This window comes from Streptomyces sp. NPDC026417, assembly GCF_055567695.1.
In genome coordinates, this window is record NZ_JBVHPY010000002.1 from 176,691 (window position 1) to 231,277 (window position 54,587).

The window sequence follows — 54,587 nt, forward strand, 5'->3', positions numbered from 1 at the left end:
CGCGGTTTGCAGTGGACCTGGTGGGTGTGTGGGGGACAAGGGGGTTTGCAAAAACATGGCCCCCCCCGAAAGAAGGGGGGGTTCCCCCCCCCCCCCCCCCCCCCCCGTTCCGCCGCATCACCGTCTGCGGCTGGACCAGCCGCTGCCGATGCCGGCGACGTGGAGGGCGAGCAGCGCAAGCCCGATGAGCATGAAGTTGGTCGAGGTGAACACGTCGTTCGTCGATATGTCGGCCGCGTTGATCAGGAACGCGATGAAGAACAGGACCGCCGCCACGATGCCGAGCATGGAATCTCCTTTGTCGATGTGGTGAAGACCGGATGCCCCCAAGTCGACGCCCGACACGGGCTCGTGGGGCAGAGCTCGGGAACGGGCTTCCGGAATGCGCTCGTACGCGCCCGTGAGCGCGGTCCGCGCCGGGCGGCACGAGCCCGCGGGAGGGAGTGCGCGTGCGTGAGGGAGCGCGCCGTTCGGCCACGCCGGGCAGGGGCCACACCGTGAACAGGCGATCCGTGTGCGGGTGTACGGCACCGTGGCCGCCGCCCTCACGGCATCCGGCTGACCTCCACCGCGAACTGAGCCCCGGCCAGCAAGGCGAGGTGGGACACCCACAGCCAGATGAGGAAGACGACGACACCCGCCAGGGAGCCGTAGAGGCGCCCGTAGCCGCCGACGCCGGAGGCGTAGAACGAGAATCCGGCGGAGGCGATCAGCCACAGCACCGCCGCCACCACTCCCCCGGGCAGCGCGTGCCGCCGCTGCCGGGCCACCGGGGGCCCGCTGCGGAAGAGCACCACGACCAGCAGTGCCACCAGACACACCAGCGCGGGCCACCGCAGCAGGAACCAGGTGGCCTCGCCGGTCCGCCCCGCGCCGCTGCGCTCGGCGAGCCCCTCGGCGAGCGGCCCGGTGAGCACCAGGGCGAACGCGCTCGCCACCAGCAGGGTGAGCAGAGCCAGGGCGGTCAGCACGATCCGGTGGATCCTGCGCCAGAGGGGCCGCTGGTCCGGGATGCCGTGCATGGTGTGCAGCGCGCGCCGGAAGACGGCGAGGTAGCTGGAGGCGGACCACAGCGAGGCGATGCCGCCCGCCACCACCACCGTCAGGGCGGCGGAGCGTTCGTCCGCCATGTGCCGCAACGCGCCGTGCAGTTGGGCGCCGGACTCCGCGGGGGCCCACGCCGTGACGTGCTCGATGAGCCGGTCCGTCAGGTCCGGACCGACCAGGCCGATGAGCGAGACGGTCACCAGCAGCGCGGGCACCAGGGCGAGCACGGCGTAGTACGTCAGCGCCGCCGCCCAGTCCGAGACGTTGTCGTTCCACATGGCCGCGGGCACCTTGCGCAGGGCGGTCGGCCAGACCGCCCTCGCCCGCGTCCATGCCGGCATCTGTGTCGCGCTCGTGCGCAGAGTCACGCGTCCTCCTGTGGGTGCACCGCTGGGATGCTGGTACCCCCGATTACCGCCTGCGGGCGGTCGCGGCCCTCACGACTTCGGCCGGCCTCCCCCTCACGACCCGAGGAAGTCGCTCAGCCCCTCCAGGAGGCGGTCGACGTCTCCCGTGTCGCTGTACGGCGACAGGCCGATGCGCAGGCCGCCCGCCTCGCCCAGCCCCAGGTGGCGCGACGCCTCCAGCGCGTAGAAGGACCCGGCGGGCGCGTGGACGCCCACTCCCGCGAGGAAGCGGTACGCGTCCGCGGGGCGCCGGCCGTCGAAGGTGACGAGCAGGGTCGGCGTCCGGTCGGCGGCCCGGGAGTGGAGGGTGACGCCCTCCAGCCGCGCGAGCCCGTCCTCCGTCCGCCGCCGCAGCGCCGTCTCGTGCACCTCCACGGCGTCGAACGCGGCCCGCAGTCGCTCCCGTCGCGTGCCCGTGGTGGCGGGAGCGAGCCCCGCGAGGACGTCGACGGCGGCGCGCGTGCCGGCGAGGACCTCGTAGGGCAGGGTGCCCAGCTCGAAACGCTCGGGGACCACGTCCGTGGAGGGCAGGAGCTTGTCCGGGCGCAGGGTCTCCAGCAGGCCCGGACGGGCGGCGAGCACTCCGTGGTGCGGGCCGAAGAACTTGTAGGGCGAGCAGACGTAGAAGTCCGCGCCCAGTTCCGTGACGTCCACGAAGTCGTGGGCGGCGTGGTGGACGCCGTCGACGTACAGGAGCGCGCCGGCCGCGTGGGCCAGGCGGGAGATCTCCGCGACGGCCGGACGGGTGCCGATCAGGTTGGAGGCCGCCGTGACCGCCACGAGCCGGGTCCGCTCGGAGAGCAGGTCGCCGACGGCGGACGCGGGCAGTTCGCCGGTGGCGGGATCGAAGTCGGCCCACCGCACCACGGCACCGGCGCGCTCCGCGGCCTGGATCCACGGGCGGATGTTGGCGTCGTGGTCCAGGCGGCTGACCACGACCTCGTCGCCCGGTTCCCAGGTCGCGGCCAGCATGCGGGCGAAGTCGTACGTCAGGTGCGTGGCACTGCGCCCGTGAACGATCCCGGAGGACTCGGCACCCAGCAGGTCCGCCATGGACTGCCGGAACTCCCGCACGGCCGTCTCGGCGTTCACCTCACCGGGCACGGTGGTCCCGCGGATCGACAGGGGACGCGCGAGCGCGTCGGCGATGGCGGTGATCACCGCGGTGGGGGTCTGGGTGCCGCCGGGTCCGTCGAAGTGCGCGGTGCCGGCGCTCAGGGCGGGGAACTGCGCACGCAGTGCGTCGACGTCGTACGTCACCAGGGACTCCTCACGGGACGGGGCCGCGATGCCGCGACCGACCGCCGCCCGGCGGTGGGTGCGGCCCCGTCCGACGGTGGCGAACGGCTGCGGCCATGAGCTGCGTTCGATCATCGCAGGGCGCCGGGAGAGGTCCGTGACCGAGGTCCGTCGGCACGGCGGCGAAGCCGAGGCCCCTCGGGATTGCCGTACGTCGGGAAGGAACGGCGAAGGCCTCCCCGGGGGCGACGGGGCCCGTCCGCCGGGCCGTCCGTCTCCGGTCGGCGGGGCCGCCCGTCAGCCGTGTTCGCCCTCCGCGTCGATGTGCGGCAGCACCCGGTCCAGCCAGCGCGGCGTCCACCAGGCGCGGCTGCCCAGGAGTGTCATCACGGCCGGCACCAGCAGCAGCCTGACCACGGTCGCGTCGATCAGCACGCTCACGGCCAGCCCGAGACCGAGCATCTTGACCACGATGTTGTCGCTGACGATGAACGCGGCGAAGACACTCACCATGATCAGCGCAGCGCACGTGATGACGCGGGCGGTGATCTCCAGGGCGTGCGCCACGCTCGCCCCCGCGTCCCCGGTGCGCAGCCAGGCCTCGTGGACGCGCGAGAGCAGGAAGATCTCGTAGTCCATGCTCAGTCCGAAGATGATCGCGAACATCATCATGGGCACGTAGCTCTCGATGGGCACCGTGCCCGACACGCCCAGCGCGGGGCCGCCCCAGCCCCACTGGAAGACGGCGACGACGACGCCGTAGGAGGCGGCGATGGACAGCACGTTGAGGACGGCCGCCTTGACCGCGACCAGCAGGCCGCGGAAGACGACGAGGATGACGAGGAAGGCCAGCGCGACCACGACGGCGATGATCAGAGCGAGGCGGCTCGCGACGATGTCCCGGAAGTCGACCTGGGCGGCGGTGGTTCCGGTGACGTAGCCCTTGGCCTTGGTCCCGGACACGGCCTGCGGCAGGGTGTCGTCGACCAGCCGGTTCGTCAGGTCGGTGGTCACCGAACTCTGCGGCGCCTCCTTGGAGAACACGGTGCCGACCAGGACGTCGCCGTCCTTGGTGGCCGTCAGCTTCGTGGTCGTGGCCGCGCCCTGGACGTCGTCGAGCGACTTCTGCGCCTGCGACGCCAGTGCCGAGCGCTGGTCGCCGGGTACGTCCGTCTGGTCGATGACGATGGTGAGCGGCCCGTTGGAGCCGGGCCCGAAGGCCTGCGCCATGGTGTCGAAGGCGCGTCGGTCGGTGAAGGACTTCGGGTCCGCGCCGTCGCCGATGTGGCCGAGCTGGATGGACAGCAGGGGGATGGCCAGCACGAGCACCACGAGGGTGCCGCCGGCCAGGAACCACCAGGGGCGCCGGTGCACCCGCTCGGCGTAGCGGTGCCAGGTGCCCTGGGCCGGCTCCCCCTCGGCGGCCTCGGTCTCCGCGACGGGGTGGCGCACCCGGAAGCGGTCGATGTTGCGGCCGATGAGCCCGAGCAGGGCCGGGACGAGGGTCAGGGCGCCCAAGACCGCCGAGACGACGGTGACGGCCGCCGCGACCCCGAGTTTGGCGATGAAGCCGACGCCGGACACGGAGAGTCCGGCGAGGGCGATGATCACGGTGCAGCCGGAGACGAGGACGGCCCGGCCGCTCGTGGCGGTGGCCCGCCCCGCGGCGTGGACGGGGTCGGCGCCGTCCATGAGGATCTGCCGATGACGGGTGATCAGGAAGAGGGCGTAGTCGATGCCCACGCCCAGGCCGATCATGGTGGCCAGTGTCGGCGACACCGTGGCGAAGGTGAAGGCGGCGGCCAGCAGTCCGAGGCAGGCCAGGCCTCCGACCACGCTGATCAGGGCGGTCAGCAGGGGGATGCCGGCCGCCAGGACACTGCCGAAGCCCACCAGCAGGACGACGATCGCGACCGCGAACCCGATCAGTTCGCTGATCCGGTCGTCGGGTGCCGGTCTGGCCAGCTCACCGAGCGGTCCGCCGTAGTCGACGCCGACGCCCGCCGCCCGCAGGGGCTGGACGGCGCTGTCGACGCCATGCAGGTACGAGTCCCCGAGGGTCGACGGCTGGACGTCGAAACGGACGGTGATGTAGGCGGTCTTGCCGTCGCCGGACAGCGGGCCCACGTTCTGCTGGGACGTGGGGGGCGGGGTGGAGCCGGGGGGCGGGAGCGGGTTCTGCGCCGACAGCACGTGGGGCAGCTTCTCCAGGGCCGTGACGGTCTGGCCCATCGGTGAACTCAGCGACGTCAGCGGCGTCTTCGTGTCGCGCAGGACGATCTGGCTGCTGTAGCCGCCGGCCGCCGGGTCGTGTTCCTGGAGTACGTCCAGGCCTTCCTGCGACTGCACGCCGGACAGCGAGAAATTGTCCGAGTACTCTCCGCCGAACGAGCGATCGGCCACCTGCAGGGCGACGACGGCGACCAGCCAGGCCACGATGACGACGGCGAAGTGCCGGGCGCACCACGCTCCCAACCGATGCAGCCTCCCGGCCCGTGCCCCGGTGTCCTCTGCGGTGGAACGGGTGGCGGGCATGGGCTGCTCCCCTGAGAAGACGCCGTCGACTCATTCATTACACGTCGACCTGATCATGACGTCATCCGGAGTCCGGGCCGCCGCTTCCCGGCCTCCCGCCGTCCGGCGGAACCCCGCCGGACGGGCCGGGGGGCATGACCCGGACGGCGAAACCGGCCAGGTCCTGGACGACGCGCTCGGGCTGCTCCCAGTACAGGAGGTGGCCGGAGCCCTCGTGGACCACCAGCGTCGAACCGAGAATCGAGTCCAGGACCACTTGCTGGTCGGCACGGGGAAGGTAGGCGTCCTGGTCGCCCCAGAGCAGCAGGGTCGGTACGAGGATGCCCCGGAGGGTGGCCGCCAGGTCCGTCTCCAGCAGTCCGCGCAGGGTCTCGCGCCAGACCCGCGCGGGTGGCTTGAGGCACTCCTCGGTCATCGTCGCCATGAGTCCGCGTCCGACGGGACGGGCGACCATGCCGCCCAGCAGGTCCTCGACGAAGGAGCGCGGCACCGGGTCCCGCAGTTCCCGGACCGTCTCCCACAGCCGCGCGGCGCCCGGCTTGTCGTCGAGCGTGGCCGGCACGCCCATCAGCACCAGCCCCGCGACGCGGTCCGGGTGGCTGCCCGCGACCATCCGCGCGGGGACACCGCCGCTCGACGCGCCGACCAGGACCGCGCGGTCGATCCCGACGGCGTCGAGGAACAGGACGAGGTCGCGGGCAAAGTCCTCCGGGAGGTAGCCGTCCTCGGGCCGCTCGGCGTCTCCGTGTCCCCGTTGGGTGGGGGCGAAGGCGTGCAGGGCGGCGGGGAGCTGCCTGAGCAGGGGTTCGAACGTCCACCAGGAGTCCCCCACACCGTGCACCAGGACGACGGGGATTCCCTCGGGACGGCCTGCCTCGGCATAGGGCAGCAGGGGCCCTCCCGCCAGCTGCGCGGACTTCACCGCAAGGGTGTTCACGGCGGCCTCCTGACGTCCGGTGGGCCCCCTCGTCCGCGGGCCGGGCGGGCGCGCGAAGATCACGTCCATCGTAGCGACGGGTGGGGGGAGGCGCCCGCCGTGCTCTTCCCGGCGCCGGAAGCGGCCTCCGTCCGGAGAGCGGGCACTCCGACAAGTGCATGCAGGACACAGCTACCCTCTGCGGCGGGGATTCCACCCGCGGGGGCTGCCGCTCGCCGGCCGCCGTGGACGACCGCTGGAACATGACGGGGAGGCCGGACGGTGCGTGCGGAGAAGACGGACGGCGGGCGGATCGTCGCCGCCCTCGACGGGGTGAGCGTCCGCCGTCTCACCACGGACCAGGCCATCCTCGACGGCATCGACTGGCAGGTGCGCTCCGGGGAGCACTGGGCGCTGCTCGGAGCGAACGGTGCCGGCAAGACCACCCTGCTGCGGCTGATCGGCGCTGCGATGCATCCCACCGCCGGCACCGTCGAGGTGCTGGGGCACCGCCTCGGGCGGGTCGACGTGCGCGCACTGCGCGCCCGCATCGGCCTGGTGTCCATGGCGCAGCGCGTACCGCAGGACGCCACGGGGCTGACCGTGGTGCTCACCGGGCACAGCGGCACGGTGCAGCCGCTGTGGCGGACCTACGACGCCGGGGTCCGCGACCGGGCGCATGCGCTGCTGGCCGAGCTGGAGGTCAAGGAACTCGCCGAGCGCCCCTACGGGGTGTGCTCCGGAGGGCAGCGGGCGCGCCTCCTCATCGCCCGAGCGCTCATGGCCGACCCCGCGTTGCTGCTCCTCGACGAGCCGTTCAACGCGCTGGATCTGCCCTCCCGCGAGGACCTGATCGACTCGATGCACCGGCTCGCCGCCGGCCGCCCCGAGCTCGCCACGATCACCGTCACCCACCATCTGGAGGAGCTGTCCCCCGCGATCGGGCACGCCCTTCTGCTGCGCGAGGGGCGGCTCCAGGCGTCCGGCCCGGTCGCCGACGTACTGACCGGAGCCATGATGACGGCCTGTTTCGGCCGGCCGATCGAGGTGGGCCGCCACGGCGGACGCTGGACGGCGCGCTCGGGCCGGGCGGTCTGACGAACGGCGCCGGTCCGGACGCGGAGCGTCCTACGGACGACGCCGGTCCGGACCGGGGTGCCCGACGGACGACGGTCCGGACCGGGTCTCAGTCGTCGAGGCTGTCCTCGACCCTGCCGAGGTCGACGAACTTGAACCCGGTGGCCTCGCGTTCGCCGTCGGCCGGCGTCTCCTCACCGTCCTGGACGACCAGCAGGCCGTTCGGGTACTTCGAGCCGAGGGACGCGTTGAGCACGGCGGCGCCGTCGCACTGCTCGGAGCCGTCGAGCCGAGCCGAGGCCGCGGTGACCCGGAAGCCGCCCTCGTACTCGTTGTCGTCACTCACCTCGCGGTCGTAGGCGGCGAAGGTGTTGTCGCCCTGGCTCGACGCGAGGAGATGGCCGTCGCCGCCGGACTCGGTCAGCAGCGTCAGACCCTCGACGTCCGCGGCCAGGTGCTTGCCGCCGAAACCGGGGTCGGCGCCGGCCGCGCACTCCTCGGTCGCCTCGTCGTAGGTGCCGGGTACGCCGTACTCGCGGACCTTCTCGACGAGGACCGGGGTTCCGGTGAGGTCGGCGGGCACACGCCAGATGCCGACGTCCTCCTGACCCGCGTACAGCGTGCCGTCGGCGGGGTCCACGACCATGCCCTCGACCTGGGGCAGTTCCCCGGGCTCCGCGCAGGGCGACCAGGAGGTGCCGTCGGGCAGCCGGAAGGACGACGGCAGGTCCAGGGTGCGCACCGTGCGGTAGCCGACGGTGCCGCCCGCCTTCGGGGTGAGTTCCAGCAGGGCGACGGAGGTGCGCTCCCGGCGGCTGACGAGGGCGTAGGAGCGCCCGGTCCTGCGGTCGGTCCAGGTGGCCAGGCCGTACGCCGTCCGCTGGTCGTTGATCTCGGCCTGGTCGGCGGAGAACACGGGCGGGGCGTCCGGGTCGGTGACGTCGCGGAGGGGACCGCCGGGCGCGTCGCGGTCGATGCGGTAGAACCGGAGCCGGTCGTGTCCGCGGTCGCTGGTGACGGCGATGTCGGCGCGGCCGGAGGAGAGCTTCAGGCCGTGGACGAGGTCGACGTTGTTGAAGCGCCCCGGGGCGTCGTCGGGTGACTGCGCCGGGGGCGCGGCGATGGACTGCACGACGCGGGCATCGAGGTCGTAGACGCGCAGCCCGCCCTGTTTGGCGGTGGCGATGACCAGACTTCGGGCCGGCCGGGCGTCGTTGCGCCAGATGGCGGGGTCGTCGGCGTTGGCGTCGCCCCCGGCCTCGTCGTCGTAGAGCGCGGGTGTCTCCGCCGTCGGCTTGATCGCGGGCAGCGTGCCCCCGCCGGCGTCCGCCTGGGCGGGCAGGGTCGCGCCGAAGGCGACGAACACGGTGGACAGGGCGAGGAAGACCGGACGGATGGGCCGGGACCTGGTCACGCGACAACTCCCTATCGTCAAGAGCATGACAGCCGAGGAGACTCGACTTCGCGATCTTGGAAGCGGGCGGCTGCCCCCGGGCGTCACCCGGGGCAAAGTGGGCATGTACACAACGTGAAGGTACCGCCGCGGACCGTGGGGCGGGAGGGCGAAGCCCGCCGACCGGTCCGGCGCGCGGCCGACCCGGCACGCGGCCGGCGGCGGGCTCGCGAACGCCGGGCCGGGACGTCGACTCCCGCTCCGGTCACGTCAGTTGACCCCGCGTTCGCGCCCCTTCCAGTACGGCTCACGCAGCTTGTACTTCTGCAGCTTGCCGGTCGCCGTACGGGCGAGCTCACCGCGGAACTCCACGGAGGTGGGCGCCTTGTACCCGGCAAGGCGCTCCTTGCAGTGGGCGATCAGCTCCTCCTCCGTCGCCCGGGCGTCGGGGGCGAGAACCACCAGCGCCTTGATGGTCTCGCCCCACCTCTCGTGCGGCACACCGATGACCGCGACCTCGGCGACGGCGGGATGGCTGAAGAGGGCGTCCTCCACCTCGATCGAGGAGACGTTCTCCCCACCGGTGATGATCACGTCCTTCTTGCGGTCGCTGATCGCCAGATGGCCGTCCTCGCCGATCGACCCGCCGTCCCCGGTGTGGAACCAGCCGCCGGCCAGTGCCTGCGCGGTCTCCTCGGGCTGCTCCCAGTAGCCCTCCAGGACCACGTTCGAGCGGGCGAGGATCTCACCCTCGTCGTCCGTGCGGAGGGTGACGCCCAGCGCGGGAGCACCGGCCCGCACCAGCTTCTCGGCACGCTCCTGGGTGTCCAGGCCGTCCCACTCGGCGCGGGAGCGGTTGATCGTGAGCAGCGGTGAGGTCTCGGTGAGACCGTAGATCTGGATGAACTCCCAGCCCAGCTCGGCCTCCACGCGGGCGACCGTCTTCGTGGGCGGCGGCGCTCCGGCGACGATGATCCGCACCCGGTCCCGGCCGGGGATCTCGCCGTCCCAGGACCGGGCGGCGGCGAGCACCGCGTTGACGACCGCGGGGGCCGCGCACATCACCGTCACCCCGTGCTCGGCGACCCGGCGCAGGATCTCGGCCCCGTCCACCTTGCGCAGCACGATCTGCGGCACGCCCAGGGCCGCCATCGCGAACGGCATCCCCCAACCGTTGGCGTGGAACATCGGCAGCGTGTGCAGATAGACGTCCCGGTCCGTGACGCCGGCGTGCAGCGCGAAGGTGACCGCGTTGACCCAGATGTTGCGATGGGTGATCTGCACGCCCTTGGGCCGGGCCGTCGTACCGCTGGTGTAGTTGATGGTGGCGGTGGCGTTCTCGTCCGCCTGCCAGGGCTTGGGCTCGGTGCCGAACCGGTAGAGCTCCGCATCGGACTCGGCGCCGAGGACGAACCGGTGCTTGCAGTCCACCCCGGCGAGACGGTCGGTCAGTTCGGGGTCGACGAGGAGCACGCTCGCGCCGGAGTGGTCGACGATGTAGCCCACCTCCTCCGCCGTGAGCCGGAAGTTGACCGGGACCAGCACCCGGCCGTGTCCGCCGACACCGAAGAACGAGGTGAGCAGCCGCGCGCTGTTGGGCGAGACCACCGCCACCCGTGCCCCGTGCGGGACGCCCAGCGCGTCCAGCCCGGCGGCCTGGGCCCGCGCCAGCTCCCCGACGCGTCGGTACGTCAGTCCGTCCCACGGCTTCGCCGGCTGGTCCGGTTCGTCGACGATGCCGGTCCGGTCGGCGTACACGGTGGTGGCGCGGTCCAGAAAATCACGGGCCCCGAAGGGGACGATCATCATGGCCTCCCGTAGTGCGGACGGTGTACAGGTTCTATCCGGCCACGGCTCGTGCGTCCCGACAACCCCGCGCAGTCGTCCTTCGACTCCGCCCACAGTGCCGCGCGATCGGCCATGCCGACGCCGAGGGCCCCGGGCGACGCCCGCCATACTGGGGCCCGGCGGGGAGCGGAGAGGCGGATCGGTGAGGCAACAGCAGGCGGGATACGACGTGTTGGTGGTCGGCGGCAGCGGGGTGGACACCGTCGTCCGCGTCGACTCCCTGCCGGTGCCCCTGGCGGACTCGGTCCATGTCGGCCCGATCGCGGAATGGCCCGGCCACACGGGCAGCAACGTGGCACTGGGCACCCGGGCGCTCGGCCTGGAGGTGGGCTTCCTCGACTGCATCGGCGACGACCGGACCGGCGCACTGGTACGCGAGCGCCTCGCCGAGGGGGACGTCGACTTCTTCCCACTGATCTCGCCCGCCGGCACCCGCCGCGCGGTGAACCTGGTCGACGCCACCGGCCGGCGGATGTCCTTCTACGACTCCCGCGACCCGGAGGACCTGCGGATGCCGCGGGACTTCTACCTCCCCCGCCTGCGGCACACCCGCCACGTCCATCTGTCCATCATGAACTTCACCCGCTTCCTGTACGACGACATCGAGGACCTGGGCGTCCCCGTCTCCACCGACCTGCACGACTGGGACGGGCTGGCCGACCACCACCGGGATTTCGCGCTCCGCTCCGACCTCGTCTTCCTCAGTGCGGCGGGCGCCGGAGCGGGCACCCCGGCGCTCATGCGGGAGATCCTGCGTGCCGGTCGCGCCCACACCGTCGTCGCCACGGCCGGTGCAGAGGGCTCCTACGTCCTGACCCGGGACGGCGGTACCGGCCCGCACCATGTGCCGGCCGTCGCCCCGCCGACGCCGGTGGTGGACTCCAACGGCGCGGGAGACGCGTACGTCAGCGGCTTCCTCTACGGCTGGCTCGCCGGCCGGGACGTGCTGGGCTGCGCCCGGCTGGGTGCGGTGGCGGGCGCGTACGCCTGCACCGCTCCCGGGTCCACCGCCCTCATCGGCAGGGAGGCTCTCCTCGCGGCGGAAGGGACGGCGCACCGGGCGCACGGCGCCTGAGCCGACTCCCCGGGCGGCCGGGCGGCCGGGCCGGAGAACGGACCTCCAACGCTGCGAGGCGGACAACCTCCGCGTTCGACCGGCTGGCGGCCCGTCCCGTGTGCCCGGCCGTTTCCGGGGAGCAAACCCGCGAGGCGCGGCCACGGCGATCCCGGAGGGGCCGTCCGGCGCATGCAGGGGCACGGGCACCCTGATGACACCGCGCGAACGCACCACGTGTCGCGGCGGGCCTTTGCGATCGCGCGCCTAAGATCCGTCGCTGTGGCAGACACCTTCGACGAACTGGTCGAGAAGCAGCAGGTAGCCGACGAGGCGCACGCGAAGGTCCTGGAGCTGCGGGACAGCTTCGGGGCCCCCACGCAGCAGGGAGGCTGGACGGCTCGGCAGACGGAGACGTACGAGACCGCGTGGCGCGCCTGGCGCGACCTCACCCGGGACGTGCAGGCCGCGGCGGCCGAGTACGCCAAGGCCACGGGCCAGGAACGCACGGAGGTCGAGGCGGCCGTGCAGCGCCGCGCGGGCACGCCCGAAGCGCCTCGTTAGGGCCTGCCGGTCGGTCCGTCCGCGCCGCCCCGGGGCGGTGCGGACGCTGGCCCGCGGCCGGTCAGGCCGGACGGTGGGCGGCGACCGCGAACATCGTCACGGACATGTGCAGGGCTCCCCGTTCGGCGGCCTCGCCGAGGTCGGCGTACAACCGGTCCCGCTGGACCTCGGTGATCAGTTCACGGCGCACGGCCGACTCGGCGAGCATGCGGATCAGGGGCCACGCCACCGTCGTGTGGTCCTGGAGCAGTGCCTGTGACCCGCGGTCGTCGATCACCAGTCCCGCGGCGGAGAGCCATGCGAGGAGACGGCGTCCGGCATACGGGGCGGCGGCCGCGGCGAGCGCCCCGGAGGTCAGTGCCGCGACGGTGTCGGGGTCACCGGGATACAGGAGCGTGGTCGCCCAGTCGGTGTCCAGCAGGACGACCCGGCCGCCGGGCCGCAGGACGCGGGCGAACTCGTCGACCGCCCGCTGGGGCTCCGAGAGGTGCTGGAGCACGCGCTCGCACCAGACGACGTCCACCGAGGCGTCGCCGGCCTCCAGTTCCGAGGCGTCGCCGTCGGTGAACCGGGCGGTGCTCCCGGCCGCCGCGGCCCGCTGTTCGGCGACCGTGCGCAGCCCCGGGTTGGGCTCGATGCCGACCGCGTCTCCGTCCGCGGTCACCGCCGAGGCCAGCGCCCGTGTCTGCGGTCCGGTGCCGCAACCGACGTCCAGGGCGCGCTCGCCGGGCCGCGCCGCCACCGCCGCGTGGGCCCACGCGCGCAGCCGGCGCACCCCGTCACTGGCGTCCTGGGCGTCCAGCGCCGAGACCAGCCGGGCCACCGCCGCCGTGTCGATGTTTCCGGCGTGGAAGTGTGAGGTCGGTCGGATGTCCCCCATGACGCCACTCTAGTTGTCGCCGGGGCGCGGGGCCCTGTCACGGCTGTCCGGGCCGAACGACATCCCCCGAGAGGGGTCGTTCGGATCACCCCCTAGGCCACCGGGTTCTCGATGAGGGTGACCCGGTTGCCGTCGGGGTCGTGGACGGCGGCGAACCGGACCCGAGCGCCGCCCGGCTGGATGTCGCCGGCCGTGATGCCGCGTCCGGCGAGGTCCGCCAGCGCTTTGTCGAGGTCGTCGACCACCAGGTTCAGCAGGGTGCCTCCGGCGTGCTCGGGAGACCGGAAGACCTGGAGCCAGGCCGAGGGGGACATGTGCCAGTCGGCGAGTCCCGGCATCGGACGCGTGTCGGCGGGGCGGCCGAGCAGCCGCTCGTACCAGGCGACCGCCGACTCGATGTCCGTCACCGGGGCGACCGCGAGAACGTGTGTGAAGGCCATGAGCGGTCCTCTTCTCTTCGGGACAGGCGGTTCTTCCGCGTTCCCTCATAGGACTCCCGGCGCCCCGGAAAGTCATCGGCCCGGCCCGGCCCGGCCGCGGCCATCGGCACCTCGCCGGGCCGGGCCCGTCGGCGGCCCCGGTGACCACGCGCCGGACGCGCCCGCCCGCGGGGCCGCCCGGCCCGCCCGTGGTCCGTCCGGCCCATGGGAACGGGCGGCCGTACCGGAGACCCTGGGTGCGAGGCTTCCGTCTGCCTGGAGGGTGAACTGCCATGGGGCATGGGATCGTTGTCGGGGTCGACGGCTCGGCGCGCAGCCGCGCGGCGGTCGACTGGGCGGTCGGCGAGGCGCTGCTGAGCCGTCGGCCCCTCCGCCTCGTGCACGTCGCGCCGGCACCGGGTGAGGACGTGCCGGCCACCTGGCCCGACCTCCTCGGCCGTACGCCGGGCCGGTGGGCGGAGCAGCTGACGGAACTCCACCCGGAGCTGCGCGTGGAAGGCGCCGGCCGGACGGGGGCCGTCGTGCCCACGCTGCGGTCGCTCGCCGCCGGGGCCGACCTGACGGTGCTCGGGACGCGCGGTGCGGGAGGCTTCGCCGGGCTCGCCGTCGGCTCCGTGGCGCACGACGTCGCCGCGTCGGCGGCCGGTCCCGTGGTGCTGGTGCCCGACGGCGCGGCTCGCCCCTGGGGTGTGCGGCGGTACCACCGGGTGACGGTAGGAGTCGATGCCCGGGACCCGGCCGGCGCAGCGGTGGCCTTCGCCTTCGAGGCGGCGGAGCGGCGCCGCGCCCGGTTGCGGGCGGTCCACGCGTGGCGGTTCCCCTCCCCCGGCGCCGAGGGGATGCCCTATGCGGTGCCGGAGGAGGACTGGGGCGCCTGGGAGGACCAGGAGAGCCAACTGCTGTCGGACGCGCTGCGGCCGTGGCGGGAGAAGCATCCGTCCGTGGACGTGCAGCCGGACGTCCGGCTGAAGACGCCGGCGGCCGCCCTCGTGGAGGCCTCGGCCGCCGCCGGGCTGCTGGTGGTGGGCCGCCGCGGCACCGCCCTCGGTGCGGTGCTGTACGCCGTGCTGACGCACACCGCGTGCCCGGTGGCCGTGGTCCCGTCGTGAGCGGTCAGCGGTGGTCCGGCAGGAAGAGGGTGCAGGACTCCCCCGGAGCCAGGGACACGGTCCGGTCCGCCAGGGCGATGTCGATCGGATCCTCGTCGGAGTCCGGCACGGAGATCTCCAGCTTGCCCGCGCTGAGCAGCAGCCGTACGCCCCAGTGGCCCCGGTAGCGGACGGAGAAGCCGTACTCGGACAGCTCCGGCAGCGGCACGGGGTCGAGCCGCAGGGCGCCGCCGCGGGTCTCCAGTCCGGTCAGACCGCGCTGCACGAGGTCCAGGGTGCCGGCCATGGCACCCAGGTGGATGCCCTCGCCGGTGGTGCCGCCCTGCAGGTCGGCGATGTCCCCGGCCAGCGCCTCGTGCACGTAGGTCCACGCGTCGGCGCGCCGGGCACGGGCCAGCACCCAGCCGTGCACCAGGCTGCTCAGCGTCGAGCCGTGGCTGGTGCGGTGCAGGTAGTGCTCGACGGTGCGCTGCCAGAGGCCGTCGTCCAGGTCGTACCCGAGCCTGCCGAACAGCTCGCGCAGTTCCGCGGGCGAGAACAGGTAGCCCAGCATCAGCACGTCGGCCTGCTTGGACGCCTGGTAGCGGTTGACGGTGTCGTCCTCCGCCTCCAGGATCCGGTCGAGCCGTCTGATGTCGCCGTAACGGGCCCGGTAGGCCGCCCAGTCGAGCTCCTGGAGCGCCCCGTAGCCCTCGAACTGGCTGATGACCCCGGCGTGGAAGGGGACGTACAGCTTCCGGGAGATGTCCTCCCAGGCGTCGAACTCGCCGTCGTCGAAGGCCGTGCGCTCGAAGAGGTCGCGGCGGCGGGGTTCCGGCAGCCCGCGCAGGACGTCCAGGGTCCGGGTGAGTACCCAGGCCGCCGTGACGTTGGTGTAGGCGTTGTCGTCCAGGCCGGGCAGCGAGGCGCCGGGGTAGCCGTCGTGGTACTCGTCGGGGCCGACGACGCCGCGGATGCGGTACCTGCCCAGGGTGCTGTCGTACGTCGCGAAGCCGGCCCAGAAGCGGGCGATCTGCGTCAGCATCTCGGCGCCCCTGGTGTGCAGGAACTCCGTGTCCCCGGTGGCCTCGCAGTACTGCCACACGTTGTAGGCGACGGCCGAGCCGACGTGGTGCTGGAGCCGGGAGTAGTCCGGCAGCCAGCGCCCGGAGCGCGGGTTGAGGTGCAGTTGCTGCGTCTCCTCCCGTCCGTCGCTTCCGCTCTGCCACGGGTACATCGCGCCGGTGTGCCCGGCGTCGCGGGCCGCGAGCCGGGCCTTTTCCAGGCGCCGGTGGCGATAGCCGAGCAGGGCTCTGGACACCTCGGGGAAGTGCAGGTTGAGGTAGGGCAGCACGAACAGCTCGTCCCAGAAGACGTGTCCCCGGTAGGCCTCCCCGTGCAGTCCGCGGGCCGGCACGCCGACGTCCAGGTCGGCGGTGTGCGGGGACAGGGTCTGCAGCACGTGGAACAGGTGCAGCCGCAGGACGGGCCCGGCGCTGTTCGGCACGTCCAGTTCGGCGTTGCGCCACAGCTGGCTCCAGGCCGTGCGGTGCGAGGCCAGCAGCGCTTCGAAGGAGGGGGCCCGGCCGACCCGGTCAAGGGCGGCGTGCAGGGGATCGCTGATCGCGGAGTCACGCGAGGTGTGCAGGGCGACCGTCTTGTCCACGGTCACCGTGGAGCCGTCGGTCAGGGGGATCCTCAGCAGCTGCGCCGCCCGTCCCCGCCCGTGGGCGGCACTGCTCGCGACGGGCGTGTCCACGAGGGTGCGTGCCGCGAGGCCGATCCGCACCTCCGAGGTGCTGGTACGACAGGACAGCCAGACCCTGTCGGACCCCGACGCCCCCGTGTGCAGATGGGTGAGGTGCCGCGAGGCCAGTGAACGGTAGCGGTCGACACCGTTGTTGGCGACCGTCCCGTCCAGCGCCGACTCGACCTCCACCTCCCCGGACCAGCCGTGCGCGGTCAACTCGGTGCGCAGCGCCGCCACATGAGGGTCCGCCATGTGGACGAGGCGTACCTGCCGCACGACGAGGGACCGGCCCTCCTCGTCCTCGTAGCGCACGGTCCGCTCCAGGGTGCCGGAGCTCAGGTCGAGGGCCTGGCGGTGGTCGAGGACGGGGTGGGAGTCCGGCGTGAGCCAGGTCCCGGAGCCGGTGCGGAAGCGCAGCGGCAGCCAGTTGGGCAGGTTGACCATGTCCTCGTTCTCGACCTGGTGTCCCGCCACGTCCGAGGTGAGCCGGTTGTAGCACCCGGCCGCGTAGGTGCCCGGGTAGTGCACGGCGTCCGCCGCGCATTCGGGGGCCGCACCCCTGGTCGCGAAGTAGCCGTTCCCGAGCGTGCACAGCGACTCGCGCAACCGCTCGTCCGCCGGTTCGTACCCCTCGTACTCCCAGATCCAGTGATGTGCCCGCACGCCTGCCGTGCCCCCGAGCGCGGGAGGTACGGCAGGCATGTCGATCCCATCGGCACTCATCGGTCGTCGGTCACTCCTTCACCGGGGACGGGGTGGTCGGGGTCAGCCGTTCCAGGACCAGTCGGCGACCTCGGGCAGGTCGGTGCCGTGCTCGCGGATCCAGGCGTGGTGGCGGGTGCGGACGTCGGCCATCCGCTGGCGAACGGCGGCGGCGCGGACGGCCAGCCCCGGCACCCGGTCGATGACGTCCATGACGAGCCGGTAGCGGTCCAGGTCGTTGCGGACCACCATGTCGAAGGGTGTGGTCGTGGTGCCCATCTCCTTGTAGCCGCGGACGTGGAGGTTGGCGTGGCCGGTGCGGCGGTAGGCGAGGCGGTGGATGAGCCACGGATAGCCGTGGTAAGCGAAGATGACCGGCTTGTCCTTGGTGAACAGGCCGTCGTACTCGAAGTCGGGCATGCCGTGCGGGTGTTCCTCGCGGGGCATCAGGCGGGTCATGTCGACGACGTTGACCACGCGGACCGCCAGCTCGGGCAGATGCCGCCGGAGCAGGTCGGACGCGGCGAGGATCTCCTGGGTGGGCACGTCGCCCGCGCAGGCGAGGACGACGTCCGGTTCGCGGTCGCCGTTCGCGGAGCCCGCCCACTCCCAGATGCCGGCGCCCCGGGCGCAGTGGGCGCGGGCCTGGTCCAGGGTGAGCCAGTCGAAGCAGGGCTGCTTGCCGGCGACGATCACGTTGACGTAGTCGCGGCTGCGCAGCGCATGGTCCGCCACGGAGAGCAGGGTGTTGGCGTCCGGCGGGAGATAGACCCGCACGACGTCGGGGCTCTTGTTGAGGACGTGGTCCACGAACCCCGGGTCCTGGTGGGAGAAGCCGTTGTGGTCCTGGCGCCACACGTGCGAGGTGAGCAGGTAGTTGAGGGAGGGGATCGGCGCGCGCCAGGCCAGCTCGCGCGACGTCTTCAACCACTTGATGTGCTGGTTGACCATCGAGTCCACGATGTGCACGAAGGCCTCGTAGCAGGAGAACAGGCCGTGCCGGCCGGTCAGCAGATAGCCCTCCAGCCAGCCCTGGCAGAGGTGTTCGGAAAGGATCTCCATCACCCGGCCGTGGTGGTCGAGGTGTTCGTCCACCTGCAGGGTCTGCGCCTGCCACGCCTTGCCGCTGGCGTCGAAGACGGCCTGCAGCCGGTTGGAGGCGGTCTCGTCGGGACCCACCAGCCGGAAGTCGCGGCGGGCCGCGGTGTCCCGCATGACCTGTTCCAGCAGGTCGCCGAGGATCCGGGTGGGTTCGTGCAGGGTGACGCCCGGCTTGTCGACGGGTACCGCGAAGCGGTCCAGCGGGGCGATCGGCAGGCCGCGCACGAGGAGGCCGCCGTTGGCGTGCGGGGTGGCACCGAGTCGGCGGGGTCCGTCGGGGATGCAGGCGAGGACGTCGGCGACGGGCCGCCCGTCGGCGTCGAAGAGCTCCTCGGGCCGGTACGAGCGCAGCCAGGTCTCCAACTGCCGCAGGTGGTCGGGGTTCTCGCGCACCTTGGACAGCGGCACCTGGTGGGCGCGCCAGGTGCCCTCGACCGGGAGGCCGTCCACCTCGCCGGGGCCGGTCCATCCCTTCGGCGTGCGCAGCACGATCATGGGCCAGCGCGCCCGCTCGCTCACGCCGTCCTCGCGGGCGGTGCGCTGGAGCAGCGCGATCCGGTCCAGGGCCTGGTCGAAGGCGTCGGCCATGGCCCGGTGGACCTGGCGGGGGTCGTCGCTGGTGACGTGGATCGGTTCGTGGCCGTAGCCCCGCAGGAGTTCGTCGAGTTCGGACTCCGGGATGCGGGACAGCACGGTCGGGTTGGCGATCTTGTAGCCGTTGAGGTGCAGGATCGGCAGGACGGCGCCGTCGTGGACCGGGTCGAGGAACTTGTTGGAGTGCCAGGAGGCGGCGAGTGGGCCGGTCTCCGCCTCGCCGTCACCGATGACGCAGGTGACCAGCAGGCCGGGATTGTCGAAGGCCGCTCCGTAGGCGTGCGCGAGCGAGTAGCCCAGCTCGCCGCCCTCGTGGATCGAACCCGGTGTCTCCGGCGCGACATGGCTGGGCACACCGCCGGGGAACGAGAACTGCCGGAACAGCCGGTCCATCCCCGGGGCGTCCCGCGAGACGTCCGGGTAGGTCTCGCTGTAGCTGCCCTCCAGCCAGGAGTTCGCGAGCACGGCGGGGCCGCCGTGGCCGGGTCCCCAAACGCACAGCGCCTCCAGACCACGGGCTTTGATCACCCGGTTGAGGTGGGTGTACACGAGGTTGAGTCCGGGCGAGGTGCCCCAGTGGCCGAGCAGCCGCGGCTTGATGTGCGCCGGAGTCAGCGGCTCGGTCAGCAACGGGTTGGCCAGGAGGTAGATCTGGCCCACGGCGAGGTAGTTGGCCGCCCGCCAGTGGGCGTCCAGGGTCCGCACCTCCGCGTCGGTCAGTACGGTGCTGTCCTGGTGTTCGGCCTTGGTCATCGTGACTCCGTGGGTCAGCGGGCGGAGGTGTCGGAGGTGCGGGCCGGTGGGCGGCAACCGTGCCGCTCGGCGGTACGTCCAGCGTGGGGTCCGGCGTCCGCCTCGTGGGCCGAACGGCGCCGGTCGACCGGAACCGGCCGGTGGCGGGCGTCCGCCGGAGCGCGAAAGCGTCCGGCGCCTCGCGGTGGCGGGTGGAGCCGGGCGCCCGCCGCGGGTACGCCCTGCGGGCCCGCGTCGGCTGCCGCCCGGTGAACCCTCGTGCCGGACACGGCCGTCATGCCTGGTGCGGTACGACGGCGACGGGACAGTCCGCGTGGTGCAGCACGGCGTGGGCGACCCGGCCGAGCTGGAGCCCGGACTGGCCGTGCCTGCGACGGGCGCCGACGACGAGCAGGTCGGCCTCGGCGGACGCGTCGAGCAGCACCTTGCGCGCGGAGCCCTCGGCGGTGCGCCGGTGCAGCTGCACCGACGGGTGGCACTCCGCCGTGTCACGCAGTGCGGCGTCCAGAGCCTCGGACGCCCGCTGCTCGTGGAGGCGGGCCGGCTCTCCGGACACGAGCGGATGGCCGCTGCTCCCGTACGCCGGGCAGCGCCAGGCCCGTACGGCCTCCAGGGGGACCCTGCGCTCCTGCGCCTCCTCGAAGGCGAAGCGCACCGGCGCCGAGTCCCGGGGCTCGGCGCCGCCGACCCCGAGCACGATGCGCCGTCCTCGCCCCATGACCGCCCGGTTGTCGTGGCTGCCGCGCAGCACGACGACCGGGCAGTCGGCGCGGGCGGCGACCGCCAGGGCGACCGAGCCGAGCAGGAGCTCGGCGATCCCGCTGCGGCCCCGGGATCCGAGCACCAGCACGCAGGCGTTGCGGCCCTCGCGCAGCAGCGCGGCCACCGGCTCCTCGGGCAGCACGTCGGTGGAGATCTTGACGTCCACGTCGCGCCGGTGGGCCCGCTTCGCGGCGAGGTGCACGATGTCCTCGGCCCGCACCTGCTCCCAGGAGCGGCCGAGTCCCTCGGCGAGCGCCGGCCCCTCGTAGCGCTCCCACAGCGAGGCGTACACGAGCCGCAGCGGGACTCCGCGCAGGGCGGCCTCGTCCGTCGCCCAGTCCACGGCCCGCAGGCCGGCCTCGGATCCGTCCACACCCACGACCAGGGGCAGCTCCATGATCCTCACCTTCCTTCCGGGGACTCGGCGGCGGCAGGCGCGTGCCGCATGTCGACGAGGAATTCGTTGACCGGGGCCGGGGGGCGCGAAACGGAGACCACCCGGGTGCCCACGTGCGGCGCTTCGAACCGGTCCGGCCCGGGGTGGGCGGGCACCCGGCCACCGGCCCCTGCGACCACTGCGTGCATGGGTCCCCTCCCCGCCGGGTTCAGTGGTGCGGGACGACGGCGACGGGGGCGGCGGCGTGATGCAGTACGGCGTGGGTGACGGGCCCGATGCGGGTACCGACCGGGGAGCGCCGGACGCGGCGGCCGACGACCACCAGGGACGCCTCGCGCGAGGCGTCCACCAGGCCGAGGGCGGCCTGCCCCGACCGGGACTCCTCGACGACCTCGACCGCCGGGTACTTCTGCCGCCAGGGACGCAGTGCCCCGGTCAGCGCGGCGGCCTGCTGCCGGCTCAGTTCGGCGTGCAGCTCCAGGTCCGCCGGCAGTCCGTAGGCGTAGTAGGGCGGTGGGTTCCAGCCGTGCACCACCCGCAGGGCGGTGTCGCGCCGCGCCGCGGCGTCGAAGGCGAAGCCGAGGACGGAGTCGTCGGGGTGGTCGGTGTCCAGCCCCAGGACGACCGGCCGGTACGCGGTCGCGGCGGACGGGATGCCCGCCGGGTCCGCGGTGTGCTCGTCGGCGGCCTGCTCACCGGCCCGTACGAGGACGACGGGGCGTTCGGCGCGGGCGACGACGGCCTGGCCGACGGAGCCGACCAGGAAGCCGGTGACACCGCTCAGCCCGCGGGAACCGAGCACCAGCAGTTCCGCGTCCGCGGCCGCTTCCGCCAGCAGGTCGGCGGGGCGGCCGGTGCGCTGCTCGACGACGACGTCGAGTCCGGGGTGGCGCAGCCGGATGCCCTCGGCGGCCTCATGGGGAATGCGTTCGGTCCAGTGCCGCCGGATCCCTTCACCGGGGCCAGGGTCCTGGGCGACCGGCTCGGGGGCGGGCTCCCAGACGTGGACAAGGCGCAGGGGCAGCTCGCGGAGCCGGGCCTCGCGGGCCGCCCATTCGGCGGCGGCCCGGCTCTCGGGCGAGCCGTCCAGGCCTGCGGTGACGGTGCGGGACACGGGGTACCTCCTGGGGCGGGGCCGACGCGTCGGCGGTGGTGGGTCCGCGTCCCGGCGGGAGCGGACGCGGCGCAGCGGCCGCGGGTCCCCGCCCGGGGCCGACCCCCGGGCGGGGCGGGTGCGGGGCGGAACGGACTTCGGTCGCCCGCCCCGCCGAGGTCAGCGCAGCCAGCCGTGGTGGCGCACGAACGGCAACCGGGCCCACGGGCGGCCGAGCCCGAGGGTGTCGCCGGCGGCGGCCACGGCGAGCGCGATCAGGACGGCGGCGTAGACGAGGTGGTAATCCACGAACGGGTTCGTGGACATGCTGGCCGTACCGTCGGACAGGTGCTGGGCGGGCGGCCACTCCGCGATCCACATGAGCGCCATGAGCGCGGTACCGGCGACGGCAGCGAGGCGCAGCGCCACTCCGCCGACGAGGGCGAGTCCGACGCCGAGCAGGCCCACCATGAAGAGCCAGTCCGCCCAGGTGTCCCCCGCCCAGGAGTGGAAGGTGGACTCCATCGGCCCCGCGGCCACGCCGCCGAGGAAGCCCCGGGTGGGCGAGCCGCCGTCGATCCAACCCCGGCCCGACGGGGTCGCGTAGCCGAAGCCGAAGGTCTTGTCGAGGAACGCCCACAGGAAGACGAAGCCGGTGAGCACGCGCAGGGACGCGAAGGAGTAGGCCCGCACCGTGTGCGTGTCGGTGGTCGCCGACACGGCGGACCCGGAGGGGGAAGCGATCCGGTTCCCCTGCCGGGAGGGCAGGTGGAAGCCGGGGCTCCGGCGAGGGTTCTCGTGCACGGCCATGGCGGTGATCCCTTCGGAACGCGGAGGATGTCGGGCCGCTGCCTGACGTCACTCACTCTGGTCCGGGGCGAGGGTTTCGGCCGGATGCCGAAGGTCCGTGCGTGCAGGGCCGAACGGCCCTGATTGCAGCGCCAGTTGGACGGAGCGCGGTCGGCGGCGCCCGAACTCCCCGGCGGCCCGGCTCGCCGGCTTCCGGCTGCCGCGCCGCCGGCCGGACCGGGGCCGGGGGCTCACGCGCGTAAGGGCGGTACGGGGGGCTCATGCGCGTGCGGGCGGTACGGGGGGCTCACGCGTGTGCCGGCGGTACGGGGGGGCTCACGCGTGCGTGGGCGGTGCCAGCAGTCCCTCCGGGGCCGAAAGGTCCACCCGAAGGGGTCGGGCGGCCCCTGGCGACGGCGCGGGCCGCGGCCCACGCTGAAGTCGAGATCCTCGCCCCCGCCCCGGTCGGGCACCGGCCCGCCGAGGGCAGCAGTCCTCCATGGAGAGGTGGCGTCATGAACACCCACCCCACACCGAGCATGCTGCGGGCCCTGCCCGTCCGGCACCGGGAACGGCTGATCCGCACCGCACGGGAGGTGTCGTTCCCGGCGGACGTCCGGCTCTTCGAGGAGGGGGGCCGCGCCGACCGGTTCTGGATCATCCGTACCGGCACCGTCGCTCTCGACATGCGTGTGCCGGGTCGGCGGGCGGCCGTCATCGAGACCCTCGGACACAACGAACTCGTCGGCTGGTCCTGGCTGTTCGCGCCGCACGCCTGGCAACTGGGCGCGGAGACGACGACGCCCGTGCGTGCGTACGAGTTCGACGCGACGGCCGTACGGGCCATGTGCCAGGACGACCCCGAACTGGGACGGGCGGTGGCCCAGTGGGTGGGCGACATCCTGGCCCACCGGCTGCGGTCGGCCAGGACGCGACTCCTGGACCTGTACGCCCCGTACGGCAGCGGAGTTCTCCGCTGATCGCGCAGGAGATCCTCCCGTGGCTCCCGCGCGACGCAGCGGCCACGGCGTCCGCGCACCCCTGTCACCCGTACGTGTCCAGTCGGGGGTCCCTCCGGCCGGAGTGGGCCGGTCGGCCCTAGTGCGTACGGCCCCGGAGGGCGATGATCGTGCTGACAGCGGGCGCCGGGTCCGCGCTGCCCGAGGAGCGAGGGGTCGCCATGGCAGAGGCACGCACCTTCACGGAGCAACGTCCGATCCGTGTCTTCCTGCTCGACGACCACGAGGTGGTGCGGCGGGGCCTCTCCGACCTCCTGGACGCCGAGCCCGACATCACGGTGGTCGGCGACGCGGGCGATGTCGAGCACGCCCTCGTCCGGGGTCCTGCCTTGCGGCCGGACGTCGCCGTGCTCGACGTGCGGCTGCCGGACGGTGACGGGATCAGCGTCTGCCGGGAGCTGCGCAGCCAGATGCCCGAACTGGCCTGCCTGATGCTGACGTCCTTCGACGACGAGGAGGCCCTGCTCGACGCGATCATGGCCGGTGCGTCGGGTTACGTGCTCAAGCAGATCAAGGGATCCGACCTGGTCGCCGCCGTGCGCACCGTGGCCTCCGGTCAGTCGATGCTGGACCCTGCGACGACGGCCCGGCTGATGCGCTCGCTGCGCGCGGATCCCGTGCAGGCACCTGCCCTCTCCCCCGAGATGGCGAGCCTGTCGCCCCGCGAGCGGGACATCCTGGCCCTGATCGGCGACGGGCTCACCAACCGCGAGATCGGCAAGAAGCTGTATCTGTCGGAGAAGACCGTCAAGAACCACATCTCTCGCCTGCTCGCCAAGTTGGGCGTCCACCGGCGGGTCCAGGCGGCGGTGCTCGCCAGCCAGCTCGACCAGCCGGGCGCCAAGGACGATCCGGCACGTTAGCCCCGCCCCCGCCGTCCGCGCCGCCGGGAGGGTTGGGGCACTGTGCCCCCCGGGGACACGCCGTCCGGACGGTCGTACGTTCCGGACACCGACCGATGGAGGCCCCGGACGCCGTCCCGTGCGGCCGGTTCGGTCAGGCGGCGTCGGCGGCGTGCTGCTCCGGTCCGACCGCCGACCCGTCCCGGCCGGCATCCGCCACGAGCGACAGATGGCCCCGCCGCCGCGCGTGCCGCGCGACTCGCACGGGACCGAACATCTTCTCCTCGTACCGGTCCAGGACGAGCAACAGGCCCAGTAGCAACGGCGGCACACCGACAGCGATGAAAACCACGACAAGTCCCCTTCGGACGCCCTGGCTTGCGGGTAGCCCGGCTGTCGCCCGTCGAAAGTCACGGGCGGTGAAGGACGCGTGACCATGTCGTGGAGACGGTTCCGCGGGTTCGGGGCGGGCCCGAACCGCCCACGCGCCGGCCGCGGTTGCGCCCGCCCGGGACCGTGAGGCCCCCGGGCGGGCGGACCGCCGGGAGGTTACCGGCGCGGGCCGTCCTGCTCGTCGTCCATGACGCCCTCGGTGGCGATCTCCTCGTGGCGGACCCGACCGGTGACGGTCTCGTCCTCGATCCGCTCCTCGGTGGTCAGCCGCACGCGTTCCACCGGTACCGCCTCGGTCTCCACCACGGGGCGTTCCGCGTGGAGGGTGACCTCGTGCTCGGCCTCGGTGATCTCCGGGCCGGACAGGGAGTCGTCGAGATCGGCGTCGGTGATGCGCTCACGCTCGACGCGCACCTCTTCGTGCCGCAGCGGGACGGTGCGCTGGACCTCTTCCGTCACGACGTACTTGCGCAGGCGGGCGCGTCCCGTCTCGTACCGTTCGGCACCGACATGCATGCGCTCCTCGGAGCGGGTCATCGCGTCGTCGCCGCGCATGTCCGGACGTTCACCGGGAGTGCCTTCCGCGGCGCCGATCCCGGTGCCCGTGACGCCCGCCGTGCCAGCGGTGTCCATGGCGCCGGTCGTGTCCATCGGGTCGGCCGTTTCCCTAGGGTCGGCCGTGCCCATGGTGCCGGTCGGGCCCATGGGAATGGCCGTGCCCGTGGGAATGGCCGTGTCCGTGGGAATGGCCGTGTCCGTGGGATCGGCTGTGTCCGTGGGATCGGCCGTGTCCGTGGAGCCGGCCGCGTCGGCGGTGCCGGCATGGGCCCAGCCCTCACCGGGCCGGTTGGCCTGCTGCCAGGCATCGTCCCAGTCGATGCCGTAGTGCTCGTAGAGGCGGTGTTCATCGGCCTCCGAGAGGTGCCCCCCGCTGTCCACGTCGGTGTTGGGCGCGTCCTTGACCATGCTCTTGGCGTAGGGCACCTCCAGGTGCTCCTCCACCATCACCGCCTCGCGGATCGGTACGAAGGACTCACTGGTGCCGAACAGGCCCGTCTTGACACTGACCCATTCCGGCCGACCGGTGATGTCGTCGTAGAAGACGTGCTTCGCCTCGCCGATCTTGTTGCCGTCGGCGTCGTAGACGGGATGCTCCAGTACCGCCGGGATCTGCTCCTGCGTGATCATTCCTCAGCACCTTCCCTCTGTGCTCTCGCGTTCGGCTCCTGCACGGGTGACCGTGACCCACGGGGTGAAACACGACTAAAGGTGCGAATAGGGCGGGCCGTTGATCAGGCAACCAGAACGCGGAACCGTGCGGAGCGGGATGTCCGCACCAGGGCGTTGTCAGTGGTGACAGGCAGGATGACGCACATGACCACACCTGCAGCAGTGATCGTCGATGCCGCCGCCTACGCCCAGGCGGTCCAGGACGCCGTCAAGGCCTCTGCCGCGTACTACACGGGCGGCACCTCCGTGCTGGACGACGACACCTACGACCGGCTGGTGCGCGGTATCGCGGCATGGGAGGCCGAGCACCCCGACGGCGTGCTGCCCGACTCCCCCACGGGCAAGGTCGCGGGCGGCGCCGTCGAGGGCGACATCCCGCACACGGTGGCGATGCTGAGCCTGGACAACGTGTTCTCCGCCGAGGAGTTCACCGCGTGGGCCGCCTCGCTGGCCCGCCGGATCGGCCACGACGTCACCCGGTTCAGTGTCGAGCCCAAGCTCGACGGACTCGCGATGGCCGCCCGCTACACGCGTGGCCGCCTGACCCGGCTGATCACGCGCGGCGACGGGACGGCCGGGGAGGACGTCTCGCACGCGATCGGCACCATCGAGGGCCTGCCGGTCCGCCTGTCCGAGCCGGTCACCGTGGAGCTGCGGGGTGAAGTCCTCATGACCAGCGCCCAGTTCGAGCATGCCAACGAGGTGCGCACCGGCCATGGCGGCCAGCCGTTCGCGAACCCGCGCAACGCCGCGGCGGGCACCCTGCGCGCCCGGGACCGCGCCTACACCGTGCCGATGACGTTCTTCGGCTACGGCCTGCTGCCGCTCCCGGACACAGACCCGGACCTCGCCGCACGCCTGGGCGAACTCCCGCACGGCGAGCTGATGTCGCGGGCCGCCCGCCTCGGAGTGAACACCTCGGACACCACGGCCGCGTCCGGCGTCACCGTCGACACCGCCGAGGAGGTGCTGGCACGCGTCCGGGAAATCGCCGCGCTGCGGGCGGAGTTGCCCTTCGGTATCGACGGGATCGTCGTCAAGGCCGACCTGGCCGCCGACCAGCGGGCCGCCGGAGCGGGCTCGCGCGCCCCCCGCTGGGCCATCGCCTACAAGCTGCCCGCCGTGGAGAAGATAACCCGCCTGCTGGAGGTGGAGTGGAACGTGGGCCGCACCGGCATCATCGCCCCTCGCGCGGTCCTGGAGCCGGTCGAGATCGACGGCTCCGTCATCACCTACGCCACCCTGCACAACCCGGCCGACATCACACGCCGCGACCTGCGCCTGGGCGACCACGTGATGGTCCACCGCGCCGGTGACGTCATCCCCCGCGTGGAGGCCCCCGTCGCGCACCTGCGCACCGGCGAGGAGCAGCCGATCGCCTTCCCCTCCGCATGTCCGCGGTGCGGCTCCCCCATCGACACGGGCGAACAGCGCTGGCGCTGCGAGAACGGGCGCAACTGCCATCTGGTCGCCTCCCTTTCGTACGCCGCCGGGCGCGACCAGCTCGACATCGAGGGCCTCGGGGCCACCCGCGTCGTCCAACTGGTCGAGGCGGGTCTGGTGGCCGATCTCGCCGACCTGTTCACCCTCGGCCGGGACTCGCTTCTCAGCCTGGAGCGCATGGGCGAGACCAGCACCGACAACCTTCTCGCCGCGCTGGAGACCGCCAAGGGCCGCCCGCTGTCGAGGGTGTTGTGCGCGCTCGGCGTGCGGGGCACCGGGCGGTCCATGTCCCGGCGCATCGCCCGGCACTTCGCCACGATGGGCGCCCTGCGCGCAGCCGACGCCGCGGCGATACAGCAGGTCGAGGGCATCGGCACCGAGAAGGCGCCGTCCATCGTCGCCGAACTGGCGGACCTGGCCCCGCTGATCGACCGGCTCGCCGCGGTCGGGGTGAACATGACCGAGCCCGGAGCCACTCCGCCGGCCGCCGCGGCGGGCGACGCCGACGGCGAGCGGGAGGCGAACGGACCGGCGGGCGGGCCGCTGGCCGGGATGACCGTCGTCGTCACCGGAGCGATGACCGGCGCCCTGGAGAAGCTCAGCCGCAACCAGATGAACGAACTGATCGAGCGCGCCGGCGGGCGCGCCTCCTCCAGCGTCTCCAAGAAGACCAGCCTCGTCGTCGCCGGGGAGGGCGCCGGATCCAAGCGCGCCAAGGCGGAGGCCCTGGGGGTCCGCCTGGCCACTCCCGCCGAGTTCGCCGACCTGGTCGCCGACCATCTCGGCTGATCCCTCCCGGCACAGCACGTGGCACACGTCACATACACCCCCCGGTGGCGCAGGAACATCCTCAAACGGTTTATCGTTCATCTATACGTGGCTGCGGAGGGGACAGTGTCCCCGGGCCTCACCTCACGCCCATGGGGACGATCGTCCGGCTGAAGCCCCATGGAGCCTTTCGCCGCGAGGCGACCGCCCTCCGCATGTCACCACCTGTACGGCCCCGGCTGGTCTCCCCCGTCCAGTCGGGGCCTTTTGCCGCCCGCCTCCCCGTCGGACGCGTCCGCCGACGACGGCGACGGGCGAGGAAGGCGTGAAGTCCGCCTCCCGGGACACCCAGGAGTTCCGGCGGCCCGAACCGGCCGGTCGTCGCGAAGCGTCCACGGCATCGGGCCGGGAGAAGCGGAGCGGGGCATGTCGATCGATCTCGTGGGATTCCTCGGCGTCGTGATGCTCGCCTATCTGATTCCCGGCCCGGACTTCTTCGTCATCGTCAGAGCGGCCGCGCTGCGCCCCGCGCTCGGTCGTATGGCGGCGCTCGGCGCGCAGACAGGCCTGTGCGTCCACATGCTCGCCGCCGCGCTGGGCCTGTCCGTCGTCGCCGCACGGTCCCCGGCCGTCTTCACCGCCGTCAAGCTGGCCGGGGCCGCCTATCTCGTGTTCCTGGGGGTGCGGGCGGTGGCGGCCGCCCGGCGGGCCGCCGCGGAGCGCCGGGCACGAGCCGCCCCGGATGACGACGACCGCGCCCCGGTCGGCGGCGGGCCGGAACCAAGCCGTCGCGACGGCTTCACCCAGGGCTTCCTCACCAATGTGCTCAATCCCAAGGCCGCGCTGTTCTTCCTCAGCATCCTGCCGCAGTTCGTCGACGGCCACGGTTCGACGACCGGCCAGATCTTCTTCCTCGGCCTGCTGGACGTCGTCGTCGGCGTTCTCTACTGGCTGGTCCTGGTGAGCGCGGCGGCGCGGCTGCGGAGGCTGCTGGACCGGCCGGCCTTCCGCGACCGCTGGGACCTGACGACAGGCTGGCTGTTCATCGCCATCGGGATCGGTGTCGCCGCGGCCGACTGAGCCCGGGGCGCGGGCGGAGGTGGTCAGGGCGCGAGGGCCACACCGAGGGAGTCGGCACCCATCGGCTTCGGCGCGCCCTTCTCGTAGAAGACGTCCATGGTGGTGATCGTGAACCCCGCGTCCGTCACCATGTCGGCCGTCGGCCGGGTGAGGTGACAGCCGCCGAACAGCCGCTTGTTGACCGGCTCCAGGCGGTGCTGCCAGCGGCGGACACCCGGGTCCTCCTCCGGCGCGAGGCCGTGTTCGAGGAAGTGCAGGGTTCCGCCGGGCTTCAGCACGCGCCGCACCTCGCGCAGGGCGGCCCGGGCGTCGGGAATGGTGCACAGCGTCCAGGTGGACAGAGCGGCGTCGAAGCTGTCGTCCACGAAGGGGAGGGACTGCCCGTCCAGGCCGGCCCGTCGCACCGGGACGCTCGCCGCCCGGACGCGTTCACCGGCCAGCCGCCAGCCGAGGTCGGAGGGCTCGATCGCGGTGACACCGGTGACGGTCGGCGGGTAGTAGGGCACGTTGTGACCGGTCCCGAAGCCGATCTCGATCACTTCGCCCGCCAGGCCCTCGCAGACGCGGCGGCGGAGCGGCCCCGCGGTCTTGACCCCGCACGCGACGTTGATGATCCGCGGCAGCACTCGGTCGGCATAGCACCCCATGGCAGCCTCCGTGTCTTGTTTTCAGCATGGCACCGCGACCAGCCCCATGCATGCCCACTCGACGGCGGGCGACACCCGCCCCGCCCACGGCGGCGCGGCCCGTGAGAGCACTCGGCAGCCGGATGCGGCACGCCGCCGGCTCGGCCCGGCCGAAGGCGGTCCGGCTCGGCCGAAGGCGGTCCGGCTCGGCCCGGACAGGGCTACAGCGGGGCCATCGTGGCGAGGGCGGCGGCGATCACGAGGACGGCCACGCCGACCGCGACGCCACGGAGCCCGAGGCCACGCCCGGCAGCGCCGCGACTGCGCCGGCCCCGGTCCGCGGGAAGCGCCAGGCGCTCGCAGGAGACGCAGCGGTCGTGCAGCGGGACCGGGGAATCGAGCCAGTAGGCGCCCAGCAGTCGGGCGTGGCGTTGCGGGAGGGAGACATCGGTCATGACGGGGAGAACGAGTCGCCGCCGCGCCCGCCACGCCCCGGTCAACCAATTCGGCAGACCTTCATACATCCGGGCAATGTCCTGCCCGGAGGGGTTTATTCAGCCGGCCGCGCAGAGGCCCGTATCGGAGGCCGCTCTCGCCGGAATGCCGCGATACGGCGGCGCAGCACGCACCTTCGAATGTCCGCGGGCTGGTCGGAACCCGGCGGGTGCGCTCACCATCGAGGGTGGACCGCGCGGACCGCGGCGCCGGGCGTTCCGGTCCGGTTGGCCCCGGCGCCCCGCGGCCCGGCCGAGAGGACCGTCGAGGAGGGACCGTCATGCCCGAGACAGCGCCCCGATGGTGGGATGCGTCGGCCCCGAGGGGCGCCGCGTGAGCGCCGCCCGCATTCCCGGCCTGATCCTGCCGGCCGTCTTTTTCGTTGCTCTGGTCGTCGGCGCGGTGTGGTTCTGGCGCCACCGAGGGGAGTAGTCCGCGCCGGTGACCCGGCGCCTCCGCTCGGTGGCACCCCGGCGGGCGATCCCGCTCGCCGGCCGCGGCGCGGGGATCAGGTCCCCGGTTCCGGCACCAGCCCGCGCCTCGGCGGCGCCACGCCCACGCCGGCCGGGGCAGAAGCCTCCGGGACCGGGTGGGAAGCCGTCGGGGCCGAAGCCGCCTGGGCCTGGAACGCGTCGGCACGCACGTGCTGCATGACACGGCTCGCCACCCGGTAGCGCCCGTTGGGCAGATGGTGGGAGCGGGTGACATGCACCGCGAGCGGGCCGGCCCATTCGTAGCCCTTGCGTTCACCGTGGCGGGCCAGGCTGTCGATGAGCAACTGGTCGATCCGGTCGCCGTTCCGCTCCAGTTCCTCGATGACGTACTCGGCCAGTTCGACGTCGTAGGCGTTCGGGACGACCACCCGGTGCTCGCTGCACACGACGGCGTTGTCGTCGCACTCGCGGTGCAGGGCGCCGAGCAGTTCGACGGGTTCCTTGTGGCGGAGGTGCGCGAGCAGGGTGCCCCCGAAGCGCTCCAGCGCGCGTTCCAGACCGGTGAGGGTGCTCACGCTCTACCTCTCCTCCCTCTCCTCGAAGTCGTCCGGACGCACGTGGGCCTCTTCCAGCGCCTCACGGAGGGTGCGGCCGGTGCCACCCTGCTCGGGCGGCCGCGCCGCGCCGCCCCGGTCGTCCGGCGACTCGTCGGCGGTACCGGTCCTGGTGCGGTTCTCGTCGGGGACCGTCATGACTGCGTGCTCCTCGGGTTCGGTGATGACGTGTGGTTGCGCTTCCTCATCGCGGGTTCCCGGGCAGCGGGGGTCGACGCGTCCCGGGCCGGACCTACAGCAGGTCGCGCGGCACCGTCTCGTTCCAGGTGCGGGAGAACACCCGGCGGTCGCCCTCGTAGCCGTCCAGGGTGGCGTCCACGAAGAAGTCGCGCTCGTCGCAGCTGAGGCGGGTGTGCGTGACCACGCGTACGTCCCAGTCGTCACGCCGGAAGCGCATCGTCCAGGTGGACTCGCCGCTGGCCGAGGTGAAGTCGTCGGCGACGGCCGAGTAGCGCTCGTAGGCCCGGCGTCCGGCTTCCAGACCGATTTCGTCGAAGCGGACGACTCCCTGGTCCTTCACGATCTCCAGCTCGGAGCGGTAGTCGACCAGGTCCCGCTTGACCTCCCAGCGGGATTCGGGAGGCGCCACCTGCGTCACGCCGAGCGGCGGTGCGCCCTCCGGCTCCTCGAACGGGGCCGCCGGGAGTTCGTCGGGCGCCTCGGTCGGCCGGACGGGCAGCGTGAGGGTGCTGGTGCGCTCGTGGACCGTGAGCAGCGCCGGGCTCGGGGGCGGCCAGGCCAGGGGCCAGTACGACGTCGACAGGGAGAGCCGGACGCGGTGGCCGGGCGGGAACGCCTGCGCGACTCCGTTGAGCTGGACGGTCGCGCGGTAGCGGTGGCCCGGTTCCAGCGGTTCGGGGTTCTCCGTGTCCTCCCGCCGGGTGAGATTGAGCAGGCCGTACGTGACCCGGGTCGCCGCCCCGTCCGGGCTGACGTCGGACAGCCGCGCCGCGACCATCGCGACCGGCCGGTCGGCCGAGAGGTCGAGTTCCACGGTCGGCGAGCCGAGGATCTCCAGCCGCTCGGTCAGTGGCTCGGTCTCGAAGACGAGCGAGCCGCCGTCCTCCTCGCGCTGGTCGTAGGGCAGGTCCGGCGGTGCGTTGTAGGAGGCCCACTTGCCGGCGAACTGGCCCACGGACAGGGGCGAGCGCACCGTCATCGGCTCACCGGTGCCGGTCGGCCCGTCCTGCCCGGGAGGCTCGATGCGGTGCCGGGTCAGCGGATGGGTGACCGGGTGGATGTTGGGGGACGGCCACGTGGGTTCCGCGACCCAGCGGCCGGGGCGCTCCTCGTAGGACGTGGACGGCGGCACGCTGTCCTGCATCCAGGTCCGCAGCATGGGGCCGTCCATGACGCCGTTGTCGACGCCCTTGAGCCAGTGGTCCCACCACCGCACGACCTCCTGGAGGTAGCCGATGGCCGGGCCGGGTTCGCCGAGGTGGGGGAACTTGTGCGACCAGGGCCCGATCAGTCCCTTGCGGGGCACGTCCAGGTTGCCGAGCAGGCGGGTCACGGCGTTGGAGTAGCCGTCCGCCCAGCCGCTGGAGGCGAGGACGGGGCACTGGACGTCCTGGTAGTTCTCGGAGACCGAGGCGTGGCGCCAGTAGTCGTCGCGGCGCTGGTGGCGCAGCCACTGCAGGACCCAGGGATCGGTGTTCTCCAGGCGCTCGTGCCACATGTCGCGCCAGCGGTCGCCGACCACCGCGGGGTCGGGAGGACAGGTGGCGTAGGCGAACATGGTGCCCGCCTCGGCGAGGTTGTCGGACAGCATGGCCCCGCCCATGTAGTGCATGTCGTCGTGGTGCCGGTCGTCGGTGAACGAGGCGATGACGACGGCGCGCAGGCTCGGCGGGCGGCGGGCAGCCACCTGGAGGGCGGCGAAGGCGCCCCAGGACAGGCCCATCATGCCGGTGCCGCCGTCGCACCAGGGCTGCTCGGACAGCCAGGCGAGGACTTCCTCGGCGTCCGCCTGTTCCCGCTCCAGGTACTCGTCCTCCAGCACCCCTTCGGACTCGCCGGTGCCGCGCACGTCGACGCGGACGCAGGCGTAACCGTGCCCGGCGATGTAGGGGTGGTGGATGGAGTCGCGTACGGAGGTCAGGTCGCGCTTGCGGTACGGGATGTACTCCAGCACCGCGGGCACGGGCTCCTGGTCCGAGGACGTGGGACGCCAGATCCGCGCCGACAGCCGGACGCCGTCGGACATGGGGATCGTGACGTGTTCTTCTTCCTTCGTGGCGTAGGGCAGATTGCTCACGTAACGCATGTGGCAGCCGCGCTCCTTTCCTTGCCGGGCCGTGCGGGTGTCGGGCTGATCAGCCGTTGCCCGCGTGGCCGTCGGAGATGTTGCGGCCCTCCGGCGGCGGGGCGTCGTCGAAGGTGAGTCCGAGGGCGGCCACGCAGTGGTCGTACTTCGCCCGCAGGTCCTCCTCGCTGCGGCCGCCGGTGAAGATGTGGGCCAACTCGTAGCTGTAGCTGTCCTGTTGGGGCAGATCGGAGAGTCGCTGCCCCTGCTCGGGCACCACGTCGAGACGTACTCCCGCGGTTTCCCGCTCGATGCGCTCGATGTCCTCGGCCGAGGGCACGCGGGTCACCACGCCGTCGGTGAACCAGCGGTGGTACCACTTCGCGGCCGTCGTGTACGAGCCCTCGCCCTGCGGCATGCGCGGGTCCTCGCCGAGCGCGAGGCTGAACATGCAGTGGTGGTTGGGCACACCGTCGACGAACTGGAACAGCTCGGCGTGGGACTGGGAGTGCCGGGGGTTGATCTCCAAGAGGTTGATCTCCTGGGTCTTCGGGTCGTAGAAGTACTCCACGCTGAAGGTGGCCGACTCGAACCCGATCTGGCGCATCACACGCGCGGTGACCTCGTGGAGTTCCCGGATCACCGGCGGCGGCAGGGTGGAGGGGTACTGGTGGCGCAGGAAGCACGGGGAGTCCGGGTACTGAATGGAGTCCAGTGCGCCGTAGACGGTCACCTCGCCCTGGTGGACGTAGCCCTCGACGGCGACCTGGATGCCTGTCATCGCCTCTTCCGCGAGACAGACCTCGCCACCGACTCCGTCCATCTCCGGGGGCAGTTCGATCTGGTCGAGGATGTACTCGAAGGGGCGGCCGATCCTTCCGATGCCCTCGCGGATCTGCGCGACGGCTTCCCGGAACTCGTCCATGTCCTTGACCCCGAAGGCGAGTTCCGAGGAGTACGAGAGTGCGGGCTTGACCCACATCGGGAAGCGCACGCCCTCAGGGGGCCTCGGGTCGTCGGTGTCGAGGTCGACCCGGCCGAACCGGGGGTGCCGGTCGGTGACCTTCTGCTGTTCCAGCCGGCTCCAGTACTTGTGCTCGCACTTGACCACCGACTCCAGGCTGGTGCTGCGGGTGCCGTAGCGCTTGCTGAGGATGGGGACGAGGGTGCTGACCGGGAAGTCCCAGTAGCCGACGATCGCGTCGATGCTGCCCTCGAAGGAGTCGAGCACACGCTGTGCCCGGTCGAGGATGTCCGGTACCGACACCTCGCCGTCCTGCAGTTCCCCGACCGTCAGCAGCGGGTGCAGATTCAGCGACTTGGCACCCGGGACGGCGTTGAGCGTCGGGAGGTTGGCCTCGTCCAGGCCGATCACAAAGATGTTCTTGGCGTTCTCGTCCGACACCGGTCACCTTCCTGTTTCGTTTCGCGGCTCTGTCCGGAAGTCGTCCTTCCGGAAGATCGTCGGGGTACCCGTCGAGGGCGGCGCCAACCTCCTTCCTGACAAAAGGGGGTTGAGCGCGCCGCCGAACCGGCGTGGCCGGAAGGGTTCGGTCGGCGGTGCCGGGGAGGCGTCCGACACCTGAGTGCCGGGACGCACAGGTGTGACGTCGACGTCAGGGGAAACCTGTATGCGCATGTTCCTACCGAGGCGCTTCCCACTGACGCCCGTGTCCGCACGCGAACGGAGGTAGACGTGCTCTTCCTTGTCGTGGCCCTCGTCGTCCTGGCCGTCGTGCTCGGGTCGGCCGCGTACATCCCGTGGCCCGTGACCGTGGTGGCGAGTGTGGCCATCCTCACGTGGCTCGCGGTGTTCGCCGTCCGTGAGCGCCGTCGCCGTGCCCGAACCGGAAAGGCGTGACCATGCGGCTGACAGCACCCCCGCGGCGCGAGACCGGCAGGCGGGACACCGAAGGAATGGCCGTCGCCTCCTTCGTCCTGGGCCTGGTCGGACTCCTCGTCATGAACTTCGTCCTCGGTCCCATCGCCATCGTGCTGGCCGTCATGGCCCTGCGCCGGGACACCCCCCGCCGCTTCAGGGCCCAGCTCGGCCTGGCCCTGGGCATCGCGGACATCGTGCTGCTCGCCGTACTCATGGCGGTGAACGGCACCACGTCGTGGAGCATCCTCGGCTGACCACGGCGGCGGCCGGCGCGAGGCCGCCCCGGACCGTACGGCCCGTCGCACACCGCGGCGGGCCGTCTGCCGTGCGGGGCCCCTCCCGTGCAACCGAAGTGGCCTGAATCGTGTCTCTGAGCACACGACCGGAAGCGCGTGGGCGTGCGGACGCCCCTCGCGTACCGCGTATCGGGGGGATGGGGCATGAGCACATGGGCAGTGCCGGGCTACACGGAAGCACGTGAGCTCGGCTCGGGGGCGAGCGGCCGGGTCGCGCTGGCCGTCCACGAGGAGACCGGGCTTCCGGTCGCGGTCAAGTACCTCAGCGAGTCGCTGCGCACCCGCCCGGGTTTCGTCGCGGAGTTCCGCGCCGAGGCCCGTCTCCTGGCCGGCCTGGAGAGCCTCCACGTGGCGGGTCTGTACGAGTACGTGGAGAGCCCGGACGGCGCGGCCATCGTGATGGAGCTCGTCGACGGTCTCTCGCTGCGCAGGCTGCTCGGCCGGGAGGCTCCCCTCGCCCCGGAAGCCGCGCTCACGCTGCTCAAGGGATCACTGCTCGGTCTCGCCGACGCCCACCGCCTCGGCGTGGTGCACCGCGACTACAAACCGGAGAACGTCCTCGTCACCACCGACGGCGACTCCAAGCTCGTCGACTTCGGAATCGCGGCGTCCGACGGCACCACCGCCGGCATCGCGGGCACCCCGTCGTACATGGCTCCCGAGCAGTGGACCGGCGCTCCCGCCTCCCCCGCCGCCGACGTCTACGCGGCCACCGCCACGTTCTTCGAGTGCCTGACCGGCCGTCGGCCCTACACCGGCGACAACATGGCCGAACTCGCCCTGAAGCACGTGGACGGCGCCATCCCGGCCGACGAGGTCCCCGAGCCGCTGCGCCCGCTCGTCCTGCGCGGACTGGCGAAGACCCCCGGAGAACGGCCGCCGGACGCCGAGGAGTTCGTGGCGGAACTCGACGCCGTCGCCGGGACCGCCTACGGACCCGACTGGGAGGAGCGCGGCCGCGGCCGGCTCGCCGCCCTCGTCGCGCTCTCCCTCCTGCTGCTCCCGTCGGCGCCCCGCACGCCGCACGGCACCACGGACACGGCGCGCACGGTCCTCACCCAGGATCCCGGAGGACTCCGTTCCTGGCTGCCGAGCGCCCGCGCGCTTCTCGTGTCGGGCGCCGCGCTCGCAGCGGCCCTCCTGCTGGCCTACGGCGTCGCACCGGGCGCGCCGGCCGCGCCGCAGGAGGCCGCGCAGGCCCTTGCCACCACGAGCACGCAGCCGGACGTGACGGAAGGTCCCACGGGCCCGACAGCAAGCGGCTCCCCCACCGCGTCCGCGTCGGACGACACGGCGGCTCCCTCGGAGTCCGCACCGTCCGACGGCTCCTCGGCGCAGCCCTCCGAGACCACACCCCCGGGCACCCCGGCCCCCATGGAAAGCACGACCGCTCCCGGCACGACACCTCCCCCGGCGCCGGCCGCGGTCAAGGACGTCACCCTCACCGGTTTCCAGCAGACCGGCTCCTCGACGGGCACGGCGACCGTCACGGTCACCGCCGACGGACCGGGGCCGATCAGCCTCACCGTGGCCTGGGACACCGGCGACGGCCGCGGCCGGCCGGGCACCCGGGACGGGGCGGCGCAGACGTACGAGCGCAGCGGCTCGACCACGTACACGCTGGCCGTCGACCACACCTTCCTCGGTACGGGCTGCTTCTGGGGGGTGGGGGCGACCACGGACCCCGCCTCCGCGGACGGCGGTGCGTGGCAGCAGCTGCTGACCCGGGCGTGTGACATCCGATGAACGACCGCCCCGGCGCCCTCGCCGACCGCCCCGACGGGGACGACGACTACAGCGCGACCGCACTCGCCAGCCACTGGGTCCAGCGGCCGGATCCCGACGAGACGCCGACGGACCGGGACACCCTGACGGACACACCACCGGGCGCGACCGGCGATGCCACCCGCGTCGATCCCGGCACCCGTGTCGATTCCGCCACCCGTCTCGACCCCGCCACCCGCCCCGACCGCGTCGACGGCACCCTCCTGCGCTTCGGACCCGGCGTGACAGCCGACACCGTCCGCCGTGCACACGCCACCCTGCACACGGCAGTGCCGCGTCCGGCGGAGCGGCGGCGCACCTGGCGCCGGCACGCCCTGCCCGCGCTGGTCCTCCTGTGCGTACTGGCCTTCCTCGCCTGGGACCGGGCCGCACCGCCCGTCGCGGTGCGCGACGTCGGAGTCCGGGCGGTGGACCCCTCCCCCGGCTGCGACGGGACCGCCGACATCGTCGCCACGGTCACCACCGACGGGAGACCGGGCACGCTCACCTACCGCTGGATACGCAGCGACGGCACGTCCTCCAAGGTCCTGCGCGAGACCGTGACGAGCGGTCGGCGGACCACGCGGCTGCATCTGCTGTGGACGTTCCGCGGCACCGGTCGTTACACGGGCCGCGCCGAGCTGCGCCTGCTCTCCCCGGAGCGACGATCGGCTGCGACGCATCTCACATACCGATGCCCTTGACGGCAACCCGCTCTTCACATCGGATCCGCATTGGTTGTTTCACTCCCGCGTCTGGAGGTGACCCGAACAACGAACCACGTCCCACCGACCGGCACGATTCGATCGAAGGAGACTGTCATGGAGAGCTGGCGGGATGCTGCCGCATGCCGGAGCGTCGACCCCGACCTGTTCTTCCCTGTCGGCAGCACAGGGCCCGCGCTTCTGCAGATCCACGAGGCGAAGGCCGTCTGCCGCGGCTGTCCGGTCCGCGAAGCATGCCTGCAGTGGGCGCTCGACACCGGGCAGACGCTCGGCGTCTGGGGCGGTACGAGCGAGAACGAACGGCGCGCGCTCAAGCGCCGCATCGGCAGTCGCCGCGGCGACTCCGCGGCCTAGGCCGCAGGGCGCCGGGGAGCGCCTGATCGATGCCCGGCCACAGCACGCGGACGGGGGAGACCGGAGTTCACTCTCCTCCGGTCCGTACGACACCGGGAAGGCGAGATGACGACCGAGCCCCATTGGGACAATGACCTGGTTCCCGACAAGATGAACACTCTCACCAGCACCTTCGCCGGTGAACTACGCAATGTGACCGACGCCCGCCTCGCGGCGGAGACCTACCTGCACGACCTCGCACGGGTGTCCCCGCCCGGCGCGCCCGAGCACCTGGACGACGTGCTTCTGGTGGTGACGGAACTGGCCGCCAACGCGGTGCAGTACGCCCCCGGCGCCTTCCGCCTGGAGCTGCGCCCGACCTTCGACGGGGTGCACGTGTCGATGCACGACACGAGCCCGGTCCGGCCCACCCCCCGGTCCTTCAGCCCCAACGGCGGCGGCGGGGGGATCGGGTGGCATCTGATCCAGGCGCTGAGCGACCAGGTCAGCGTGGTGACGCGGCCCGACGGCAAGGATGTGCACGTCTTTCTGCCCTGGTGATCACCCCGTTGCATGCGGCGACGCCCGCATCACGTCCCGGGGCGCGGCGGACGCCGGGGCGGGCCGTCCCGCCGGGTGTCCGCCCACCGAGGCGGCCCGCCGGAGGCCGGCGGGCGTCGTGGCTCGGGTCGGGCGGCACGGCGGGAGTCAGACATCCGTGGGCAGGCCGCTCACCTCCGCGATACCCCGCAGCTCCTCGTCCTGACGGTGGCGTTCGCCGATGAACTCGGCGATCTCCTGGCACTTGGCGGGGTCCGCCGCGGTGCCGGAGTCCGTGACGACCCTGACGGGCCCGGTCTCCTCCGTCTCGATCTCGACGATCTGGTTGTCCATCCGGCCCGTGACGGCGACGGCGACGACCAGGGAGGCCTCGTCGCGGACCTCCTGCGAGACGTTCTCGCCCTCGGCACCCTCCAGACTCAGTTCGATCGGCCCTGCCCGCTGTTCCTGGATCGCCTCCAGCACTGGTTCGACCATGCGCAGCAGCAGCGCGTAGTCCGAGGGGGACATGCGCAGGCGGAGCAGATCGAGGTACAGATCCACGGGCCGGCCTTCCGGCGGAAGCTCAGATTCGCTCATGGCACTCGACTTCCCCGATGTAGGCGGCGTGATCGCATCTGCATCCAGAATGGTGGGACAGCGCGCCGGCCGCCGCTCGGGGCGCCTGTCGGTATGACGTGCGGGGGGCCGGGAAAGGTCCGGATCACCGCGTCAGGTCTCCGCCCCGGTCGCCGGGGAACGGACGTCCCGGCACTTCCGTGTGAATCCCCCATTTGCGCGAGCATCATGCGCGCGGTGGGGGTACTAGGGGTCTCTAGGTCCGTTCCCTCCGGAGGCTCCTCTTGATCCCCATCGTGCACAGGACGCTCGTCATGCAGCTCGAGGGCGGCGGCACCGGCCGCTTCTCCGTGCTGGCGCACATGACGTACGAAGCCGACGACCCGTTCGCCGTCACCATCGTGTTCAGCCACGACGGCCGCGTCTTGGCCCGCTGGAGACTCGACCGCCAGATGCTGTCCGACGGGATGGAGCGTCCGGTCGGTGAGGGAGACGTGCGGATGGGCCCGCAGTCCACCGGGCTGTGGCAGGAACTGCGGATGGAGTTCCTCGGCGAGCCCCACACCGACGGAGGGCGGCACCGCGCGGTCATTCTGGCCTGGGCCCCCGCGGTCATGTCGTTCCTGGACGAGACCTACGAGGTCGTCCAGCCCGGTCAGGAGACCGTGTGCGTCGACAATTTCCTTGCCGAGGTCATCGCCGGGGGCTGACGTCCCCGCGCGGGGCCGAGGGGAGCAGATGCCGCACCGTGCCGTCCCGCGTGGGAGCCGGGGCGGGCGGACCGGGCACCGCCGCACGGGACACGGAAGCACCTCCGGGTCCGCCGCACCTGCGTGCGGCGGACCCGGCTGCGTCGACGCTGTCAGTGGCGTAGCGCGTCCTTCGCCTTCTCCTTGGCCTGCCGCGCGTCGCCCTTGGACTGTTCCGCCGCTCCCTTGGCGGTCATGGTCTCGTTGCCCACCGCACGGCCTGCGGCTTCCTTCGCCTTGCCCTTGGCCTGTTCCGCTTTGGCCTTCGCCTTCTGGTCCTTGGCCACTGCAGCTCACATCCTCACCGTTCCCGGGTGCAGGTCCTATTGTACGACTGACCCCATCAAATCGACCCAAACCTCTCAAGAGGGCCGGTCGACGGCCTGGGCCCGAACCCTGCTCAGGTGGATGCCGCGCTCCAGCTCGTTCCTGATGTCGTCGGGCAGCTCGCCGGTGCGAGCCCATGCGACGACCGACTCCGCCACCTGCCGCAGCTTCACGTTCGTGCGCTGGGAGATCTCCCGCAGCACGTTCCAGCCCTGGTCGGGTGTCAGCTCCCCCACCGCCAGGACGACACCGATCGCCTGGTCGATCGTGGCGTGCGAGTGAACGGCCTGCTTCAGCTGGACGTTCTCGTCCTCCAGCTGCCCGAGTTTCTCCGCGTCCTGCCCCTGCCCGTCAACGGCAAGCCGCTTGCCCTGCATGTCCGACGTCAACATCGCCTCCGGTCCGGTGCGTCCGGCGCCAATTGATCACGGCCGCGTGTGCCCCGCCCCTCCGGCGGGTCAGCCGCCGAAGAAGTCGCCGAGAGCGGCCGCCAGCTCGTCCGGGGCCTCCTCGGCCATATGGTGCCCGGAATCGATCCCGTGGCCCCGCAGGTCGGGCGCCCAGTCCCGCCAGATCCCCAGCGGATCTCCGTACAGGTCCTCCAGATCGTCCCGCAGTGACCACAGGATCAGCGCGGGGCACCGGACGCGGACCCCGCCCGCCCGGTCGGCCTCCTCATGGCGCCGGTCCACGGTGAGACCGGCCCGGTAGTCCTCCAGCATCCCTCGCACCACATCGGGGTTCCTCGTGGCCGCGCGCCACTCCTCGTGGTTCTCCTGCCCCATGCTCTGCGGATCACCCCGGTACCACCGGTCCGGGTCGGCGTTGATGACCCGTTCGGGGATCTCCGGCTGGGCGAAGAAGAACCAGTGCCACCACTGCGTGGCGAACTCCGCGGTGATGCGCGACAGATGCTCGCTGACCGGCAGGCAGTCGAGCAGCGCCACTCGGGAGACGGCGGCGGGGTGGTCGAGAGCGAGGCGCAGCGCCACGGCGCCCCCTCGGTCGTGTCCGGCGAGCGCGAACCGGGTGTGCCCGAGCGTCTGCATCACGGTCAACAGGTCGCCGGCGACGGCCCGTTTGGAGTAGCCCGTGTGATCCGGCGTCGGGTCCGGGCCGCGGGACCTGCCGTACCCGCGCAGGTCGGGGCAGACGACCGTGAAGCCCCGCCGCACCAACTGCGGGGCGACGCGGTGCCAGGTCGCGGAGGTCCTCGGGTGGCCGTGGAGCAGCAGCACCGGCGGTCCTTCGCCGCCGTGGCGCACGAAGGCGGACGCGTCCTCCAGCCGGATCTCGTCCGCCTCGAAATTCTCGAACATGTCGGAGCGTCCCTCGCACACGGGTCGGCGGACTACCGGGAGCAGGCGGTCCGAACGAAGAGGCAGAACGGGTGACCCGCGGGATCGAGCAGGACGCGCACGTCGTCCTGTGGCCGGCAGTCGGCCGGGTGGGCACCGAGCGCGGTGGCCCGCTCGACGGCCGCGGGCAGGTCGTCCACCTCGATGTCCAGGTGGAGCATCATCTGCTGCTCGTCGGGCGCGGACGGCCAGCGGGGCCGGACGAAGTTCGGCTCCGTCTGGAAGGACAGACCCGCACCGCCCTCCGGCGGCGCGATCATCACCCAGTCGGGGTCGTCCTCCCGCACCTCCCAGCCGAGCAGGCCCCGGTAGAACACCGACAGCTCACGGGCATCCGGTGCGTCGAGAACGGTCGCGGCCAGGGTGAACTCCGGTTGCCTCTCCATGCCTCAACTCCTGTGTGCGGCCCACGGTTTCCGTCCAGGCCGTCCGCCCGGGGGCTGCCGAGTACCCCGGGTGGGGCGGGGAAACGGGTGCGGCCCGAACAGGTGCCCGCGTGACGGGAGTTGACGCGGCCGCCGCCCCTCCCGCCCGGACACGCGGAGCGATCCGCCTCCGGAGCCGTCGTCCCCCGGGGGCTGCTCGACAATCGCCCGTGCCCGGTCTTTCCGGTGACGGAACGTGACGCTTCAGCGGGCGGGGCTCGCCGCCTCCCCCTTACGTTGGGCGGGCAGACACCCCCACACAAGGAGGAACCATGGCGGACAAGGGCGGTATGGACAAGATGAAGGGCAAGGCCAAGGAGATGACCGGCAAGGTCACCGGCAGCCGCGAGCAGCAGGCGGAGGGCAAGCTGGAGCAGGCCCGCGGCGAGGCCAAGAAGGTCCGGGCGAAGGCCCAGGACCGCGCCCAGGACAGCAGCCGCTCCGTGAAGCGCGACCGCACCTGACTCCGCCGGTGGGGAGGACGTCCGCCGTCCGCGGCGCCTCCCCACCGAGCCGGGCGTGCTCCGGGTGCACGGGGCGCCTGCGCACCCGTACGCCCCCTCCGTGCGCGCCGGCCCGAGGCCGGCGTCACGCGCCCCTATGCCCCGAGCAGGTCCGCGATCCCGCGTGCCGCGTCCCTCGCGGGGCGGCCGACGCCGATGAGCGTCGCGGAGGCGGGTCCCGTCCAGTCCCCGTATCCGAGCAGATGCAGCCGCGGTTCGCCGGCGGCACGGGTGCCGACGGTGGCGATACGGCCGCGTCGCCCGCGCAGACGCAGTGGCGCCAGGTGGGACAGGGCCGGGCGGAAACCGGTGCACCAGATGATCGCGTCGGCCCGGCTCCGCGAGCCGTCGGCCCACTGGACGCCGTCGGGCACGAGGCGCGCGAACAGGGGTGCGGCCGCGAGCAGTCCGCGGTCCCGGGCCTCCCGCACGGGCGGTACGGCGACGATGTCCCCCAGCGAGGCGACTCCCCCGGTGTCCTTCCGGCCGGCGTCCAGTGCACGACGGCGAGCGGTGGCCGCGTCGAACAGGACGCGGCCGTCCACGTCGTCGGCCAGGTAGCGCGGCGGGCGCCGGGTCACCCAGGTCGGGCTGCCGCTCCCGGCGAGGTCGGCCGCGATCTGCGCTCCGGAGTTGCCGCCGCCCACCACGATCACACGACGCCCCTCGAAGTCCCGGGCGGATCGGTAGTCGACGGTGTGGAGTTGCTCCCCGCGGAAGTCCCGGTGTCCGGGCACCGCGGGCAGGAAGGGCCGCCACCAGGTGCCGGTGGCACTGACGACCGCCCGCGCCGACCAGCTCCCCGAGTCGGTGTCCACCCGCAGCGCGGCGTCCTCCCGGTGCACGCCGACGACGTTCACCGGCCGCTGTACGGGCAGTTCGTAGCGCTTCTCGTAATCGCGCAGGTACGACACGACGTGCGCCGCGTCCGGATACACCGCGCCGGGCTCCGCGGGCATGAGGCGTCCGGGCAGCGAGGAGTACGCCGCCGGGGAGAACAGGCGCAGGGAGTCCCAGGCGTACTGCCATGCGCCACCCGGCGCGGGCCCGGCGTCGAGGACGACGAACTCCAGGCCGAGGCGGCGCAGATGGTAACCGGCGGCGAGCCCGGACTGGCCGCCGCCGATCACCACCACGTCGACGGACCGGATCATGTCACCGGCCGGGCGGCCGTGAACGTCCGCCGCCGGGCGAGCGACACGTAGACGAGCCCCACCAGGACGGGCACCTCGATCAGGGGGCCCACCACACCGGAGAGCGCCTGGCCCGACGTCACCCCGAACGTGCCGATGGCGACGGCGATGGCCAGCTCGAAGTTGTTCCCGGCGGCGGTGAACGCGAGGGTCGCGGTGCGGTCGTAGGCCAGGCCGAGTGCCTTGCCGAGCGCGAAGGTGCCGAACCACATCACCGCGAAGTAGACCAGCAGCGGCAGGGCGATCCGGGCCACGTCGAGCGGCCGGGAGGTGATGGTGCTCCCCTGCAGGGCGAAGAGGACGACGATCGTGAACAGCAGCCCGTACAGCGCCCAGGGGCCGATCCGGGGCAGGAACGACGACTCGTAGGAGTCGCGGCCCATCCTCTTCTCGCCCAGGCGGCGGGTGAGGAATCCGGCGAGCAGCGGGACGCCGAGGAAGATCACGACGTTCAGGGCGATCTTTCCCGGGGAGATGTCGAGCCGCTCCCCCTCGCCGAGACCGAGCAGGTCGGGGAGGAGATCGAGGTAGAACCAGCCCAGCAGGCCGAACGCGGCGACCTGGAACACCGAGTTGAGGGCCACGAGGACGGCGGCGGCCTCGCGGTCGCCGCAGGCGAGGTCGTTCCAGATGACGACCATGGCGATACAGCGGGCGAGTCCGACGATGATCAGGCCGGTGCGGTACTCGGGGAGGTCCGCGAGGAAGATCCACGCCAGTGCGAACATCACCGCGGGGCCGGCGATCCAGTTGACGGCGAGCGACGACACCATCAGCCTGCGGTCGCCGGTGACGGCGTCGAGTCGGTCGTAGCGCACCTTGGCCAGGACCGGATACATCATGATCAGCAGGCCCGCGGCGATGGGCAGGGAGATCCCGCCGATCTCGACCCGGGCGAGGGCGGCGTCCAGGCCGGGGACCAGCCGGCCGAGGCCGAGGCCGACGGCCATCGCGGCGAGGATCCACACGGCGAGGAAGCGGTCGAGCGTCGACAGTTTCGCCGCGACCGTCGGGCCGCCGACGGCCGCGGGCGTGTCGAGGCGCGTCACGGGCAGGCCCGCTTGGTGACGGCGGCGGTGCGGGCCGACGCGGCCAGGGCGGTGAGGCCGTCGGCGAGTTCGCCGATCACGTGGGGCCGCAGCCGGTAGTAGGTCCAGCGGCCGCACGGTTCCGTCTCCACGACACCGGCCTCGCGCAGCACGCGGAGGTGGTTGGAGAGGTTGGTCTGCCTGGCACCCGTCTCGTCCACCAGGTGGGTGGTGCACAGCGTCTCGCGGGCGAGCAGGGTCACGATCCGGAGCCTGAGCGGGTCGGCCAGCACCCGCATCAGGTCAGCGTCGACTGACGTCATCATGGGCTGATGCTTTCACATCGGCGGCGACCGGGGCTCCGTCGGGTTCCGGGGCGCAACGGGGGGTGGCCGGGCGCGCAAAGGCCCCGACTGGTTCGGGGGACACCCAGCCGGGGCCGATCAGGGGTGGACACGAAGGGCGGTCGCCTCCCGGCGAGGGGCTCCACAAGGCTTCAGCCGAACGATCGTCCTCGTGGGCGATGGATGACTCGTGGGGACACTGTTCCCTCCGCGCCCACATACCGTCCAACGTGCGGACACACTCCATTGTTCCGCGTCGGAGCCCACCCCGCCTCCTGGTGCGCGACGCCCCGCCCGGACGGAGGCGGGGCATCGCCGCGGTGGCCCGCCGGGGCGGAGGCGGGCCGCCGCGGGAGCCGTGCGAAGGGCTGCGGCGACGTCGCGCACCGCCGACGCCCGGAGGAGTTTTCCGTGCGTCGCCTCGGGCACCCGGGCCCCATGCGCACCTCACCCCTCCCTGTCGCCGACCGCACGGGCTCCCTCCTGCTGGAGGGCTACGCCTGGCTCCCCGACCGGATGCGCCGTGCGGCGAGCCCGGTCGTCCGCGGCCGGCTGCTCGGACGGGACGCCGTGGCGTTGCGGGGACCGGACGCCGTCCGGTTCTTCTACGACGAACGGCACGTGCACCGCCACAAGGCCGTACCCGAGCCGGTGCGGAGCACGCTCTTCGGCCACGGGGCGGTGCACACCCTGGACGGTGAGGGGCACCGGGCCCGCAAAGCCATGTTCCTGTCGCTGCTGACTCCTCCGGCCCGGATCGCCGAACTGGTCGAGCACGTCACGGACGCCTGGGACGAGGCCGTCGCCGTCTGGCGGGCGCAGCCCGGCATCGTGCTCTTCGACGAGGTGGCGAAGGTCCTCACGGCCGGGGTGTGCCGCTGGGCCGGGGTCCCGCTGGAGGAGGAGCGGGTCGGGGCCGCGGCCCAGGATCTGGTGGCGATGGTGGACGGCTTCGCCACGCCGGGGATGCGGCACTGGCGGGCGCGCCGGGCGCGCGGCCGGTCCGAGGCGTGGCTCGCGGACCTGGTCGAGAAGATACGCACCGGTGAGGTGAAGGCCCCCGAGGGATCGGCGGTCGCCGTCGTGGCCGAGCACCGGGACGCGGACGGTCGCCCACTGGATGCCCAGACGGCCGCCGTGGGGCTGCTGAACACCATCCGTCCGACGGTCGCGGTCTCCTGGTTCGTCACCTTCGCGGCCCACGCCCTGCACCGCTGGCCCGAGAACCGCGCCCCGTTGCGGGCCGGCGACGCCGCCCACGGTGCGGCCTTCGTGCACGAGGTCCGCCGCTTCTACCCGTTCGCCCCCTTCACGGGCGGCCGGGCCGCCGCCGACCTGTACTGGAAGGGCGAGCGCATCCCGGCCGGGGGCCTCGTCCTGCTCGACCTGTACGGGCAGAACCACGACGTGGAGCTGTGGGGGGACCCGTACCGGTTCCGCCCGCGGCGTTTCCTGGAGCGCCCGGTGGTGCGCGACGAACTGGTCCCGCAGGGCGGCGACGATCCGTCCAGCGGTCACCGCTGCCCCGGCGAGGCCGTCACGATCGCCCTGCTGGAGGCCCTGAGCGTCCGGCTGTCGCGGCTGGAGTACGGCGTCCCGGTGCAGGACCTGACGATTCCGCTGCGGCGCATCCCGACCCGTCCGCGCAGCGGCTTCCGGATCACCGGACTCCGCCCCGTCGCGTAGGCGCGGTCGTCCGGGGGCGCCGAGCCCCCGGACGGCCTGTCGCCACGACCGGTGAACACACTCCGGCGTGGCCCCGCGGTGCCGCTGGTTCGTGCCGTGCCGCGGGCGTCCGGACCGACGGCGAGAGCGGGCCCCCGGCGCGGGCGACCGCCTCAGTCCTGCCGGCCGGTCCCACCGGTGCCGGGTTCCGCCAGCTTGCGGTGCGCGGCGGCCTTCAGCCGGTCCGGCACGATCCGGTTGGCGATGCCCTGCGCCTTGGTCTTCGCGGAACCCGTCACGAGCTTGTTCCTGCCGCGCATGACGGCGTCGAAGGCCTGCTCGGCCACCTCGGCGGGATCGTCCTTGTCCATCCGGCCGATCCTCGTGTCGTCCTCCATGCCCGCACGGCGGAAGAAGTCCGTGTCGGTCGGCCCGGGCATGAACGACGTGACGTACACGCCGGTGTCCTTCAGTTCCTCCCGCAGCGCCTGGGCGAAGGACTGCACGAAGGACTTGGTCGCGTTGTAGACCGGCTGGAACGAGCCCGGGACCGCCGCGGCCACCGAGGACGTGAACAGCAGGCGCCCCTCACCGTTGGCGATCATGTCGCGCACCAGGGGCTTGGTCAGCCGCACGGTGGAGGTGACGTTGAGGTCGATGACGGACTGGTCGTCGGCGAGGTCGGTGTCCGCGAAGGCACCGCCCAGCCCCACGCCCGCGTTGAGCGCGGCGACGTCGACCATCCGGCCGGCGACCGACCGGTAGACCCGCTCGACGCCGGCGTGCTCCCGCAGGTCGGCCCGCACCGTCTCCACGTCGGCACCGAGCTGCCTGAGCTGCTCGGCGGCGTCCGCGAGCCGGTCGTCCTCCGCGTTGATCACGAGCGAGAAGCCGTGCCGGGCGAACTGCTTGGCCAGTTCGAGTCCGATGCCACTGGATGCCCCGGTGACCAGGGCGAGGGGTTTGGTGTCGTTCATGGGTGAGGGGTACCCCGGCAGCCGCGCCCCATCGCGCGGCCGGTCGGTCAGCCCGCCTCCGGCAGCACCGGGCGGCGGCTGGTCAGGCTCTTCTGGAGCTGATGGCGGATGTCACTGGCGAGATGGCCGGTGTGGGCCCACTCCACGATCAGCTCGGCGACATGCCGCATCTTGATGTTGGTGTGCTGGGAGATCTCCCGTACGACGTGCCAGGCCTCCTCGGTACGCAGACCGGCGAGCGCGACCACGATCCCGATGGCCTGGTCGACCACGGCGTGCGAGGACACCGCTCGCTGGAGCTGCGCCAGCTCGTCGTGGAGCTCCGCGAGACGGCGGTTCCCGTCGCCGGCCGGCCCCGCGCCCATGACGCCGGTCGCCTCCGCGAGGGGCGCCCGGCTCGCGCACGCGTGGACGGCCGCGCCCAGGGTGGCGAACACGGGAATGGGAGCGAGGCCGAGGGCGAGCCGCAGCAGCGGGTCCACGTCACGGGTGGGGCCGGCCAGCAGCAGCCGACCCTGGACGGTCTCCAGCGCGTGGGCGCATTCCAGCAGCTCCCTGAGAGCGGCGGAGGAGAGGGCGCGTACGTGCGAGAGGTCGACCACGATGCCGGTGCCCGGCCGCTCCCCCGCCTCGCGTACGGCGGCGAAGAGGGGATGGTCGCCCCCGTCGACACTGCCGACCGGGCGCATCAGCCATGCCGTCCGGCCGCTGCCCGCCTCGACGGGCAGTTTCTCGACCCATACCTGGGGCGCTGTCTCCGCGTGGTCCATCGCACACGCCTTTCTCGCCTGAGAAGACTTCCGTCGACGCCGGTCCAGTCGCGAACGCGCTCCCTCCGCGGGGCGGAGGGAGCGCGCGATCGCGCGGGAGCGCCAGACTTCGTGTAATTGCCATCTTTATGCCGGGGCGTGCAGGTGCCACGCAGGGGTGTGCGAGGTGGGTCGCTGCTCGGCACGATGCGGTCCTGCCCCGGACTCCGCAGTCCCCGCAGCGGGTGACGAGCGTGGTGAAGCAGTCCGCGTCGACATCCACGCCGCTGGAATTGCAGGGTCGTCCGAGGGCCGCTTCCCGACCGCTTTGAGTTCTTGCCCGTTTTGCCGCGCGTCGATGCATCGTGCGCCGGCCCCGGGTCCCGCTCCGGCCGGATCCGTGGCGCAGAGCCGACCCCTGACGACGACGGGCCCCAGGTCAGCCGTGACCTCGCACGTCGGGCAGGATGGGCTTCATGACCGAGATCCGTACCCCCCGCCTCGTCCTCCGCCGCTGGACCGACGACGACCTCGCCCCCATGGCCGACATCAACGCGGACTCCCAGGTCATGCGCTGGATCGGCGACGGTGCGGTGCTGGGCCTCGACGAGACGGCCGCGGAGATCGAGCGGTGGGAGGAGGAGTGGGACGAGGAGGGCTTCGGCATCTTCGCCGTCGAGCTGCTCGCCTCCGGTGAACTGGCCGGGTTCGCCGGGCTGTCGGTGCCCGAGTTCCTGCCGGAGGTACTGCCCGCGGTGGCGATCGAGTGGCGGCTCGGCTCCCCCTTCTGGGGCCAGGGTTACGCGTCCGAAGCCGCCCACGCCACGCTGGAGTTCGCCCTGCAGGACCGCGGCCTCGACCGGGTCGTCAGCATCAACCGGGCAGGCAACGACGCCTCCGAGAACGTCATCTCCAAGCTCGGGCTGACCCTGGAGCGCGAGACCGAACACCCCGTGTACGGCCACCCGTTGAACGTCTACGCCATCGACCTCACCGAGTACGAGGGGTGACGCCGCCGCACTGACCGCGGCGGGATGGGCCTCGCCCCGTCAGGCCCCGGGTCCGCGCCCTTCGCCGGCGCGGCGCCGTATCCCGGAGAGGAGGCGGCGCATGCCCGCCCTGTGTCCGCCCGTGCCGACGACGAGCCTGCGGTAGACGCCACCGGCGGGGCCGGGAAAGACGGCGCGGGTCTCCGCCCGCAGCCGTGACCGGCCGGGGCCGATCGATTCGAGGCGGAAGATCAGGGCGTAGGCCGAGAACCGGTGGCGCCCTTCGAGGACCAGTTCCCGTCCGGGGTCCGCGGCGACCACCCGGAAGCCGGGGACCGTCGAGCCCTCCGCGAGGGGGCGTGGCCCGGCCGCCGCGTGGTCGGCGCACCCCACCAGCCTGGCGTAGCCGGCCGCTCCCCGGCGCGAGAAGGAGTGGTCCAGCGACTCCCCCAGCGCACGCCAGACCTCGCCGGGGTCCGCCTCGACGTCCGTCGTGTGCTCGTCGACGTGGGGCAACGAAGCCGTCTGCATCGGGCCTGCCTCCGAACGGGTCCGCGCCAGTTCCCGGCGCGATGCCTTGAGTGTGAGGTTCCTGTGACTGCCGTTCCGGTGGCCGCACGGGTTTCCGCCCGCCGCCCCCTCGGGGGCCTGCCCGGCCGGCGGTCCGTCCATGCCGGACCGGAACGGGGACCTGCACGCGGGTGCCGCCGCAGCGCTCACCTTCCGGCGCCCCTCCCCCGTACGTGCTCCGCCGCGGGTCCGGGCCGGTCCGGGGTCCCGGAGTCCGCTCGGCCGCGCACCCAGACATGGAGGACGACCGAGCACACCGCCGCGAACGCGCACCAGGTCGACACGAACTCCAGCCGCCACAGCGCCCAGCAGACCAGCGCACCCACGGCGACCAGCACACCCAGCAGGGTGAGTCCGCGGTCACCGGACAGCAGCAGTGCGCCGACGGTGGCCACCAGATAGCCCGCGACGAGCAGTCGGGCATGCGGCAGGTCGACGACGTAGGCGAGGGTGTGTCCCCCTGATCTCGGCGGTCACCGGGCGTACGGCGAGCGCATGCCCGAGCGCGACAGCCGTACCGGCCCCCGCGACGAGGGGTACGGCAACCCGGCCCCGGGCTCTGCCCGTCACCGCGCACATCACGCCCGCCGGGACCCAGACCACGAGCAGCGGGAGGGCCATGACGGCCCAGGCCACGGTGGCGGGACCGGTACCGCCTCCGGCGTGCCACACCACGGATTCGACGATCTGGTGGGCGCCGAGCAGCACCGGCAGCGCGGCCATCGGCAGGTCCCGGGACGCGCGCGAGCGCAGGACGCAGGCGACTCCGACGGCCGTGATCCCGGCGCCCGCCACCAGATCGGCCTTCGCGCTCCAGCACATCAGGCACCCCCGTGGTCGACCGTCGCCGTGCGCCCCTCCGCCTGCGGCCCCGCCCACGCTACGGCGGCGTCGGCAGCCGTGCCCGGGGCGACACGGTGGTCGCACGGGTCCGTCGTCAGGGCTCGTGGGCGCGGGCTTCGGCGGCCACCTGGTGCAGGGTGCGGCCGGTGCGCACCGAGCGGGCTCGCCGGGGATCGGGGGCGTGGCTGCCGGGCCGGGCCCGCTCGTCGTTCGCCTTCACCAGGAGCCACGCCTCCTTCTCACCGCCGTCCCCGCCGCGGAAGCGGGTGAGCGCATAGGCGCCGTGCAGCTTCGCACCCTCCAGCCGGAAGCTGGCGTGCCCCTGGTCGAGGGACTCCGCGAAGGGCACGGGCCGTCCCCGCCGGTCGTGGCTCAGGGGCCGGTAGGTGCCGTGGCCCCAGACGATGACGGTGCCGCCGCCGTACTCGCCCGCGGCGATCACCCCCTCGAAGGTCTCGTACTCCAAGGGGTGGTCCTCGGTGGGCACGGCGAGCCGCTTGTCCCCGGGGTCCGCGGACGGCCCCTTCGGGATGGACCAGGACTTCAGCACGTCGCCGACCCGGAGCCGGAAGTCGAAGTGCAGGGTGCTCGCGTCGTGGATCTGGACGACGAACCGGAGGGCGTCGTCCCGGGAGACGGGCCGACCGGTCGCGGGCGCCTCCCCGGGGCCGCCGGGCTCGTCGGTCCGGCGGAAATCACGCTTGCGCCGGTAGGGGCCCAGCGCGTCGCTCTCACCCACCTCCGGCTCCTTCCCTCGACGGCACGGGCGAGGACGTGCCGCACAGGACGCGGCACGTCCTCGTCCGTGCCCGGGTACCCCGCCCGCACCCCGGCTCACGTCGTCGACAGGCGGCTGCGCGGTCACCTCCCGCATGCGTTCGCCGAAAGATGCGGAAGCCTGGTATGCGTGGACGTCATGGACTTCAGTGATGTCTCGCTGACCGCGCTGCGGGTCTTCCGCGAGGTGGCCGAGCAGGGCACCTTCACCGCGGCCGCGACGGCGCTCGGCTACACCCAGTCCGCCGTCTCCCGGCAGATCGCCTCGCTCGAACGGGCCGCGGGCGGCCCCCTGCTGGAGCGGCGGAGGGAGGGCGTGCGGCTGACCGCGGCCGGGCACGTCGTCCTGCGCCGGGCGACGGCGGTGACCGACCAGATCGACGCCGCCGCCCGCGAACTGGCCGGTCTGCCCGCCCAGGCCGGGACCGTGCGGGTGGGCTGGTTCCCGAGCGCCGGCGCCGTGCTGGTACCGACGGCCGTCGCGGCGCTGCGCCGTACCCATCCCGCCGTCACCGTCGTCACCCGCGAGGGCACCACGCCTGCTCTGGTACGCGCCCTGCGGGCGGGCAGTCTGGACCTCGCCCTGCTCGCGTCCGCCCCTCCGTTCCGTGCGCCCGACGCGGAGTCGCCGCCCCTCCGCCTGCTGACCCTGACCGAACGCAGCCTGCGCCTGGCGGTGCCCGCCGCCCATCCGCTGGCGCGCGGCGACTTCGTCGACGTCGCCGACCTGCGGGGCCGGACCTGGATCGCGGGGCCCGCTTCCGGGGAGGACCGGCTGATGGGCGTCTGGCCCGGCCTTGACGAACGGCCGGAGATCGCCCACACCGCCCGCGACTGGCTCGCCAAACTGCACCTGGTCGCGGCGGGCTGCGGTCTGACCACCGTGCCGCCCTCGCTCGCCGCCGCCGCGCCCCCGGGGGTACGGATCCTGCCGGTCCGGGGCGGACCGCAGGAGCAGCGCCGCCTCGTCCTGGCCCGTCTCCCGGGGGCGCTGAGCGAGCCCGCCACCCGCGTCGCCGAGGCCCTGCGCGCGGCGGCGGTCGACGCGGACGCCGGGCTTCAGGCCGTCTCCGACCGGTGGTGACGTCCCCTGGCGTCCGGGCCCATGCCCTCGGGTGCCCGCCCCGTCCTGCCCGCCGGGACTCCCTCGCGGACGATCCGCGGCCGACCGCGAGCGGGTGATCACGTCGTGGTGGAGCTCTGCCCGCCGTGCCCTTGGGCGGGGACCGCTCGTTCTACCGTCATGTCACCAGCTGATCCGATCAACGAGACCTCCGTTGAACTCCCCCGGCGCCCGGCCGACATGCGGGCGGCAGACCGCGGGGACGACACCGAGGCGTCCGACGGCGGGCGCGGCCGGGTTCCCGCCCGGAGGCAGGAGCACACCGCGTGGGCCAACCGATGGTGCACCGTGCTCTTCTGACGGCCGCCGGGCCCGGGACGTGGGACGTCGGGACTCCGCGGCGGGGAGAGACCGCGCCGGTCGCGTCGGCCGGGTCGGGTGCGCGCGCTGCGCCGGCCGGGTCGGCGGCACCGACTGCTTCCGCCGCTTCCGCTGCAAGGAGTGAGCATCCGCTGCGGCGCGCTCGCGTGCGTACCCGCCGGACTGGATACCGCCGGTCCGTTCGGCCGGAGGGGTCGTGGCGCCAGTCGTACGCCGGTGCGCAGATGCTCGACTCCGTGGGTAATCCGACGCCCGGCCTGCTCCGGATTGGCCGGGCCGCGCACCGCCCCTCTCCGCGCACGGCAGCAGAACGGCTGCGGCGGTGTTCCGGCTCGCCGCCGATCAACTCGCCGGGCGGGACGGCGCCGGTGGTGTCATGGCCCACCGGATCGTCCTGACGAGCGCGCGACCGCCCTGGCGGACCACGGTGCCCTCGACCACCGGAACGCGCGGCAGCCGCAGCGGACCGCGGGCCCAGGGCGGAAGGTCGGCCACCGCGGTCGCCGTCAGGACGGCGTAGGGCGGCCGGGCCGCGAGCGGCAACGGCGGGCGGAACAGGATGAAGCGCGCCGCGGACCGCGCCGCCGCGGTGGCACGCAGCTCCGGCCGGTAGGAATCCAGGACGTCCGCCAGCTCGGCGCGGTTCCGGGGCGGATTCACCACGCCGAGTGCCTCGGCCACCCGCGCGGTGTCCGCGACATAGGCATCGCAGCCAGCCGCGTCCAGCGGGTGCGCCCCGTAGCGCTGGTGGGCGTCGAGGAAGCTGTCGGCCTCGGCGGCGTGCACCCAGCCGAGGAGGTGCGGGTCGGCGGCGTGGTACGGCTCGCCCCGGTCCGTCGTCCCGCGCACCTTCCGGTGGATGGCGCGGACGTGGTCGACGGCCCGCTGGGCGTCCTCCGCGGTGCCGAA

Annotated in this window: 54 protein-coding genes and 1 pseudogene (1 of these 55 only partly in view); 19 read left to right on the forward strand and 36 right to left on the reverse strand. The window is 72.9% G+C overall.

The genetic code is table 11. The features are described from left to right. Positions 1-117: 117 nt before the first annotated feature. From ACZ4NT_RS03545 to ACZ4NT_RS03565, 5 genes are all read right to left on the reverse strand, one after another. Positions 118-288, reverse strand: a complete 171-nt coding sequence (locus tag ACZ4NT_RS03545; protein ID WP_183117244.1) for a hypothetical protein — start codon at positions 286-288, stop codon at positions 118-120. A 257-nt stretch (positions 289-545) separates the two neighbouring features. Beyond that, on the reverse strand, positions 546-1,388 hold the full coding sequence (locus ACZ4NT_RS03550; RefSeq protein WP_121409189.1) for a YihY/virulence factor BrkB family protein: 843 nt from the start codon (positions 1,386-1,388) through the stop codon (positions 546-548). 120 nt (positions 1,389-1,508) lie between these two features. Then, positions 1,509-2,714, reverse strand: coding sequence for a cysteine desulfurase-like protein (locus ACZ4NT_RS03555; protein WP_467723559.1), 1,206 nt, complete (start codon positions 2,712-2,714; stop codon positions 1,509-1,511). A 276-nt stretch (positions 2,715-2,990) separates the two neighbouring features. Then, positions 2,991-5,228 carry an MMPL family transporter gene (locus ACZ4NT_RS03560; RefSeq protein ID WP_467723120.1) on the reverse strand — a complete coding sequence of 746 codons (2,238 nt, stop codon included), beginning with the start codon at positions 5,226-5,228 and terminating at the stop codon, positions 2,991-2,993. A gap of 61 nt (positions 5,229-5,289) precedes the next feature. Then, complete coding sequence (locus ACZ4NT_RS03565; RefSeq protein WP_183117245.1) at positions 5,290-6,165, reverse strand: alpha/beta fold hydrolase; 876 nt, start codon at positions 6,163-6,165, stop codon at positions 5,290-5,292. A 261-nt stretch (positions 6,166-6,426) separates the two neighbouring features. Here ACZ4NT_RS03565 and ACZ4NT_RS03570 point away from each other — a divergent pair, with 261 nt between their 5' ends. Beyond that, positions 6,427-7,242, forward strand: a complete 816-nt coding sequence (locus tag ACZ4NT_RS03570) for an ABC transporter ATP-binding protein (RefSeq protein ID WP_467723122.1) — start codon at positions 6,427-6,429, stop codon at positions 7,240-7,242. Positions 7,243-7,330: 88 nt separating this feature from the next. Here ACZ4NT_RS03570 and ACZ4NT_RS03575 read toward each other — a convergent pair whose 3' ends face one another. Together ACZ4NT_RS03575 and ACZ4NT_RS03580 are read right to left on the reverse strand one after the other, a co-directional pair. Further along, on the reverse strand, positions 7,331-8,635 hold the full coding sequence (locus ACZ4NT_RS03575; protein WP_467723124.1) for a phytase: 1,305 nt from the start codon (positions 8,633-8,635) through the stop codon (positions 7,331-7,333). 249 nt (positions 8,636-8,884) lie between these two features. Further along, positions 8,885-10,420, reverse strand: a complete 1,536-nt coding sequence (locus tag ACZ4NT_RS03580; RefSeq protein WP_467723561.1) for an AMP-binding protein — start codon at positions 10,418-10,420, stop codon at positions 8,885-8,887. Between the two features lie 184 nt (positions 10,421-10,604). Between ACZ4NT_RS03580 and ACZ4NT_RS03585 the strand changes: the two genes are divergently transcribed. Next, positions 10,605-11,537, forward strand: a complete 933-nt coding sequence (locus tag ACZ4NT_RS03585) for a carbohydrate kinase family protein (protein WP_467723126.1) — start codon at positions 10,605-10,607, stop codon at positions 11,535-11,537. Between the two features lie 261 nt (positions 11,538-11,798). Continuing rightward, on the forward strand, positions 11,799-12,080 hold the full coding sequence (locus ACZ4NT_RS03590; RefSeq protein WP_121409194.1) for a hypothetical protein: 282 nt from the start codon (positions 11,799-11,801) through the stop codon (positions 12,078-12,080). A 61-nt stretch (positions 12,081-12,141) separates the two neighbouring features. Here the strand turns inward: ACZ4NT_RS03590 and ACZ4NT_RS03595 are convergent, their stop codons facing one another. Together ACZ4NT_RS03595 and ACZ4NT_RS03600 are read right to left on the reverse strand one after the other, a co-directional pair. After that, positions 12,142-12,960, reverse strand: coding sequence for a methyltransferase domain-containing protein (locus ACZ4NT_RS03595; protein ID WP_467723128.1), 819 nt, complete (start codon positions 12,958-12,960; stop codon positions 12,142-12,144). Between the two features lie 92 nt (positions 12,961-13,052). Continuing rightward, positions 13,053-13,400, reverse strand: a complete 348-nt coding sequence (locus ACZ4NT_RS03600; RefSeq protein ID WP_467723130.1) for a VOC family protein — start codon at positions 13,398-13,400, stop codon at positions 13,053-13,055. Between the two features lie 272 nt (positions 13,401-13,672). Between ACZ4NT_RS03600 and ACZ4NT_RS03605 the strand changes: the two genes are divergently transcribed. Beyond that, positions 13,673-14,509, forward strand: coding sequence for a universal stress protein (locus ACZ4NT_RS03605; protein ID WP_467723132.1), 837 nt, complete (start codon positions 13,673-13,675; stop codon positions 14,507-14,509). A 4-nt stretch (positions 14,510-14,513) separates the two neighbouring features. Here the strand turns inward: ACZ4NT_RS03605 and ACZ4NT_RS03610 are convergent, their stop codons facing one another. From ACZ4NT_RS03610 to ACZ4NT_RS03630, 5 genes are all read right to left on the reverse strand, one after another. Next, complete coding sequence (locus tag ACZ4NT_RS03610) at positions 14,514-16,940, reverse strand: glycoside hydrolase family 65 protein (protein ID WP_467723563.1); 2,427 nt, start codon at positions 16,938-16,940, stop codon at positions 14,514-14,516. A 63-nt stretch (positions 16,941-17,003) separates the two neighbouring features. After that, positions 17,004-19,388 carry a phosphoketolase family protein gene (locus ACZ4NT_RS03615; protein ID WP_121409198.1) on the reverse strand — a complete coding sequence of 795 codons (2,385 nt, stop codon included), beginning with the start codon at positions 19,386-19,388 and terminating at the stop codon, positions 17,004-17,006. Between the two features lie 274 nt (positions 19,389-19,662). Then, on the reverse strand, positions 19,663-20,547 hold the full coding sequence (locus ACZ4NT_RS03620; protein WP_121409199.1) for a universal stress protein: 885 nt from the start codon (positions 20,545-20,547) through the stop codon (positions 19,663-19,665). A 208-nt stretch (positions 20,548-20,755) separates the two neighbouring features. Further along, a complete protein-coding gene (locus ACZ4NT_RS03625; protein WP_467723134.1) occupies positions 20,756-21,661 on the reverse strand; it encodes a universal stress protein in 906 nt (301 codons plus the stop codon). Positions 21,662-21,820: 159 nt separating this feature from the next. Next, on the reverse strand, positions 21,821-22,450 hold the full coding sequence (locus tag ACZ4NT_RS03630; RefSeq protein ID WP_467723136.1) for a hypothetical protein: 630 nt from the start codon (positions 22,448-22,450) through the stop codon (positions 21,821-21,823). A gap of 494 nt (positions 22,451-22,944) precedes the next feature. Here ACZ4NT_RS03630 and ACZ4NT_RS03635 point away from each other — a divergent pair, with 494 nt between their 5' ends. Together ACZ4NT_RS03635 and ACZ4NT_RS03640 are read left to right on the forward strand one after the other, a co-directional pair. Beyond that, positions 22,945-23,409, forward strand: coding sequence for a cyclic nucleotide-binding domain-containing protein (locus ACZ4NT_RS03635; protein ID WP_121409202.1), 465 nt, complete (start codon positions 22,945-22,947; stop codon positions 23,407-23,409). Positions 23,410-23,609: 200 nt separating this feature from the next. Further along, positions 23,610-24,311, forward strand: a complete 702-nt coding sequence (locus ACZ4NT_RS03640; protein ID WP_183117246.1) for a response regulator transcription factor — start codon at positions 23,610-23,612, stop codon at positions 24,309-24,311. Between the two features lie 133 nt (positions 24,312-24,444). Here ACZ4NT_RS03640 and ACZ4NT_RS03645 read toward each other — a convergent pair whose 3' ends face one another. After that, entirely contained in the window at positions 24,445-24,642 is a 198-nt protein-coding gene (locus ACZ4NT_RS03645) for a hypothetical protein (protein ID WP_121409204.1), read from the reverse strand. Positions 24,643-24,839: 197 nt separating this feature from the next. Further along, on the reverse strand, positions 24,840-25,871 hold the full coding sequence (locus ACZ4NT_RS03650; RefSeq protein WP_467723138.1) for a PRC and DUF2382 domain-containing protein: 1,032 nt from the start codon (positions 25,869-25,871) through the stop codon (positions 24,840-24,842). A 186-nt stretch (positions 25,872-26,057) separates the two neighbouring features. On the opposite strand from ACZ4NT_RS03650, the gene ligA reads away from it, so the two are divergent. Beyond that, complete coding sequence (ligA, locus tag ACZ4NT_RS03655) at positions 26,058-28,145, forward strand: NAD-dependent DNA ligase LigA (RefSeq protein WP_467723139.1); 2,088 nt, start codon at positions 26,058-26,060, stop codon at positions 28,143-28,145. A 405-nt stretch (positions 28,146-28,550) separates the two neighbouring features. Then, the gene (locus ACZ4NT_RS03660) at positions 28,551-29,204 is read left to right on the forward strand and encodes a LysE family translocator (protein WP_121409206.1); all 654 of its coding nucleotides are present in this window, start codon (positions 28,551-28,553) and stop codon (positions 29,202-29,204) included. Positions 29,205-29,227: 23 nt separating this feature from the next. Here ACZ4NT_RS03660 and ACZ4NT_RS03665 read toward each other — a convergent pair whose 3' ends face one another. The 6 genes from ACZ4NT_RS03665 to ACZ4NT_RS03690 all read right to left on the reverse strand — a co-directional run bounded on the left by ACZ4NT_RS03665 (position 29,228) and on the right by ACZ4NT_RS03690 (position 35,023). Beyond that, positions 29,228-29,851, reverse strand: coding sequence for a class I SAM-dependent methyltransferase (locus ACZ4NT_RS03665; protein ID WP_467723141.1), 624 nt, complete (start codon positions 29,849-29,851; stop codon positions 29,228-29,230). Between the two features lie 200 nt (positions 29,852-30,051). Then, a complete protein-coding gene (locus tag ACZ4NT_RS03670; RefSeq protein WP_147464452.1) occupies positions 30,052-30,285 on the reverse strand; it encodes a hypothetical protein in 234 nt (77 codons plus the stop codon). A 548-nt stretch (positions 30,286-30,833) separates the two neighbouring features. Continuing rightward, on the reverse strand, positions 30,834-31,334 hold the full coding sequence (locus ACZ4NT_RS03675; protein WP_467723143.1) for a DUF3662 domain-containing protein: 501 nt from the start codon (positions 31,332-31,334) through the stop codon (positions 30,834-30,836). Positions 31,335-31,337: 3 nt separating this feature from the next. Then, positions 31,338-31,511: a hypothetical protein gene (locus tag ACZ4NT_RS03680; RefSeq protein WP_183117247.1), complete on the reverse strand. Its 174-nt coding sequence runs from the start codon at positions 31,509-31,511 to the stop codon at positions 31,338-31,340. A 94-nt stretch (positions 31,512-31,605) separates the two neighbouring features. Next, positions 31,606-33,639 carry a CocE/NonD family hydrolase gene (locus ACZ4NT_RS03685; RefSeq protein ID WP_467723145.1) on the reverse strand — a complete coding sequence of 678 codons (2,034 nt, stop codon included), beginning with the start codon at positions 33,637-33,639 and terminating at the stop codon, positions 31,606-31,608. A 49-nt stretch (positions 33,640-33,688) separates the two neighbouring features. Further along, positions 33,689-35,023: an ATP-grasp domain-containing protein gene (locus ACZ4NT_RS03690; protein WP_121409211.1), complete on the reverse strand. Its 1,335-nt coding sequence runs from the start codon at positions 35,021-35,023 to the stop codon at positions 33,689-33,691. A gap of 291 nt (positions 35,024-35,314) precedes the next feature. Here ACZ4NT_RS03690 and ACZ4NT_RS03695 point away from each other — a divergent pair, with 291 nt between their 5' ends. The 6 genes from ACZ4NT_RS03695 to ACZ4NT_RS03720 all read left to right on the forward strand — a co-directional run bounded on the left by ACZ4NT_RS03695 (position 35,315) and on the right by ACZ4NT_RS03720 (position 39,179). Further along, positions 35,315-35,479 carry a hypothetical protein gene (locus ACZ4NT_RS03695; protein ID WP_183117248.1) on the forward strand — a complete coding sequence of 55 codons (165 nt, stop codon included), beginning with the start codon at positions 35,315-35,317 and terminating at the stop codon, positions 35,477-35,479. Between the two features lie 2 nt (positions 35,480-35,481). Beyond that, a complete protein-coding gene (locus tag ACZ4NT_RS03700; protein ID WP_121409212.1) occupies positions 35,482-35,754 on the forward strand; it encodes a DUF4190 domain-containing protein in 273 nt (90 codons plus the stop codon). 186 nt (positions 35,755-35,940) lie between these two features. Continuing rightward, entirely contained in the window at positions 35,941-37,542 is a 1,602-nt protein-coding gene (locus tag ACZ4NT_RS03705) for a protein kinase domain-containing protein (protein WP_467723147.1), read from the forward strand. After that, the gene (locus ACZ4NT_RS03710) at positions 37,539-38,264 is read left to right on the forward strand and encodes a hypothetical protein (protein ID WP_467723149.1); all 726 of its coding nucleotides are present in this window, start codon (positions 37,539-37,541) and stop codon (positions 38,262-38,264) included. Before ACZ4NT_RS03705 ends, ACZ4NT_RS03710 begins: the two co-directional genes overlap by 4 nt. A 117-nt stretch (positions 38,265-38,381) precedes the next feature. Beyond that, positions 38,382-38,639, forward strand: coding sequence for a WhiB family transcriptional regulator (locus tag ACZ4NT_RS03715; RefSeq protein WP_121409215.1), 258 nt, complete (start codon positions 38,382-38,384; stop codon positions 38,637-38,639). Positions 38,640-38,744: 105 nt separating this feature from the next. Continuing rightward, positions 38,745-39,179, forward strand: coding sequence for an ATP-binding protein (locus tag ACZ4NT_RS03720; RefSeq protein WP_121409216.1), 435 nt, complete (start codon positions 38,745-38,747; stop codon positions 39,177-39,179). A gap of 147 nt (positions 39,180-39,326) precedes the next feature. Here the strand turns inward: ACZ4NT_RS03720 and ACZ4NT_RS03725 are convergent, their stop codons facing one another. After that, positions 39,327-39,758, reverse strand: a complete 432-nt coding sequence (locus ACZ4NT_RS03725; protein ID WP_121409217.1) for a hypothetical protein — start codon at positions 39,756-39,758, stop codon at positions 39,327-39,329. Between the two features lie 293 nt (positions 39,759-40,051). Here ACZ4NT_RS03725 and ACZ4NT_RS03730 point away from each other — a divergent pair, with 293 nt between their 5' ends. Beyond that, the gene (locus ACZ4NT_RS03730; RefSeq protein ID WP_467723152.1) at positions 40,052-40,447 is read left to right on the forward strand and encodes an SsgA family sporulation/cell division regulator; all 396 of its coding nucleotides are present in this window, start codon (positions 40,052-40,054) and stop codon (positions 40,445-40,447) included. A 152-nt stretch (positions 40,448-40,599) separates the two neighbouring features. On the opposite strand, the gene ACZ4NT_RS03735 is transcribed toward ACZ4NT_RS03730, so the two are convergent. From ACZ4NT_RS03735 to ACZ4NT_RS03750, 4 genes are all read right to left on the reverse strand, one after another. Beyond that, a complete protein-coding gene (locus ACZ4NT_RS03735; RefSeq protein ID WP_121409219.1) occupies positions 40,600-40,773 on the reverse strand; it encodes a CsbD family protein in 174 nt (57 codons plus the stop codon). A 75-nt stretch (positions 40,774-40,848) separates the two neighbouring features. Continuing rightward, entirely contained in the window at positions 40,849-41,205 is a 357-nt protein-coding gene (locus ACZ4NT_RS03740) for an ANTAR domain-containing protein (protein ID WP_467723154.1), read from the reverse strand. A gap of 66 nt (positions 41,206-41,271) precedes the next feature. Further along, positions 41,272-42,132 (reverse strand): alpha/beta fold hydrolase, encoded by an 861-nt coding sequence (locus ACZ4NT_RS03745; RefSeq protein WP_467723156.1) that lies wholly within the window; start codon positions 42,130-42,132, stop codon positions 41,272-41,274. 32 nt (positions 42,133-42,164) lie between these two features. Then, the gene (locus ACZ4NT_RS03750; RefSeq protein ID WP_121409221.1) at positions 42,165-42,557 is read right to left on the reverse strand and encodes a VOC family protein; all 393 of its coding nucleotides are present in this window, start codon (positions 42,555-42,557) and stop codon (positions 42,165-42,167) included. Positions 42,558-42,868: 311 nt separating this feature from the next. Between ACZ4NT_RS03750 and ACZ4NT_RS03755 the strand changes: the two genes are divergently transcribed. Continuing rightward, on the forward strand, positions 42,869-43,060 hold the full coding sequence (locus ACZ4NT_RS03755) for a CsbD family protein (RefSeq protein WP_121409222.1): 192 nt from the start codon (positions 42,869-42,871) through the stop codon (positions 43,058-43,060). A gap of 134 nt (positions 43,061-43,194) precedes the next feature. On the opposite strand, the gene ACZ4NT_RS03760 is transcribed toward ACZ4NT_RS03755, so the two are convergent. From ACZ4NT_RS03760 to ACZ4NT_RS03770, 3 genes are read right to left on the reverse strand one after another with little or no spacing between them, the layout of a single operon-like run. After that, positions 43,195-44,253: an ArsO family NAD(P)H-dependent flavin-containing monooxygenase gene (locus ACZ4NT_RS03760; protein WP_467723159.1), complete on the reverse strand. Its 1,059-nt coding sequence runs from the start codon at positions 44,251-44,253 to the stop codon at positions 43,195-43,197. After that, positions 44,250-45,347 (reverse strand): ACR3 family arsenite efflux transporter, encoded by a 1,098-nt coding sequence (gene arsB / locus ACZ4NT_RS03765; RefSeq protein WP_467723565.1) that lies wholly within the window; start codon positions 45,345-45,347, stop codon positions 44,250-44,252. The genes ACZ4NT_RS03760 and arsB overlap by 4 nt, the downstream gene beginning before the upstream one ends. Then, the gene (locus ACZ4NT_RS03770; protein WP_121409225.1) at positions 45,338-45,646 is read right to left on the reverse strand and encodes a metalloregulator ArsR/SmtB family transcription factor; all 309 of its coding nucleotides are present in this window, start codon (positions 45,644-45,646) and stop codon (positions 45,338-45,340) included. The genes arsB and ACZ4NT_RS03770 overlap by 10 nt, the downstream gene beginning before the upstream one ends. Positions 45,647-46,102: 456 nt before the next feature. Between ACZ4NT_RS03770 and ACZ4NT_RS03775 the strand changes: the two genes are divergently transcribed. Continuing rightward, positions 46,103-47,350 (forward strand): cytochrome P450, encoded by a 1,248-nt coding sequence (locus ACZ4NT_RS03775; protein WP_467723161.1) that lies wholly within the window; start codon positions 46,103-46,105, stop codon positions 47,348-47,350. 152 nt (positions 47,351-47,502) lie between these two features. Here ACZ4NT_RS03775 and ACZ4NT_RS03780 read toward each other — a convergent pair whose 3' ends face one another. Together ACZ4NT_RS03780 and ACZ4NT_RS03785 are read right to left on the reverse strand one after the other, a co-directional pair. Continuing rightward, a complete protein-coding gene (locus tag ACZ4NT_RS03780) occupies positions 47,503-48,306 on the reverse strand; it encodes an SDR family NAD(P)-dependent oxidoreductase (RefSeq protein WP_467723163.1) in 804 nt (267 codons plus the stop codon). Between the two features lie 47 nt (positions 48,307-48,353). Beyond that, positions 48,354-49,076: an ANTAR domain-containing protein gene (locus tag ACZ4NT_RS03785; protein ID WP_467723165.1), complete on the reverse strand. Its 723-nt coding sequence runs from the start codon at positions 49,074-49,076 to the stop codon at positions 48,354-48,356. Between the two features lie 455 nt (positions 49,077-49,531). Between ACZ4NT_RS03785 and ACZ4NT_RS03790 the strand changes: the two genes are divergently transcribed. Then, complete coding sequence (locus tag ACZ4NT_RS03790) at positions 49,532-50,065, forward strand: GNAT family N-acetyltransferase (RefSeq protein ID WP_121409229.1); 534 nt, start codon at positions 49,532-49,534, stop codon at positions 50,063-50,065. A 39-nt stretch (positions 50,066-50,104) separates the two neighbouring features. On the opposite strand, the gene ACZ4NT_RS03795 is transcribed toward ACZ4NT_RS03790, so the two are convergent. From ACZ4NT_RS03795 to ACZ4NT_RS03805, 3 genes and pseudogenes are all read right to left on the reverse strand, one after another. Further along, the gene (locus ACZ4NT_RS03795) at positions 50,105-50,575 is read right to left on the reverse strand and encodes a hypothetical protein (RefSeq protein WP_121409503.1); all 471 of its coding nucleotides are present in this window, start codon (positions 50,573-50,575) and stop codon (positions 50,105-50,107) included. A 185-nt stretch (positions 50,576-50,760) separates the two neighbouring features. Further along, positions 50,761-51,436, reverse strand: a pseudogene (locus ACZ4NT_RS03800) (DUF6629 family protein). A gap of 115 nt (positions 51,437-51,551) precedes the next feature. Further along, positions 51,552-52,196 carry a DNA polymerase ligase N-terminal domain-containing protein gene (locus tag ACZ4NT_RS03805; RefSeq protein ID WP_467723168.1) on the reverse strand — a complete coding sequence of 215 codons (645 nt, stop codon included), beginning with the start codon at positions 52,194-52,196 and terminating at the stop codon, positions 51,552-51,554. Between the two features lie 177 nt (positions 52,197-52,373). Between ACZ4NT_RS03805 and ACZ4NT_RS03810 the strand changes: the two genes are divergently transcribed. Further along, positions 52,374-53,318, forward strand: a complete 945-nt coding sequence (locus ACZ4NT_RS03810; protein ID WP_467723170.1) for a LysR family transcriptional regulator — start codon at positions 52,374-52,376, stop codon at positions 53,316-53,318. Between the two features lie 702 nt (positions 53,319-54,020). Here the strand turns inward: ACZ4NT_RS03810 and ACZ4NT_RS03815 are convergent. Continuing rightward, positions 54,021-54,587 carry the 3' portion of an oxygenase MpaB family protein gene (locus ACZ4NT_RS03815; RefSeq protein WP_467723172.1) on the reverse strand. The gene runs 315 nt beyond the window's last position, so 567 of the gene's 882 nt are visible here — the last part of the coding sequence; its start codon lies off the right edge, out of view — the gene reads right to left on this strand; its stop codon occupies positions 54,021-54,023.

What these genes read in the sequence shown, in the direction of transcription:
- ACZ4NT_RS03545 (WP_183117244.1), bottom strand. Translation starts at nt 288, where the DNA reads ATGCTCGGCATCGTGGCGGCGGTCCTGTTCTTCATCGCGTTCCTGATC.
- ACZ4NT_RS03550 (WP_121409189.1), bottom strand. Translation starts at nt 1,388, where the DNA reads ATGCCGGCATGGACGCGGGCGAGGGCGGTCTGGCCGACCGCCCTGCGC.
- ACZ4NT_RS03560 (WP_467723120.1), bottom strand. Translation starts at nt 5,228, where the DNA reads ATGCCCGCCACCCGTTCCACCGCAGAGGACACCGGGGCACGGGCCGGG.
- ACZ4NT_RS03580 (WP_467723561.1), bottom strand. Translation starts at nt 10,420, where the DNA reads ATGATCGTCCCCTTCGGGGCCCGTGATTTTCTGGACCGCGCCACCACC.
- ACZ4NT_RS03595 (WP_467723128.1), bottom strand. Translation starts at nt 12,960, where the DNA reads ATGGGGGACATCCGACCGACCTCACACTTCCACGCCGGAAACATCGAC.
- ACZ4NT_RS03600 (WP_467723130.1), bottom strand. Translation starts at nt 13,400, where the DNA reads ATGGCCTTCACACACGTTCTCGCGGTCGCCCCGGTGACGGACATCGAG.
- ACZ4NT_RS03605 (WP_467723132.1), top strand. Translation starts at nt 13,673, where the DNA reads ATGGGGCATGGGATCGTTGTCGGGGTCGACGGCTCGGCGCGCAGCCGC.
- ACZ4NT_RS03610 (WP_467723563.1), bottom strand. Translation starts at nt 16,940, where the DNA reads ATGCCTGCCGTACCTCCCGCGCTCGGGGGCACGGCAGGCGTGCGGGCA.
- ACZ4NT_RS03615 (WP_121409198.1), bottom strand. Translation starts at nt 19,388, where the DNA reads ATGACCAAGGCCGAACACCAGGACAGCACCGTACTGACCGACGCGGAG.
- ACZ4NT_RS03620 (WP_121409199.1), bottom strand. Translation starts at nt 20,547, where the DNA reads ATGGAGCTGCCCCTGGTCGTGGGTGTGGACGGATCCGAGGCCGGCCTG.
- ACZ4NT_RS03630 (WP_467723136.1), bottom strand. Translation starts at nt 22,450, where the DNA reads ATGGCCGTGCACGAGAACCCTCGCCGGAGCCCCGGCTTCCACCTGCCC.
- ACZ4NT_RS03635 (WP_121409202.1), top strand. Translation starts at nt 22,945, where the DNA reads ATGAACACCCACCCCACACCGAGCATGCTGCGGGCCCTGCCCGTCCGG.
- ACZ4NT_RS03640 (WP_183117246.1), top strand. Translation starts at nt 23,610, where the DNA reads ATGGCAGAGGCACGCACCTTCACGGAGCAACGTCCGATCCGTGTCTTC.
- ACZ4NT_RS03650 (WP_467723138.1), bottom strand. Translation starts at nt 25,871, where the DNA reads ATGATCACGCAGGAGCAGATCCCGGCGGTACTGGAGCATCCCGTCTAC.
- ligA (WP_467723139.1), top strand. Translation starts at nt 26,058, where the DNA reads ATGACCACACCTGCAGCAGTGATCGTCGATGCCGCCGCCTACGCCCAG.
- ACZ4NT_RS03660 (WP_121409206.1), top strand. Translation starts at nt 28,551, where the DNA reads ATGTCGATCGATCTCGTGGGATTCCTCGGCGTCGTGATGCTCGCCTAT.
- ACZ4NT_RS03665 (WP_467723141.1), bottom strand. Translation starts at nt 29,851, where the DNA reads ATGGGGTGCTATGCCGACCGAGTGCTGCCGCGGATCATCAACGTCGCG.
- ACZ4NT_RS03670 (WP_147464452.1), bottom strand. Translation starts at nt 30,285, where the DNA reads ATGACCGATGTCTCCCTCCCGCAACGCCACGCCCGACTGCTGGGCGCC.
- ACZ4NT_RS03680 (WP_183117247.1), bottom strand. Translation starts at nt 31,511, where the DNA reads ATGACGGTCCCCGACGAGAACCGCACCAGGACCGGTACCGCCGACGAG.
- ACZ4NT_RS03685 (WP_467723145.1), bottom strand. Translation starts at nt 33,639, where the DNA reads ATGCGTTACGTGAGCAATCTGCCCTACGCCACGAAGGAAGAAGAACAC.
- ACZ4NT_RS03700 (WP_121409212.1), top strand. Translation starts at nt 35,482, where the DNA reads ATGCGGCTGACAGCACCCCCGCGGCGCGAGACCGGCAGGCGGGACACC.
- ACZ4NT_RS03705 (WP_467723147.1), top strand. Translation starts at nt 35,941, where the DNA reads ATGAGCACATGGGCAGTGCCGGGCTACACGGAAGCACGTGAGCTCGGC.
- ACZ4NT_RS03710 (WP_467723149.1), top strand. Translation starts at nt 37,539, where the DNA reads ATGAACGACCGCCCCGGCGCCCTCGCCGACCGCCCCGACGGGGACGAC.
- ACZ4NT_RS03715 (WP_121409215.1), top strand. Translation starts at nt 38,382, where the DNA reads ATGGAGAGCTGGCGGGATGCTGCCGCATGCCGGAGCGTCGACCCCGAC.
- ACZ4NT_RS03720 (WP_121409216.1), top strand. Translation starts at nt 38,745, where the DNA reads ATGACGACCGAGCCCCATTGGGACAATGACCTGGTTCCCGACAAGATG.
- ACZ4NT_RS03725 (WP_121409217.1), bottom strand. Translation starts at nt 39,758, where the DNA reads ATGAGCGAATCTGAGCTTCCGCCGGAAGGCCGGCCCGTGGATCTGTAC.
- ACZ4NT_RS03730 (WP_467723152.1), top strand. Translation starts at nt 40,052, where the DNA reads ATGCAGCTCGAGGGCGGCGGCACCGGCCGCTTCTCCGTGCTGGCGCAC.
- ACZ4NT_RS03740 (WP_467723154.1), bottom strand. Translation starts at nt 41,205, where the DNA reads ATGTTGACGTCGGACATGCAGGGCAAGCGGCTTGCCGTTGACGGGCAG.
- ACZ4NT_RS03745 (WP_467723156.1), bottom strand. Translation starts at nt 42,132, where the DNA reads ATGTTCGAGAATTTCGAGGCGGACGAGATCCGGCTGGAGGACGCGTCC.
- ACZ4NT_RS03750 (WP_121409221.1), bottom strand. Translation starts at nt 42,557, where the DNA reads ATGGAGAGGCAACCGGAGTTCACCCTGGCCGCGACCGTTCTCGACGCA.
- ACZ4NT_RS03755 (WP_121409222.1), top strand. Translation starts at nt 42,869, where the DNA reads ATGGCGGACAAGGGCGGTATGGACAAGATGAAGGGCAAGGCCAAGGAG.
- ACZ4NT_RS03760 (WP_467723159.1), bottom strand. Translation starts at nt 44,253, where the DNA reads ATGATCCGGTCCGTCGACGTGGTGGTGATCGGCGGCGGCCAGTCCGGG.
- ACZ4NT_RS03770 (WP_121409225.1), bottom strand. Translation starts at nt 45,646, where the DNA reads ATGATGACGTCAGTCGACGCTGACCTGATGCGGGTGCTGGCCGACCCG.
- ACZ4NT_RS03775 (WP_467723161.1), top strand. Translation starts at nt 46,103, where the DNA reads ATGCGCACCTCACCCCTCCCTGTCGCCGACCGCACGGGCTCCCTCCTG.
- ACZ4NT_RS03780 (WP_467723163.1), bottom strand. Translation starts at nt 48,306, where the DNA reads ATGAACGACACCAAACCCCTCGCCCTGGTCACCGGGGCATCCAGTGGC.
- ACZ4NT_RS03785 (WP_467723165.1), bottom strand. Translation starts at nt 49,076, where the DNA reads ATGGACCACGCGGAGACAGCGCCCCAGGTATGGGTCGAGAAACTGCCC.
- ACZ4NT_RS03790 (WP_121409229.1), top strand. Translation starts at nt 49,532, where the DNA reads ATGACCGAGATCCGTACCCCCCGCCTCGTCCTCCGCCGCTGGACCGAC.
- ACZ4NT_RS03795 (WP_121409503.1), bottom strand. Translation starts at nt 50,575, where the DNA reads ATGCAGACGGCTTCGTTGCCCCACGTCGACGAGCACACGACGGACGTC.
- ACZ4NT_RS03810 (WP_467723170.1), top strand. Translation starts at nt 52,374, where the DNA reads ATGGACTTCAGTGATGTCTCGCTGACCGCGCTGCGGGTCTTCCGCGAG.